This window comes from Corynebacterium sp. KPL2838, from assembly GCF_040225455.1.
In the GTDB taxonomy this organism is placed as follows: domain Bacteria; phylum Actinomycetota; class Actinomycetes; order Mycobacteriales; family Mycobacteriaceae; genus Corynebacterium; species Corynebacterium rhinophilum.
In genome coordinates this window covers 1-57,671 of record NZ_JBEHFT010000004.1, presented here as the reverse complement: position 1 = coordinate 57,671, position 57,671 = coordinate 1, and the positions used below count along the sequence as shown (strand labels likewise).

Genomic DNA, 57,671 nt, shown 5'->3' with positions numbered 1-57,671 from the left:
GGTCACGCACGGCATCGGCAGTAGCGAAGTCTTTTTCCGCGCGGGCCTGCGTGCGCCGTTCCAGTTCTGCCTGGACCAGCGCATCGAGCGCCGCGTCTGCCCCGCTAGCTTCGCCTCCATCTTCCCACTCCAGCGGATCAAATCCAAGTACGTGCGCCATCCCGCGCACCTGGGCAGCTTTCGCTCGGGCGGCGTCCTCGTCCCCGGCGGCCAGGTCCTTATTACCAGCGCGCACGGTGGTGTGGATAGCGGCCAGCGCCTTGGGCACGGCGATATCGTCATTCATGGCGTCCTCGAAGTCCGGCGTCCAATCGCCGCGTTCGACGCCTGCAAAGCGCTTGACGAAGTCCTCAATCCGCCGGTAGCCCGCCGCCGCCTCCGTCAACGCGGATTCGGAGTATTCCAGCACGGAGCGGTAATGCGCAGAGCCCAGGTAGTAGCGCAGCTCCACTGGGCGCACGAGCTCTAGCATGTTCGAGATGGAAAGCACGTTGCCGAGCGATTTCGACATCTTCTCGCCGGCCATCGTCACCCAGTGGTTATGCATCCAGTAATTGGCGAACTTATCGCCAGCCGCGTGCGATTGCGCGATCTCGTTTTCGTGGTGCGGAAATTGCAGGTCCAAGCCGCCGCAGTGGATATCGAAATTGGAACCCAGGTAGTACGTCGACATGGCAGAGCACTCCAAGTGCCAGCCCGGGCGGCCGCGGCCCCACGGGGTGGGCCAGCTCGGCTCGCCCGGCTTGGCGGCCTTCCACAGGGCGAAGTCCAGCGGACTGCGCTTGCCCGCGTTGTCTGACTCGCCCTGTTCCATCTCCTCGACGCGATTGCCAGAAAGCGCGCCGTAGTCGGATCCTTCCGCCTTGGTCCAGGCCTCGACGTCAAAGTACACGGATCCGGCCGCGCCATCGGGGGCGGGAACGGGGTAGGCAAAGCCGGCATCGATAAGCCGCTGCATGTACTCGACCATCTGGGTGACAAACCCCGTCGCGCGGGGCTCCACGGACGGCGGGAGCACGCCGAGCAGGTTATAGGCCTTGGTGAACTCGCGCTCGTAGGTGGACACCCACTCCCACCAGGGGCGATTATTCTCGGCGGCCTTGGTGAGAATCTTGTCATCGATATCGGTGACATTGCGCACGAGCGCGACGTCATAGCCTTGCGCGAGCAGCCAGCGGCGCAGGATATCGAAAGCCACGCCGGACCGCAGATGGCCGATGTGCGGCTGCGCCTGCGGGGTGGCGCCACACAAGTAGATGGAGGCGTGGCCGGGGCGAATCGGCTCGAAGTCGCGTTGGCTGCGGGTGGCTGTGTCAAAAATGCGCAAAGTACTCACGCCACCCAGTCTAAATCACCCGTGCGCGGGGTTAGTGTTGGCGCCGCCAGACAACGGCCGTTGCTACCGCCGCGCGGCCCTCTTTGCGGCCGGTAAAGCCCAAATGGTCGGTCGTGGTGGCGGAAATAGAAACATCCGCGCCGAGGATTTCCGAAAGCACGGCCTCGGCCTTCTCGCGACGCGGGCCCATCTTCGGCGTCTGGCCAATGAGCTGGGCTGCGGCATTGCCGATGATAAAACCTTCCGATTCCAGCAGCTCGCGGCACTCGCGCAGGAGCTGGGCGCCGGAGACACCATCGTATTCGGGCCGGCCCACCCCCACGAAGGAGCCGAGATCGCCGAGGTGGGAGGCGGAGAGGAGGGCATCGACAAGCGCATGGGCTACGACATCGCCGTCGGAGTGGCCTTCGCAGCCGGGGGCGTCATCGAAAAGCAGCCCGGCAATCCAGCAGGGCTTACCGGCTTCAATCTGGTGGGCGTCGGTCGCGATGCCGACGCGGGGGATGATGGGCTCAGTCATGCTGCTCCTCTGCAAGGGCGCGGGCCAGGGTCAGGTCCGTGGGGGTGGTGATTTTGAAGGCGAGGATATCGCCCGGCACGGTCTCCACGCGCTGGCCGTGCCATTCCATCAGGCTGGCATCGTCCGTGGCGGTGAAATCCGGCTGCTTGCGCCAATAATCCAGGTTGGCCTGACGCAGCGCGGCGAGGCGGAAACCTTGCGGGGTCTGCACGGCGCGCAAGCAGGCGCGATCGGGGGTGCCGATGACGGTGTCACCGGCGACCTCCTTGATGGTATCGGTCACGGGAACCACCGGAATGACGGCGGGCGCACCGGCAAGAACGCGCCGCGCCACCCGCTCGACCATCGCGGTGGGCGTAAGCGCACGGGCGGCATCATGGATGAGCACCACGGCATCCTCGTCCGGAATTGCCTGCAGGCCGGCCCAAATGGAATCGGCGCGCTCGCCGCGCCCATGCACCAGGCGCACCGGGATATCTGCGCCCACGCGCTTGACGATGCCCCCAGCTTCCCCCTCCATAGCCGGGCTCACCACCGCAATGACCTCGTCCACGAGGCCGGAGTTGGCCATGGTGCGTATGGATCGCTCCAGCAGGGTGCGCCCGTGCAGTTCGACGTAGGCCTTGGGCACCTGCGCGCCGAGGCGGGTGCCTTGCCCGGCCGCGGCGATTAAGGCGATAACGCGGGGTTTAGTCTTCGTCGTCGAAGGAGAGGTCATCGAGATCGATGTCGTTGTCGATATCGGTGGTAATGGACTGATCATCGACCAAGCCGGCGGCGCGGTGGCGCTCGATGGTGGCGTCGATTTCTTCCATCATGGTATCGGCCTTTTTGTCATCGACCGGCTGCGCCAGCGCCAGCTCGCCCACCAGGATGGTGCGGGCCTTGCCCAGCATGCGCTTCTCGCCGGCGGACAGGCCGCGGTCCTGGTCGCGGCGCCAGAGATCGCGCACCACTTCTGCCACCTTGTTGATATCGCCGGACGCAAGGCGCTCCTGGTTGGCCTTGTAGCGACGGGACCAGTTGCCGGCCTCTTCCACGTCTTCATCGCGCAGCACGGAGAAGACCTTTTCCAGGCCCTCCTTACCCACGACATCGCGCACGCCGACGTTATCCGCATTCTTCTTAGGTACGCGGACGACGAGATCGGATTGGTTGATGTGCAGCACGAGGTATTCCAGCTCTTCGCCGCCCATTTCGCGGGTTTCGATATCCTCGATGACCGCCGCGCCGTGGTGCGGGTAGACGACGACCTCGCCGACCTTATATTCCATTGCCACTCCTTATAATCCCGTGAATATGCCGATAGCTAAGGCCGTCATTTTATCACGCGCGCCCTGCCCACCACCGGATGCCCCCGATTACCCCCACGGACTACCCGCTAGGTTAGCGAGAAACTGTGTACTTTATATCGAAAGGGACTAGGCTAAAGATTTGATAAGCCCTGAGATCGCAATTGATGGAGGATGCTCAACGTGCAGTCCCTGAAGTCCGCCGCCCGTCGCGGTGCCATTATTTCCGTTACCGCCGTCTCCGCTTTGGCGCTGGCTTCTTGCTCGGCAGGCCACGTCGCCCAGACGGCAGAGAAGGTAGCTGCGGTTGATGGCGCTTCTGCCAGCACCGATGACGATAAGATTGCCGTCCGCGATGTCACCATCCTGGCTGAGCCAGACGGTGGCGCCGCGTTGAAGTTCAACGCCGTCAACCAGGGCTATGAAACCGATGTCATCACCTTGAAGTCCGTGAAGGTCGACGGCCAAACCGTCGAGATGAAGCAGACCCAGCCGCTCAAGCGCGATCACTCCATCGTGGCGGACTCCCAGGAGAACCTGGACGCCACTCCGGATCACGATTCCGAGACCGTACAGTACGTGGCCACCCACCTGGATAACGATGACTTTGGCTACGCCGGCCACCGCCCGGTAACCTTCGAGTTCTCCAACGGCTCCATCGAGGTCGACGCCACCGTCGCCGTCTCCCAGATGGAGTCCGGTAAGTACGACCGCGATGTGGAATCCCCAGAGGGCTACACCACCGACGCGAATACCGGTGACTCGCACCACTAAAAGCCCCCACCGCACGCGCGCCCTGCTCTCCCCGTGGAGCACGGGCGCGTTCGTTGTTTTTCCCGCCACGTTCTAGGCTCTACACCATGGCCAAAAAATCTCGCCCCGTCCACACCTGCTCTGAATGCGGTTATGTCTCCCCCAAGTGGCTCGGGCGCTGTCCCGATTGCGGTTCGTGGGGGACGATGGAGGAAAAGGCACCGGTGGTGGCGGGGGCATCGGCAAGCGGCGGGCAGGCAAGCGTGGCACCCACGAGCCCGGTACAGCCCATTACGCAGGTGGGCGCGCAGGCGACGAAGACGGTGCGCACGGGCATCGGCGAGCTCGACCGCGTGCTGGGCTCCGGTATCGTGCCAGGGTCCGTGGTTCTTATGGCCGGTGAACCCGGTGTAGGCAAATCCACGTTGCTTCTCGAGGTCGCCTCCCGATGGGCCCAGCTCGACCGCACCGTCCTCTACGCCACCGCCGAGGAATCCGCCGGCCAGGTCCGCGCCCGCGCCGAACGCACCGGGGCGCTGCAAGAATCGCTGTACCTCGCGGCGGAGTCCAACCTGGATGCCGTCTTTGGGCACGTCGATGCCATCAAGCCCGGGCTCATCATCGTGGACTCCGTGCAGACCATGCATGCAGTGGGGGTAGAAGGCGTGCCCGGCGGCGTCGCGCAATCGCGCGCCGTGACCGCGGCGCTGACCTCGCTTGCGAAATCCACCGGCATCCCCGTGCTGCTGGTAGGGCACGTGACCAAGGACGGAAACGTGGCGGGACCGCGGGTTTTGGAGCATCTTGTCGATGTCGTCCTAAACTTCGAGGGCGACCGGCAGTCCAGCCTACGCATGCTGCGCGGGATGAAAAACCGCTTCGGCGCGACCGATGAGGTAGGTTGTTTCGAGCAAACCGCCGGGGGTATTCGGGAGGTCGCGGACCCGTCGGGGCTCTTCCTCTCCCACCGGGGCACGACGCCGGATGGCTCCGCGGTGACCGTCGCCATGGACGGCGTGCGGCCCATCCTCGCCGAGGTCCAGGCGCTGACCGTGGACCCCGTGGCGAAGAACCCGCGGCGCGTGGTCACGGGACTCGATGCCAACCGCGTGCCCATGGTGCTCGCCGTATTGCAGGCGCGCGCCGGCCAGCGCACGAACGATAAGGATGCTTATGTGGCCACGGTGGGCGGCATGCGGATTACCGAAACCGCAACCGACCTCGCGGTGGCGCTGGCTACCTGGTCCTCGCTGCACGAGCAGCCGCTGCCGGCGAAGACGGTGGTCATCGGCGAGGTGGGCTTGGCCGGCGAGCTGCGGCCCGTGCCGAATATTGAGCGGCGCCTGCAGGAGGCGGCGCGGCTGGGATACAAGCGGGCGATTGTCCCACGCGGGGAAATCAACCCCGTGGACGGCATGCAGGTGCGCCAAGTCGCAACGCTTGGCGAGGCCCTCGCCGCAGTCCAGCCGTAGTTCAACCGTAACCGGTGACTGGTTCTTGCCGAGCTGTTGCCGAGGGGAGGGCGCTCCGGCGGCGCGGACTCCCACGCGGGATGCTTCCGCCCGAGCAGATAACGCGCGGGTTGGTTCCGCGCGGCCGACTGTAAGGAGGCCGCGCGCTTAGCGGAGGGTGAAGTCCTGCGGCGGGGAGGAATTATCGCCGATGACAGTGTGGGCGAAGTAGGCACCCGGCTCGGCGGTCGGGCGGTCGGTGCACTTGCCCGGTTCGGATGCCTGGCGGGACCATTCAGCCTCGAATTTCAGGTCCTTGCCCGCGGGGAAGGTCTGCTCACCGGTCTGCACGGAAGCGTAGCAATCGGTATCGGACCATACGCGCTGGTTATCGGTCATCTTGTAGACCTCGAAGCGCAGCGAGTTCTCATCTAGGTCGATTTTGCAATCCGCGGCGGTGGGGTTGGTGACGGTCATGAAGAACTTCGGCAGCTCGCCGTCCGGCACGGAGTAGTTGAGCATGGAGGTGCGCACCTCCAAGTCCTCAAGCGAGCAGGTGTCCTTCGCAGCGTGCACGGATTCCTCGGGCTCCTTGCTTTCCGATGCCCCCTCTTCCCCATCCTTGGCTTCCGACTCGGAGGCAGATTCGGATTCGCTCGTCGAATCCGTGGACGTGGTTGCGGATTCGCTGGTGGTTTCGGCGGACGTGGTTGCCGCCGAAGACTCTGAGGACGCGGCAACGGAATCGTCGCTATCGCCGCCAAAGGCGGCAACCGCCGCCCAGATCAGCACCACGGCCAGGACGATCACGATGATAAGCGCGGCAACCCGGCGGCGCTTATAGATCTCTTCTGGAAGGGGCTTTTTCTGGTTCACGCACTCAATTTTAAGTGGTAGACGCCCCTGGATCCGCTAAGCCGGCTCCGCGTGTCAACTCCACGCCGTAGGAGTGCAATGGCTCCACGCGCGATTCTTCGAGGAGATAGCGGGCGCCGACGATGCCGAAGGAGCCATCGTCAAGCTGCTTGCGCACATTAGGGATGCTGGCCACGACCTGGGTGACGGTTTGGAGGGTGTGTTGACGCTCGACATCGGCAAGCGTGGCATCTGGGCCCGCAGTCCAAGCGGACGTCGCGACCTTCTCGATGATGGGCCGCTGCAGACCGATGGGCAGCTCGCCGCCGCGCACAAAATCCACCGCGGCCGCCACCGCACCGCAGGACTGGTGGCCTAAGACCACCAGCAGGTTGGGGTGCAGGTGGTCGAGCGCATAGTCCAAGGAAGCCAGCACGGAGGCGTCCAGGATGTGGCCGGCGGTGCGGATGACGAAGGCATCGCCGAAACCGATATTGAAGATGTGCTCGATGGGCGCGCGGGAATCCGAGCAAGCCAGGACCACCACGCGGGGATCCTGGCCCTTGGTGAGCCCGTCACGCTCATAAATCTTGTTGAGATCCATGATGGTGCCGTCGATGACGCGCTGGTTTCCGGCCTGGAGGGCCTCCCAGACGGCTTGCGGCTCGTGGGCAACGTTACTTAATGGCATGAACTATATTTTAATGCCCTAGACTGTCCTGCGAGATGGATACGCACGCACTTCTTTCCTGGTTTGACGCCAATGAACGCGATTTGCCCTGGCGGTGCCCCGGTACCTCCGCCTGGGGAGTGCTCCTTTCCGAGGTCATGAGCCAGCAGACCCCCGTCGCCCGCGTCGCCCCCGTGTGGGAGGAATGGATGCGGCGCTGGCCCACCCCCGCGGACTTCGCCCAAGCCTCCCGCGCCGAGGTGCTGCGCGCCTGGGGCAAGCTCGGCTACCCGCGGCGCGCGCTGCGGCTCTGGGAGTGTGCGGGGGTAATGGACAAGGTTCCATCAGACGTGGATGAGCTGCTCGCACTGCCTGGAATCGGCGACTACACCGCCCGCGCCGTGGCGTGCTTTTACTTTGGCCAGAACGTGCCGGTGGTCGATACCAACGTGCGCCGCGTCTATGCCCGCGCCGAGGACGGAAATTTCCTCGCCCCGTCGCCCTCCAAGCGCGAGCTCGCCGCTGTGGCCGCCCTCTTGCCCGAGCGCAACGGGCCGCGGTTTTCTGCTGCGCTCATGGAGCTCGGCGCACTGGTGTGTACGGCGAAAAATCCCGATTGCAAGCGTTGTCCCCTGCGCGCGACGTGTGCCTGGCAGCTCGCCGGGTGCCCCGAGCCTTCCGCCGCGGAACAAACCCGCGCGAAAAAGCGCGTGCAAAAATTTGCTGGGACCGATAGGCAGGTGCGCGGCAAGATTCTAGACGTGCTGCGCGCCGCCGATCACCCAGTGCCGCAGTCCGCTATCGACGTGGTTTGGCCCGATGCCGCGCAACGTTCCCGCGCGCTGGCTTCGCTGCTTGACGATGGCCTCGCCGAGCAAAACTCCGCCGGCCTCTTCCACCTGCCGGTTTAACCTCCCGCCGGGCCTATCAGCGTTGAAGCACAGAGAATCGTTAACGCCAACGGCCGCGGAAGTTGAGCCCGCCAGGGAGGTTGACCCACATGCCGCCGCGAGAATTAAAGGTCACCGGACCAATCTTCGTGGACATGGAAGCACCGGATCCGGAGATGTTAATCCAGCTATTCTTGCCGGTCTTTTTGCGCGAACGATACTGAAGTCCCATAACCGGTCATTTTAGCAATACCCCCGTGCACCACGCTGGGCACATACGAAAAACCACCCAGGGTTCGCGGTGGAACCGTGGGTGGTTATGCAAGCCGGGGCGGGGCGAGCCGAGCCGATTAGTTACATCGGCTGGCCAGCACCTGCTGGTGGCGGGTTCTTGCCATCGTCGTCGGAGTTACCGGGGCTCGGCTTTTCCGAAGGCACATCCGGGGAAATGACATCCGGCTCGCCGTTGGTGTCGATGCCGTCATTGTCGGAACCGGAACCGCTGCCCTTCGGACCGTTGCCGTCGCCGTTGTCGCCGTCGGAATCGGAGTCATCCGAATCGGAACCGTCGGAGGGGTCGTTGTCGCGAACGGAGGCATCGGCAAGCGAAGGCTCATCGATGTCATCCGGCAGCGGCTTCGGGCGCGGGGTGAAGGTGAACGTAGCGCCGGAGTCGTCCTTGGACTCGCCGTCCCAGCCTTCGACGTCGACCGAGATGATCTCGCCGGCGCCAATCTCGCCGAAGAGGATCTTCTCCGAGAGCTGGTCCTCGATATCGCGCTGAATGGTGCGGCGCAACGGACGAGCACCAAGAACCGGGTCGAAGCCGCGCTGGGCCAGGAGGTTCTGGGCCTTATCGGTGAGCTCGATGCCCATATCGCGCTCCTCCAGCTGGGTACCCACGCGGTCAATGAGCAGGTTAACCATCTGCACGATCTGCTCGCGGGTGAGCTGGTGGAAGACCACGACGTCATCGATACGGTTCAGGAACTCGGGGCGGAAGTGCTTCTTCAGCTCGTCGTTGACCTTTGCCTTCATCCGCTCGTACTGGGCGTCCGAATCGTTCTCGCTGGCGCCGGTAAAGCCCAAGCCCACCGGCTTCGAGATGTCCTGGGTACCCAGGTTCGAGGTGAAGATGAGGACGGTGTTCTTGAAGTCGACGACGCGACCCTGGCCATCGGTAAGCCGGCCATCTTCCAGCACCTGCAGCAAGGTGTTGTAGATCTCCTTGTGGGCCTTTTCGATCTCATCAAAAAGCACCACGGAGAATGGCTTGCGGCGAACCTTCTCGGTCAGCTGGCCGCCTTCTTCGTAGCCAACGTATCCCGGAGGAGCACCGAAGAGGCGGGAGGCGGTGAAGCGGTCGTGGAACTCGCCCATATCGATTTGGATGAGGTCATCATCCGAACCGAAGAGGAAGTTAGCCAGCGACTTCGACAGCTCGGTCTTACCCACACCGGACGGGCCGGCGAAGATGAAGGAACCGGAAGGACGGCGTGGATCCTTGAGGCCTGCACGGGTGCGGCGGATGGCGCGGGAGACGGACTTGACCGCCTCGTCCTGGCCAATGATGCGCTTGTGCAGCTCTTCTTCCATGTTGAGCAGGCGGGAAGATTCCTTCTCCGTCAGCTTCAGCACGGGGATGCCGGTCCAGTGCGCCAGAACCTCAGCAATTTGGTCCTCGCCCACCTCGGCGATTTCCTCCAGGTCACCGGAGCGCCATTGCTTTTCCTTCTCGGAGCGCTCCTCGCCCAGCTTGCGCTCGTCATCGCGCAGGCCGGCGGCCTTTTCGAAGTCCTGGGCATCGATAGCCGCTTCCTTTTCCCGGCGAACCTCTGCGATGCGGTCATCGACCTCGCGCAGGCCCTTCGGGGCGGTCATGCGCTTGATGCGCATGCGGGCACCGGCCTCATCGAGGAGGTCGACGGCCTTATCCGGCAAGAAGCGGTCATTGATGTAGCGGTCCGCCAGCTGCGCGGCAGCGTGCAGTGCCTCATCGGTGTAGGACACGCGGTGGTGCGCCTCGTACTTATCGCGCAGGCCCTTCAGGATGAGGAAAGTATCATCCAGCGAAGGTTCATCGACCTGCACCGGCTGGAAACGACGCTCCAGCGCGGCATCCTTTTCGATGTGCTTGCGGTACTCATCCAGGGTGGTAGCACCGATGGTCTGTAGCTCACCGCGGGCAAGCTTGGGCTTGAGCAGCGAAGCAGCGTCGATGGCACCTTCGGCGGCACCGGCACCGACGAGGGTGTGAATCTCGTCGATGAACAAGATGATGTCACCGCGCTGATTAATTTCCTTAAGAACCTTCTTCAGGCGTTCCTCAAAGTCACCCCGGTAGCGGGAACCGGCGACCAAAGAACCCAGGTCAAGCGAGTAAAGCTGCTTGTCCTTAAGGGTTTCTGGGACCTTGCCGTTGACAATGTCCAGCGCCAAGCCCTCAACCACAGCGGTCTTACCAACACCGGGCTCACCGATGAGCACCGGGTTGTTCTTGGTACGGCGGGAGAGCACCTGCATGATGCGCTCAACCTCAGACTCGCGACCAACGACGGGGTCTAGCTTGCCGTCCTTGGCTGCCTGGGTGAGGTTGCGGCCGAACTGGTCCAGCACGAGCGAGTTGGAGCGCTCGCCCGAGCCGCCGGAACCACCGCGTCCGCCGGCACCGGCGCCGGAACCTGCGCCCGCGCCGATGGGGCCTGGGGTCTGGTTCGAGTCGCCGCCGCCTTCTTGCTGGCCGCCCTCGTAGCCGGACAGTAGCTGGATAACCTGCTGGCGCACGCGCGGCAGATCAGCGCCGAGCTTCGTCAGCACCTGTGCGGCAACGCCGTCGCCCTCACGGATAAGTCCGAGCAGGAGGAACTCCGTGCCGATGTACTTGTGACCCATCTGCAGGCCCTCGCGCAAGGACAGCTCAAGGACCTTCTTAGCGCGCGGGGTAAAAGGAATGTGGCCGGTGTGCGGCTGGCTGCCCTGGCCGATGATCTCCTCTACCTCACGGCGCACGTCCTCCAAGGAAATGCCCATGGACTCTAGAGCCTTGGCAGCTACACCTTCTCCCTCGTGGATAAGGCCGAGCAGGATGTGCTCGGTTCCGATGTAGTTGTGGTTAAGCATGCGTGCTTCTTCTTGCGCCAAAACGATGACGCGACGAGCACGGTCTGTAAACCTCTCGAACATGACTCCCCTAAACTTTCGCTTCTAATGTGGTACCCACTGTAACGCCGCACGCCCCAAAGGATTTCCTCTTTTTGGCCCCCATCGCCCTATAAACGGCCCAAACCGCCCATACTCGCAGCTCACATGGGTGTACGCCGGTAGCGAACAGGGCCTTTTTGCCCTAGAATCTTCTTCATTCTCCCTGTCGTCTCGTAGATACAAAGGAATAAAATAGCCGTGCCGCACCTTCCCGAATTCTTTGCTTCCCAGCACAACCTGCACGAAAAGGCAGTGCTGGATGAGGGGTCCAACTCCACCCTTTTTGCCGTGGAGGATGGCTCCACGCACGAGGAATTTACGGTGGAGATCTTTGCGGCGGGGGTAGAGGGCATCGTCAAGGCCTCTACCGCCTTGCACGGCCTGCACCACCCCGCGCTCGCCGCCCTGGTGGGCTCTGGCACCACCGCGGATGGCCAGGAGTTCTTGGTCCGCAAGGGCTGTAAGGGCACAGCCTTGCCCGCGCTTGCCGATGCCCCCACCAAACTCCGCGCCCAAGAAATCCTCACCCCCGTGGCCGGAGCGGTGGATTTCCTGATTAGCCGCAACCGCGCGGATTTCGCCGTCCATGGACTCAAGGCCGAGCGCGTTTTCGTGGATGAGGATAAAGAGGTCGCCGTCCTCGCCGCCGCTGGCCCAGGCGGTGCAAGCACGGCGGAGGAAACCGCCGAGAAAGATTCGGAAAAGGCGAAGAGCGCGACGGGTGCCGATGCGGTCCGCGCCTTCCAAGAACTCGTTACCGCCACGTGTCCTTCTTTTAAACCCGACAAGGATTTCTCGAGCGCTAAAGAGGTCGTTAAGGCGCTGCGCCCCGAGCGGGATCTCGATACCTCACAATTCCCGCCGGTGCAGGCCGCAGAGCCCGAGTCCCAGCCGCAACAACAGTTCCCGCCACAACCGCAGCAACAGTTCCCACCGCAGAACCAGGCCGGGCCGCAGTATCAACAGCAATACCAGCAGCAGTACCAGCAACAGCCGATGCCGCCGATGAATGCGGCCCCGCCAAAGAAGAAGGGCAAGGGCGGGCTCATCGCGCTCATTTCTGTTTTGGCCGTCATCGCGGTGGCCGCCGCGGGCGCGTTGTGGTTCTTCCTGTCCTACCCCAGCTGGGATGACAAGGAAAAGAACTTGGCGGATGCTTATCCGAGCCTGATCGGCTCGCGCAGCGGCCAAGACGGCGCGCTCGGTGCGGAGTGTTCCTCCCGCGCCCCAGAGGATGGACAAGAAGCGAAGATCACCTGCTCGGGCGATGGTTTCAACTACACCGCCGCCTACTACCCCAGTGTGGAAGAACGCGATGCCGTCCTCCCAAACACTGACCCAGTAGAGCTATCCAACGATAAGTGCACCATCCAAAGCTACGAGGCCTCAACGGATCCGCAGACCTACGTTATGGCCGTGGAAGGTACCCAGTCCATCTTCATGGTGTGGGGCGATAATGCCGAATCCGCGCGGCTAAAGCTACCGCTGTGCGCGCAGTAGGCGCCGGAGGAGAGCTGGCGAGGCTGACCGGTCCGCGCTCTCCCGGCAGGGGTTACTCCGCTCGGCGCTAGTCCGCGCGGCGCTAGTCGGCGGCGGGCACGCGCTTGAGCAGCGGCGCTAGCACGAGCACGAAAAGCGAGAGCACGCCGGCGAAAAGGAAGGCCCAGTGCGCGCCTTGGGCGGTGGCGGCGGCCTCGCTCATGCCCTCGGCTTGGCCGGACTTGGTGCCGCTGGTCAAAAAGGCCACGAGGAAGGCGGTACCCGCCGCGCCGGCGAGCTGCTGCAGCGTATTCAAGATGGCAGAGCCGTGGGAGTAGAGGTCATCGGGAAGCGAGGACAGCGAGACCGTCATCAGCGGGGTCATCATGAGCGCGATGCCCACGGCGAACAGGACATGCATGCCGATGACCATCCATACCTCACTGTTTTCTGTCAGCAGGGTCATCAGCCAGATGCCGGCAGAAAACATGATGGCGCCAGGAATCAACAGGGGCCGGGGGCCAAGGGCGTCATAAATCCGCCCCACAATCGGGGATATCCCGCCCTGCAAGAGGCCGCCCGGCATGACCACGAGGCCGGTGACCAGCGAGGATACCGCCAGCGAGGTCTGCAGATAAATGGGCAAGATATTCACCGTACCCAGCAGCAGGGCGAACATGAGCAGCATGGCGATGACCGCGAGGGTGAAATTGCGGACCTTAAACGGGCGCAGGTCCAATAGCGCGCGGTTTACCTTGGCCAACCGGTGTTGGCGCACGGTAAAGGTGATGAGGGCGAGGATGCCGAGGAGGAATAGGAGGGCATCGGCAAGCGAGCCGCCCTCCACCATCTTTTCGATGGACGATAAGCCATAAATGAGCCCGCCGAAGGCCAGGGCGGATAAGAATACCGACGGAATATCGAGCGGGGTATCCCTGCGTTCACCCACGTTGACTAGGCGGAAGTAGCCGGCGATGCTAATGGCGGCGATGAGCGGGACCATGGTCCAGAAGATGACGTGCCAGGTCGCCATGCTCAAAATGAACCCGCCAACGGTGGGGCCCAAGGCCGGCGCCACGGAGATGACCACGGTGATAATGCCCATGACGGTGCCGCGGCGCTGCGGTGGAACGAGCGTCATGGCCACGGTCATAAGGGTGGGAATCATCAGCGCGGTACCGGCGGCCTGCAGCACGCGGCCGGCAAGGAGCAGCCCAAAGGCCGGGGCGAGGGCCGCCAACACCGTGCCCGTGAGGAAAACGCCGGTAGAGGCGCCAAAAATCTGCCGGGTGGTGAATTTATCCATCAGGAACCCGGTGGTGGGAATGACCACACCCATGGTGAGCAAGAAGCCGGTCAGCAGCCACTGCGCGGAAGTCGCCGGGATGGAGAAATCCGCCATGATGGTGGGCAGCGCCACCGAAAGCGCGGTTTCGTTCAAAATCATCACCATCGCGGAGAGCACCAAGATGGTGAGGTTGGCTATGACCTCTGCGGAGATTTTCGGAGCGGGATTCTGAGACACCAGATCAGGATACTGAGTTGGCTCAACCTGCAAAACTTGGGGCGTATGATTTAGATGTCTTTTCCTGCACCCTCGATTCACGTTAGGCAATCCCACAGTGCATTTCCTCAATGATTCCCGCCCGCCCTACGAGCTGACCTACTCGGATGTTGGCTCGCGGCAGGCGGTCGACCTCACCGCGGCCGATGGCACGGGCAATACGATTCCGCTCATCGTGGCGAATATGACCGCGGTGGCCGGCCGCCGTATGGCAGAGACCATCGCCCGACGCGGCGGCATGGTCATCCTGCCGCAGGATCTCAGTCTGGAGGCCGCGGCGGAAACGATCGCCTCGGTAAAAGCCGCCGACCTAGTCTATGACACCCCTATCACCATCAAGCCGCACCACACGGTGGGCTATGCCAGCAACCTGTTGCACAAGCGCGCCCACGGCGCGGCCATCGTGGTCGACGGCGCACTGCCGGTGGGCATCATTACGCCGAAGGATCTGCGCGGGCAGGATAATTTCACCGCCGTGGGCGAGCTCATGACCACGGATTTGGTGACCCTGCCGGTGGGCATCGACCCGCAGGAGGCCTTTACCCGCCTGCGCGCAACCTCGCGCAAGCTCGCCCCGGTGGTCAATCCGGATGGCACGCTGGCGGGCATTTTGACGCGCAAGGGTGCGCTGCGGGCGACGATGTATCAGCCGGGCATCGACAAGCAGGGGCGCCTGCACATCGGTGCTGCGGTGGGCATTAATGGCGACGTTGAGGGCAGGGCGCGGGCGCTTGCCGATGCCGGCGCTGACGTCCTCGTCATCGATACCGCCCACGGGCATCAAGACAGCATGCTGGCGGCGCTGCGCAAGGTCAAGGCCCTGGATCTGGGCCTGCCGATTGCCGCCGGTAACGTGGTCACGGCCGCCGGTGTGCGCGATCTGGCCGCGGCGGGCGCGGATATTATCAAGGTCGGCGTGGGCCCCGGCGCGATGTGCACCACCCGCATGCAAACCGGCGTGGGCCGCCCGCAGTTTTCCGCCGTGCTGGAGTGTGGGGCCGCAGCCCGCGAGGTTGGTGCGCACGTGTGGGCCGATGGCGGCGTGCGCGATCCCCGCGACGTGGCCCTGGCGCTGGCCGCAGGCGCGTCCAATGTGATGATTGGCTCCTGGTTCGCCGGCACCTTTGAATCCCCCGGTGACCTGCACAAGGACGCCGATGGCTCGTTCTACAAGGAATCGTTCGGCATGGCCTCGCGCAGGGCGGTGCGCGGGCACAATTCCGCTACCGAGGCCTTTGAGCGCGCCCGCCGCGAGATGTTTGAAGAGGGCATTTCCACCTCCCGCATCTACCTCGATCCGGAACACGGCGGCGTGGAGTACTTGGTGGACCGCATCATCTCCGGCGTGCGCTCGTCCTGCACCTACGCCGGGGCCGATTCGCTGGCTAGCTTCCACGAGCGCGCCACCGTGGGTGTGCAATCGGCCGCCGGCTTTGCCGAGGGCCAGCCGCGGGCCACCAACCGCTAGGACGCTTTGGGCGCGTGCTACTTTTGCAAGTATGTTGACTCGCTATGACCAGGCGGCCTCGCGCGCGGCCGCGCAGGTTATGGGGCAGTATTCCACCAGTTTTTCCCTGGCCACGCGCCTTTTGCGCGGGCGGGTGCGCGAAGACATCCGCCACCTTTATGCCGTGGTGCGCATCGCGGACGAGCTTGTCGATGGCACCGCTGACCAAGCCAGCATCGATGCCGCCGCCGCGCTCGACGCCTACGAGGCCGCTATCTTGGCGGCGCCGGAGAAAAGGCTGCACACCGATCCCGTCGTGCACTCCTATGCCATTACCGCTAGGCGCTGCGGCTTCCAGCGCGAGCACCTCGTGGCCTTTTTCGATTCCATGCGCGCCGACCTTAACCAGCGGGAGTATTCCGCCGCGGAACTCGCCGAGTATATCTACGGCTCCGCCGAGGTCATCGGCCTATTGTGCGTGCAAGTCTTCCTAGCGGAAGAGACCGTCTCTGCCGCCGACCGCGCCGCGATGGACCGCGGTGCGCGCCACTTGGGCTCCGCGTTTCAAAAGATTAACTTTCTGCGGGACCTGGGCGAGGACTCCTCGGTCCTCGGCCGGGCCTATTTCCCGCAGGCTGCTGGTGGCGTGCTTTCCGAGGCCGCCAAATCCGCCCTCATCGCCGAAATCCGCCGCGAGCTCGCCGCCGCCGAAGAAGCCATTAACCTCTTGCCGCTTTCCGCCCGCGTTGGCGTGCGCGCGGCCGCCGATATCTTTGCCGAGCTCACCAACCGGCTCGCTGCTACCCCCGCCGCGGAGTTAAACACCACCCGCATATCCGTGCCGAATCGCACCAAGGCGTGGCTAGCCGCCCGCGCGGTGCGCGCGGTTCGATAGTGCACCGAGTACTAAGGAGAACATCATGCACGCCGTCGTCATCGGGGCCGGCATCGCCGGCCTTGCCACCGCTGCCCTCCTCGGAAAAGAGGGCTACGAGGTTACCGTCGTAGATTCCCTAGACGAGGTAGGCGGGCGCGCGGGCAGCTATTCGGAGGCTGGGTTCCGCTGGGACACCGGACCGTCCTGGTACCTCATGCCGGATGCCTTCGACCACTTCTTTTCCCTCTGCGGCACCTCGACAGAAAAGGAACTGGATCTGGTGGGACTCTCACCGGATTACCGCGTATATACCGGCGGCCCCGCCGAATCCGCTACTGGCACCGGCTCGCGCCCTACCCCCGTGGATGTTCATTCCGGGACCGATAACGTGGCCCAACTCTTCGAGTCGCTAGAACCAGGCGCGGGCAGCCAGGTGCGCACCTATTTGGCAGCTGCCAGCGACGCCTACCACGTAGCGCTCGATCACTTTTTGTACACCACCTTTTCGGCGCCGTTGAACCTGGTGCATGCAGATATTCGGCATCGGCTAGCGCGAATTGCAGCGCTGCTTACTACCAGTTTGCAAAAGCACGTCAACGGGCAATTTTCGGATACGCGCCTGCGCCAGATTCTGAGCTACCCAGCGGTTTTTCTCTCCTCCGAGCCTGCCGCGGCCCCAGCACTGTATTCCCTTTTAAGCCATACTGACCTGGTAGAAGGCGTGCGCTATCCCCTCGGCGGATTCCACGCAGTGGTGCAGGCGATTTACCGCCAAGCAGAAAAATTCGGCGCCACGTTCCGCTTGGGTGAAGAGGTCACCGCCATCACCACCGCCGGCGGATCCTCCGCCCGCGCCACCGGCGTCCGCACAACGAACGGGCACATCGATGCCGATATTGTGGTCTCCGCCGCGGATTTGCACCATACCGAAAATCAGCTGCTGCCCCGGAAGCTGCGCACCTATCCGGAGCGCTACTGGGCCCGCCGCAATCCGGGGCTGGGCACCGTGGTCGTTCTCGCCGGCGTAAAGGGGAAGCTCCCGCAGCTAGCTCACCACACCTTTTTGTTCAGCCAGGACTGGGACCCCGATTTCCGCGCGGTCTTTTCCGCACCGGAAGCGCAACGCCCCCTCGGCGCCTCTGAGTCCATCTACATTTCGAAGGTTTCGGCCACCGACGCGGATGTGGCACCAGAAGGCCATGAGAACTTATTCTTCCTCATCCCAGTACCCGCTGCAGAAGCCTACGGGCACGGCGATGCCTACCATCCCGAGGCTTCCCCGCGCGTTGCTGCTATTGCCGATGCCGCCCTCGACCAACTTTCCCGCACCGCCGATATTCCTGACCTCCGCGAGCGAATCACCATCACGCGTAGCCTTGGACCAGCCGATTTTGCCGAGCGCTATCACTCCTGGTCAGGTGGAGCTTTGGGGCCGGCACATACGCTATTTCAATCTGCGTTCTTCCGCGGGCGCAATGCCTCGCGCAAGGTGGCCGGCCTCTACTACGCCGGTGCGACCACCGTGCCGGGCGTCGGCGTGCCGATGTGCCTGATTTCTGCAGAAAACATCATCAAGCGTCTGCGTGATGACCGCTCCGCTGGCCCGCTTCCCACAGATGATGCCTGAGGCCGCTCGCCGGCTCGTTCTCCACTTGCCGCAGCGAGGCGTCCGATGCGCAACTCCTCCCGTTCGGCCTCGATTGTGGATCCTCTGATGTGCAAACTTCTGATGCGCATCCTCCGATGCAATAGGTCCTCGGTGATAACTGAGCAAACTCGGCCCTGAGATGTAGCTTTTTCGCTCAGATATCACCGAGGAGGTTGCACTTTTGTGAAACCGATAGAACTAGGCAGAAGTAGGCGTGCAACTCGGGCTGCGAGGCACACGCGGCGGGTGCAATGGGCAAACAAAAAGGCTGCAGCCAAAGGAAGGCTGCAGCCGGTAACTAACGGGTGCCTGCGTGGGCGGGCACCGAGTGGGGGCGCCGGGTATGGGCTACTTCTGTTCCGGCTTTACCAGCGGGAAGAGCACGGTTTCACGGATGCCTAGGCCGGTCAGGGCCATGAGCAGGCGGTCCATGCCCATGCCGGTACCGGCCGTCGGCGGCATACCCTGTTCCATCGCGGCCAGGAAGTCCTCGTCCAAGACCATGGCTTCCTCATCGCCGCCGGCGGCAAGGCGGGCTTGGTCCTCAAAGCGCTCGCGCTGGACGACGGGATCGACAAGCTCCGAGTAGCCGGTGGCCAGCTCGAAGCCGCGTACGTAGAGGTCCCACTTTTCGGTCACGCCGGGCTCGGAACGGTGCTGGCGGGTTAGCGGGGAGGTCTCGACCGGGAAGTTCTTCACAAAGATGGGGCCTTCCAGTTGGTCCTCGCACAGGACCTCCCAGATTTCCTCCACCAGTTTGCCGTGGCCCCAGCCTTCGCCCTGCGGCACGTCGAGACCGATGACCTTGGCAATACCTTTAAGGGTCTCCACATCGGTATCGATGGTGACCTCCGGCTGACCGGGGAACTTGCGCTGCAAGGCCTCATTCAGGGAAGGATACATCTCGATTTCGGGCCATTGCTCGCCGCCGAAGTCGAAATCGGTGCCATCGGCAAGCGTGACGGTGGTAGAACCAAAGACCTCGCGGGCCACGGACTGGATGGACTCGCGGGTCATGCGGGCGCAATCATTGTAATCGCCCCAGGCGGCGTAGGTCTCCAGCATGGCGAACTCCGGCGAGTGGGAGCGGTCCACACCCTCATTGCGGAAGTTGCGGTTGATTTCAAAGACGCGGTCGATGCCACCGACGACGGCGCGCTTCAAGTACAGCTCCGGAGCAATGCGCAGGTAGAGGTCAATATCGAGCGCATTGGAGTGGGTGATAAACGGGCGAGCGGCCGCACCACCGTGCAGGGTCTGCAGCATCGGGGTTTCGATCTCTACAAAGTCCTGGCCTTCCAGGTAATTGCGCAGCGCACGCATGACCTTCACGCGCACCATGGCGTTCTTGCGGGCCTCTTCGCGGATAATGAGGTCGTTATAGCGCTGGCGCACGCGGGTATCTTCAGCCATATCCGCGAAGGACACCGGCAGCGGGCGCAGGGACTTGGCCGCCATGGTCCATTCCTCAGCCATGATGGACAGCTCGCCACGGCGGGACGCAACCACGTGGCCGCTAACGGAGACGAAGTCGCCCAAATCCACATCGGACTTCCAGGCATCGAGGCGCTCCTTGCCCACCTTGGCCTGCGAAAGCATGGCCTGCATCTGGGTGCCATCGCCGTCCTGCAAGGTGGCAAAGCACAGCTTGCCGGTATTGCGCATGAAGATAAGGCGGCCGGCAATAGCGTGGGTGACCTCGGTTTCCTCACCAGCGGCCAGGTAGGTCACGCCCTCTTCATTGCTCGGCTCTTCGCCCTCGGCCACTACGCGGAAATCATGGCGCAATTCCTTGAGGGAGATAGTGCGCTCGACGGATACCGGGTAGGCCTCCACGCCGGATTCGAGCAGGCGATCGCGCTTCTCGCGGCGGATGCGCAGCTGCTCAGGGACATCGTTTACTTCATTATTCTTCTGCTCGCTCACGTTAGCCTAGGGTAGTCGATCCCGCCCGCTACCCGCGATTTGGCCCATAGCGCCCCTACCCCGGGAAAGATTTACGCATAGTTCACTTCGCTGTCACCTCAAGGCCAACGCACTGTTGCTGGCATCCCCTTATATATATGGCTGACCCCATGTCTTATCAATATTTTCGACCTTCTTTGGAGCAGTAATAATGGCGCTTAAAGGCCGCAACCTTCTCTCTAGTCTCTTCGCATCCTCTCGTTCCAGCTTGACGTGCACCTACAAGTGCGGCAATGCCTGCTTCGGTGAATGTGAGAACAAGTCTGATAACCCATACTTCGGTGACCAGTTCTCCCGCCGTACCGCTCTGCGCGCGGGCAGCTTGTCCGTAGTAACCGTCGGCGGCGGCGCCGCGTTGGCTGCCTGCTCCAACCCGGATGAAGTCTCCAATGAAGCCTCTTCCTCCGAGGCCAAGGGGGGCAAGACTTCCGAGGCCAATGTAGAACTCACCTCCGCAGAGGGTATGAAGTTTGACCCAGTTGAGCCGAACGAAAAGGACGAAGTAGTCATCCCGGATGGCTATAAGCAGTCCGTTCTCATCGCCTGGGGAGACCCGCTGTTCAAGGATGCGCCAGAGTTTGATGATAAGAACCAGACGGCCGAGGCCGCCGAGAAGCAGTTCGGCTTCAATAACGACTTCGCCGGACTTATCGAGCACCCGGATGATGACAATCGCCTTATCTACGTCTGCTCCCACGAGTACACCACCGAGCCGCAGATGTTCCCCAACTACGATGCGGATAACCCCACCGAAGAGCAGGCCAAGATTGGTTGGGCGGGCCACGGCCACTCCATCGTGGAGGTGTCCAAGGTGGGCAATACCGGTGAACTCAAGCGCGAGTTTGGTCCGCTTAACCGCCGCATCACCGCCACGACCGAGTTCACTCTGGTTGGCCCAGCAGCCGGCTCCGAGTTTGTGAAGACCTCCGCCGATAAGACCGGCAAGCAGGTCAAGGGCACCCTGAATAACTGCTCCGGCGGCATCACTCCGTGGAACACCATGCTCTCCGGCGAGGAGAACTTTGACCAGTACTTCGCTCACGCCAACCTGGATGACAAGAAGGCACAGGAATCCCTTGAGCGCTTCGGCATGGAAGATGGTGAATCCGAGCGCAAGTGGGAGCGCTTTGATAAGCGCTTCGACGTCTCCAAGGAACCGAATGAGCCCAACCGCTTCGGCTGGATCGTAGAAATTAACCCACTGGACCCGGAGTCCACCCCGGTCAAGCACACCGCGCTTGGACGCTTCAAACACGAGGCCGGCAATATTCACATCGCTTCCGATGGCACCGTCGTGTGCTACTCCGGCGATGACTCCCGCTTCGAGTACATCTACAAGTTCATCTCCACCAAGAAGTACGAAGAAGGCAACATCGAGCACAACCTCAGCATCTTGGACCACGGCACCTTGTACGTGGCCAAGATGGAAGGCAACTCCCCAGAAGATGAGATCGACGGTTCCGGCGTACTGCCAGAGGACGGTGCCTTCGACGGCGAAGGTAAGTGGATCAAGCTGCTGACCTCCGATACGGAGAACAACAAATTCGAGTCCCACGTCGATGGCATGTCCGCCGAAGAGGTTGCCGTCTACACCCGCGAGGCCGCCGATAAGGTGGGCGCTACCAAGATGGACCGCCCTGAAGATATGCAGGTCCACCCAGACTCTGAGAAGGTCTACGTGGCCCTGACCAATAACTCCTACCGCGGTGCTACCGGCGAAAACGCCAAGAAGAACAAGGAAGATCCGATGGAGTGGGCTCCCGTCAAGGAAAATAAGAACGGTCTGGTCATGGAGATTGAAGATGACCACGCTGGTGAAAAGTTCACCTGGAATCTCTTCCTGGTCTGTGGCGATCCGAAGGAGGCCAATACCTACTTCGGTGGCTTTGACAAGGAGAAGGTATCCCCAATTTCCTGCCCGGATAACTTGGCCTTTGATAACCACGGCAATATGTGGATTTCCACCGACGGCAACGCGCTCGAGTCCAACGACGGCCTCTACGCCGTAACCACCGAGGGCGATACCCGCGGTGAGCTCAAGTGCTTCCTGACCGTGCCGGCGGGCGCCGAGACCTGCGGCCCCATCGTCACCGATGAGCGCGTGATGGTCAACGTCCAGCACCCAGGCGAAACCGATGACGCCACCTTTGAAAAGCAAACCTCCCACTGGCCAGAGGGGGGCACGTCCACCCCACGCCCAGCAGTGGTTGTGGTGTGGAAGAAGGACGGAAATATCGGCGTCGATAAGAATTAAACGCCACTCGGTTTAAGCACCCACCGCGCGGCCCTCGTTCCTCTCGGAGCAGGGGCCGTGCTTTTCGTCTATCCACTGCGACTGAACTAAGAGGTGTACTCCGACCCGCCTGCCAAATATAAATCTGCCCACCGGTCTCCCCCACAAGCAAATAGATACGTGAGTTATGGCATACTGTCCGCACGTGTGAGACACGCCACCTTCCCGCCTATGAGGAGACACACACTATGAACTCTCTTGTCCTCGCCATTGTCGGCATCGCGATGATGGCCGCCGGCTACCTGCTCTATTCCAAGTTCCTGGGCAAGAGCATCTTCCGGTTATCTGAGAACTACACCACCCCGGCGCACCGCCTCAAAGACGGCGTGGATTATGTTCCCACCAATAAATATGTGCTGTGGGGCCACCACTTCACTTCCGTGGCGGGTGCGGCACCGATTATCGGCCCGGCAGTGGCCGTCATTTGGGGCTGGCTCCCGGCATTCCTGTGGGTCACGTTAGGCACCTTCTTCATCGCCGGCATGCACGACTTGGGTGCGCTGTGGGCCTCGCAGCGACACAAGGGTCAGTCGATTGGTACGTTGTCGGGGCGCTACATCGGCAAGCGCGGGCGCAACCTCTTCCTCATCGTGATCTTCTTGCTGCTGCTCATGGTCAATGCCGCGTTCGCCGTGGTGATTTCGAACCTGCTTATTTCCACGCCCTCGGCGGTCATTCCTACGTGGGGTGCCATTGCCGTCGCGCTGCTGATTGGCCAGGCCATCTACCGCCTGAACTGGAACCTGCCGCTGGTCTCCCTCGTGGGCGTGGTGGCGCTGTACTCGCTGATGGTTTTGGGCGACCGCTTCCCGGTCGTGTTGCCGGAGACGGTCCTGGGCATTCCCGCCAACGGCGTGTGGATCATCCTGCTATTTATCTACGCCTTCATCGCTTCGCTGCTGCCTGTGTGGGTGCTGCTCCAGCCGCGCGATTACATCAATGGCCTGCAGCTTTTCGTGGGTCTTATCATCTTGTACGGCTCCTTTCTCATCACCCGTCCGGAGCTTGCCGCCCCAGCCGTGCGCGAGAACGTTCCTGACGGCACCCCGGGGATTTTCCCGCTGCTTTTTGTCACCATCGCCTGCGGCGCCATCTCTGGCTTCCACGGCATCGTGGCCTCGGGTACCTCGTCTAAGCAGATTGATAAGGAAACCGATGTCCGCTTCGTGGGTTACTTCGGCGCTGTAGGCGAGGGACTGCTGGCGCTCGGCACCATCATCGCCACCACCGCTGGCTTTAAGACCCTGGTGAATTGGGAGGAAATCTACGCCGAGTGGAACGCCGGCGGCGTCAATGCCTTCGTGCAAGGCGGCGGCGCGCTGATGAACGAGGGCCTGGGCATTCCCACCTCGCTGTCTGCCACCATCCTGGCGACGATGGCCGTGCTCTTCGCCGCCACCACCATGGACTCCGGCGTGCGCCTGCAGCGCATCGTGGTCCAGGAAATTGGCGAGATCATGGGCATCCGCATCACGGCCCTAGTCTCTACCATCATCGCGGTGGGCCTGGCCTTCGGCCTGACCTTCTCTGCGGGCGCGGACGGCTCCGGCGGCATGACCATCTGGCCGCTCTTCGGTACCACCAACCAGCTCATGGCCAGCCTGTCCTTGGCCATCGTCGTGGTCATCCTCACCCATCTGCGTCGGCCTACCCTGCCGGTTATCATCCCGCTCATCTTCGTCACCATCATGTCGCTGTGGGCAGCGCTGCTACAGCTCAAGTCCCTGTTTGCGGATCAGAACTGGCTGCTCTTCGGCATGGACGTCGTCATCGTCATCGCCTCCATCTGGGTCATCGTGGAGTCGATCGGCGCTATCTCCAACGCGCGCAAGGAACCGCCTTTGGAGTGGACCGATGATGATACCGACGCTCCCCTTCCCCAGCATGCTCGACAAGCTTAAGGCCTTCGGCGCGGGGCTCAACGAGTTCTACCAAGCCCCGTACCGCGCCGTTTTTGCCAAGGCCCAGCAGCAAGAAGATGACCTATTTATGATGCTGGTGGCCTCGGAGGCGCTCGGCATCCCCAACCCCGCCAGCTACTACACGCTGGAGCTATTGCCGCTGATCTACGAAGATTTCCACGCCTGGCACACGCGCATGGGCATGGATAAATCACCCCTGGAGAATATTCAATGCTGCTAGAAACCGCGCCCATCATGTTCTTTGGCGGCAAGGGCGGCGTGGGCAAAACCACCCTCGCCACCGCCACGGCCCTGTCCCTTTCCCAGGACCACAACGTGCTGTTGGTCTCCACGGATCCGGCGCACAACCTGGGGCATATCTTTGATGCCACGCTTTCCGATGCCCCCACTCACCTCACCCCCTCCCTCTCCGCCATCGAGCTCGATCCTGCCCGCGCCACCGAGGAACACCTCGCGAACGTGGGCGCCTCGATGCGCCGCTTCATGCCGGAGCACCTGCACGGCGAGGTAAAAAAGCACTTAGATTTGGCCCGCCAATCCCCCGGCACGCAGGAGGCGGCGCTCTTGGAGCGCATGGCCACCTTGGTCGCAAACGCTAACGAGTATGACTACCTCATCTTCGATACCGCCCCGTCCGGTCACACCTCCCGGCTGATGGCCCTGCCAGAAATCATGGCTGCCTATACCGATGGGCTGCTTGCCCGGCGCGAGAAGTCCGATAAATTCGGCTCATTGGTGCGCGGGATGTCCGCGGAGTCCGGCACCGATAATGATCCGGTGGACCGGCGCAACCAGGAAATCCGCGCCACGCTCTTCCAGCGCCGCGAGCGCTTCGAGCACCTGCGCACTGCGCTGACCTCAAAGAAGACCGTGTTCCACATCGTGCTCACCGCCGAGCGCCTGCCCGTCTTGGAGTCTTCCGAGTTCCACGCGGATCTCACCGGCAATGGCGTGCGCGTCGGTTCCATGCTGGTCAACCGCCGCACGCCCGCGGACCAAGGCGAGTTCTTGGCATCCCGGCGCGCCGCCGAGGACGAGGCCCTGGCGCTCTTGCACGATAAGCTTCCCGATACCCCGGTCCACGAGATCCCCTGGCTTCCAGAAGAGGTGGGAAGCCCCGAAGCCGTGGCGCGGCTGGCGGAGCATCTATAGCGATTTGTCGCGATCTCTAACGGCCCATCCAGCACCCAGCGACCTCGGGTGAGATCGCAGTCTGCTAAAACGGTGAATATGACTTTGCTCACCAATGACTTCCTGTCCCAATTGCGCGAGGAGGCTGCGGCGGACTCCCAGCTGCGCATCGCGCGCAATGCCATTACCAGCGTAGGGGTGGCCAAGGCGGCCCTCGACCGCGACCGCATTACCGCCCTCTACCCCACCACCGAGGTAAAACTCGATAGCCTCGGCGTCACCGACCAGATGCGATCCGGACGCTGCTGGATGTTTGCCGCGCTCAACGTGTTCCGCCACCGCGCGGCCAAGGAGCTCAATATCGATGACTTTGAGTTTTCCTTTACCTACCTGCAGTACTTCGACAAACTAGAGCGCGCCAACTTCGCGCTCAACCAGCTGTTGGATCTCACCGAGGATGGCACCGACTGGGATGACCGCGACGTGGCTACTTCCCTCGAGCTCACAGGCGAAGACGGCGGCTGGTGGTCATTTTTCACCAACCTCGTGGACAAGTACGGCGCCGTCCCGGCTGAGGTCATGCCGGAGGTGCACTCGTCCGGCCACACCGACCAGATGAACCGCGATATCGCCACCATCATCCGCCGCGCCGCGCACCGTGCGGTGGAAGGCGAGGGGGATCGCGGGGGCATTATCAAGCAAGCCCGCACCGATATCCAACGCGTGCTCGCCATTCACCTGGGCGCCCCGCCCGAGGAATTTACGTGGAGCTACCGCACCAAGGACGAGCAATTCTTCCGCGTGCATTCCACCCCGCGCGAGTTTGCGGATAAGTACCTGCCGAAGTTGGACGAGTACGTCGTGCTTGCCGATGACCCCCGTACCACCAACGACAAGCACCGCTACTACACCAGCGCTGGAGTAAATAACCTCGCCGGTGGACAGGCCGCCGGTTACCTCAACGTCGATGTGGACGAGCTGCGCGCCGCCGCGCGCGCCAGCATCGACGCCAGCGAACCGGTGTGGTTTAGCTGCGATGTCTCCCGCCAGTTCTCCTTCCAGAACGCCGTGTGGGACGAAGGCCTCGTTGATACCGATGGCCTCTACGGCATCGATTCCACCATGAGCAAGGAGGAGCGCTTTACCTCCGGCGAATCTGCGCCCACCCACGCGATGGCGCTGACCGGAGTTGATGGTGCACCCCGTGCATGGCGCGTGGAGAACTCCTGGGGCACCAAGCCACCGGGCAAAGACGACGCCGACGAGGTACCCGGCAAGGGCTTTGCCACGATGTCGGATGAATGGTTCGGCGAAAACGTCTTCCACATCGCCGTGCGCAAGAAATTCCTCACTTCCGAGCAGCAACAAGCACTAGAGACCGAGCCCGTTGAGCTTCCCTTCTGGGACCGGATGAACTAAGGAGCATCGAAAAATGAATGAGATCAATCCACAGGAAGTTCACACCACCAACGCCACGCTTAGCAGCGAGCCGGTCATTAGGGCGGCGCGGAATGCGGTGGCGCAGGAGGGCATCGATAAGCTGAGCGTCGACCGCGACCTCGTGCGCGAGCTCACCACGGCGACCAGCCACAAGCTCGATAAGTGGGGGGCGGCCAACCAGAAAGCTTCTGGCCGCTGCTGGATTTTTGCGGGCCTGAATTCCCTGCGCGGTGACATCATGGACCGCACCAACATCAAGGATTTCGAGCTTTCGCAGACCTACCTGTACTTCTACGACAAGCTGGAAAAGGCCAATTGGTTCCTCACCGCGGTAGACGAGCTCAAGGAGCGCGATATTACGGACCGCACCTTGACCAAGCTCATGGACGACCCCATTGGCGATGGCGGCCAGTGGTCCATGTTCGTCTCGCTGGTGGAAAAGTACGGCGTGGTGCCCAAGTACGCCATGCCGGAGACCGCGTCCTCCGAGTCCAGCGCCATGCTCAACCGCAACCTGCAGACCGTCCTGCGCCGCGCCGCCCACCAGATCCGTGCGGGCAAGTCTGGGGCGCAGGAGCAGGCGCTTGCCGATGTCTACCACATCCTCACCGCCAACCTCGGCCTCCCGCCCACAGAGTTCCAGTGGCAGTACCGCGATAAGGACGATAACTTCCACCGCGAGGGCACCTATACCCCGCAGGACTTCGCCCGCGAATATCTCCCGAAGGACCTGGGCAAGTATGTCTGCGTGGTCAATGACCCGCGCAATTCCTACGGTGAGCTCTACACCGTGGATTACCTGGGCAACGTCGCCGGTGAAAAGGTCACCTACCTCAACGCCCCGGTTGAGGTATTGCGCGATGCCACCCGCTCTGCCATCGAGGATGGCCAGCCCGTCTGGTTCGGCTGCGATACCAGCCAGCAATCCGATGCCGATAGCGGTGTCTGGGCCAAGCGCCTGCACGATTATGAGGGGCTGTATGGGGTGGAAATGGGCATCGAGAAGCCGGACCGCCTCCGCCTCCACGAGTCCCTGATGACGCACGCGATGGTCTTTACCGGCGCGGATATCGCCGAGGGCGGCGACGTCACCCGCTGGCGCGTGGAGAATTCCTGGGGCACCGAGAAGGGCGATAAGGGCTTTTGGACCATGGCCGATGACTGGTTTGACGAGTACGTCTTCGAAATCGCCGTCCACCCGTCCCGCCTGCCTGGGCAATACCAGGAAGCGCTCAAGTCCACCGAGATCACCACCCTGCCGGCGTGGGATCCGATGGGCGCGCTGGCGAACTAACGTGGCGCGGCGCCGGGAGGACCCGCGCCGCGAAAAATCGCATCGCGAAGATTCGTGCCGCGAAGTCTGTAGCGTTCGCCGATGTAGATGCGTTGCGTGAAGCTGCGCTCGTTTGCGTGGCGTGACGCGGTAGCCTCACGCCACGTGGCGGACGTACAGCATGCAGGTAAGGTCGCGGTCCTTATCGATGGAGATTTCCTTCTCCCCCACCCGCTCAAAACCGCGGGAATCGTAGAACTGATAGGTGCAGCCATCATCGGTGTAGAGGTAAATATCCTTGCCAGGGTGGCGCTCCTCAAAGGCCTCAAGGAGCGCGGTGCCCACGCCCTTTACACCCGAGTTCGGGTCAGCGACGAGGAAACCGATCTCGCCGTCCACAGTGTTTTCGGCCAGGTAGCTTAACAACATGTCTTCGTTCGCGGCATCGTAGTCCTCGCGGTGGCCGCCAGGGCGCAGGCTATTGAAGAGATCCACGGCCTTGACATAGGCCTTGCGCCACCACGGATACGGCAGCGCTGGATCGCCTTTAATCGATGCCAGAATCACGCCGAGGAAACGCCCATCATCGGCGTAGGCGGCCAAGATATCGGTGGCCTGGGCGCGCTCTAAATCCCAAAAGTAGCGGCCATAGGCACGCTCAAAACGCGGATTCTTCACAAACCAGTGCAGGTGCATGCCTTCGATGGCAAACTCAATCGCCTTGGTCTCATCGCGCGGGTCAAGGTCGCGGATGTGAATTTCGGTCATTAGTCCTCCGGGGATGGGTTTTGTTCGCGCTGCTTTTCGCGCTCGAGCTCGGCCTTAGCCTCGTGCTCTTCAATATTAGTGAACCCAATCCCCAACGGCAGGCCAACGTTGTCAATTAATCTAACTCCGCCAATGGTGGCAGCGACTAGCAGGCGGGCATCGCCCTCGGCAGGCGGCTCGCCCAGGTCGCGGCCTCGTACTTCTAGGTATTCCGGTTCAACACCGGCGGCTTCTAGGACACCTGCGGCAACCTCGCGGACCTTATCCGCGCCTGCCTCTGCGGCGTGTGCACCAGCGGTAAGCGCGGCGGAGAGGGCGGCTACGTCCTCGCGCTTATCCTCGGGCACGCGCGTATTGCGCAGGCTCATCACCACGCCATCGGGCATGCGCACGGCGGGAACGCCCTGCACGCGAACCCCAAGGTGCAAGTCCTGCACCGCGTGGTGAATGGCCAAGAGCAGCTCGTAGTCCTTCTCACCGATAAGGACATCGGTGGGCGAGAGCGCCATCATCAGCGTGAGGTAGAGGGTGAGCTCGCCGGATAGATCGGGCTCTAAGCCTGCGGACGCGGATTCAGCATCAGGCGTCTGCTCGGCAGCGGCGGAGTTCGCGGCGTCGTGTGCGTCCGTGACGCTGCGAGGCGAGATGGTAATCCGGCGGCCATTGGGCCAGAGCTTCTCGGGAGTATAATCCCAGATGACATCCACGCCCTCGGCGCGCAGGAGATCTACGTCCTCGCCGCGAGGCTCTTGGAGAGCCACGACGGTCATCGCGCCACGAATACGGCGAGCCGCTCGCACCAGCGCGATATGCCCTGCATGCACGCCGGTGGTCAGTGGTACGAAGGCCACGGGGCGACCGGTCTTGCGCAGGGCGCTTCCCACCATGCGGATGCGATCGACCTCGCTGACAACGGTGGCTTGTCCCATCTTCAAGCTCATCGGGATTCCTCCTGCAAGGCCCACATTTCTAATTCGGTGCGGTCTTCTACTTCGCCTAAGCGCCGAGCGGTTTCTAAGTAGTGGCGGCGCATTCCGGGATCCGTGGCGCCGCGGTAGGCCGCAATGATGTCCTCTGTATCGATATCGAATTCAGACGGTGGGATCTCATCGAACTCGGCAAAGAAGTTGGCTTCTACGGCCGCTGCTAGGTGCAAGCGGCTGAGCATTTCTATGTAGTAGAAGCGGGCGGCGAAGGCGGGACGCTCGGCATCGGAAAGCGGCACTGCCTGTGCCCGGAATTCGCTCAATACGAAGTCAGCAATGTTCTCGCCCAGCTCATCCAGCGTGGATACTGCCCAGCGCCCGCCCGCCATGGGGGCGACGGCCGCCACGATGCAACCGTGAGTCTCCAGCGGATCAAGGCCTTGCACGCCCCGGGACAGGCAGGTGTGGAAAGCGATAAGCCCCTTGTGCACGTGGTCCTCGACAAGCTCTACGGCAGCATCCAACCGTGTCTCACCCACCGCTAGAATCAGCGCCTGGAAGGAGCCAAGCTCGGCCGGATCATCAAGCATCTCCACGGTATGGCCGGCGCGCTCCATGGCATTGGCTAGGGAAATCCCGGCGAGGCTGCGCCCGAAAAGGGCAACGCGCATGCGCGGTGGACGCATTTATTTATCCTTCTTCATCTGTGCCAGAAGCTCCGAGACGGACACGGAACCATCGCGCTGTTCATCGCTGCGGCGGCGACCACGGGTCTGCTGCTGGCGGCGCGTGGCCGCTTGCTTCTGCTCAGCAGCCACGTGGTGTCCCGAGCCCTTGTATTCCTCGCGCGCATCCTTGCCGGTGGTCTGCTGCGGGATGTTCTGGGTCACCGCATCGGAAGCCTGCTCAGCTGCGGTATCAGCCTCTGGCTTGCGGTGGCTACCGCGGGCGCCAGAGTGCGCCGCGCTGCCGGTTCCCGCGGGCTGGGAGCCCTGGCGCTTGATGTCAGAATCTCCGCCCGCATCCCAGCGTACGGCCTGGAAGCTGCCGGTATCGAAGGAAACGTCCTTTGGCTTCTGGTCCGCGCTGGCTGGCGTGGGGGCATCGGCAAGCTGCTCGGCGTGGGCGGGCTTAGCGGCGTTATCGGTCCGGGAAGAGCTGCGCTGCGCGCGGGTGTTTTCGCTGATGATGTCATTGAGCGGGTTCGAGTCCGCATGCGCGCCGGAGGGTTGATTGCCCAAGCGGCCAGCGATGGCATCGGCAGACGGCGCACCGGAAGACGCCTGCTCAAAGTCGACGTTTTCTTCCCTGCGGTGGGACGCCGCGGCGGTCTGTGCCTCCAGCTCCATGATGCGGCGCGCCTCCGCGTGCAAGGCGGCGGGCTCGTAGGTGAACTCGTGGCCGGACAAATCCTCGATTTGCTTGCGGATAGAAGCGAGCTCGGTGCGGATCTCATCGAGGATCTGCTGATCCGGCAGCTCCTTGCCCTCGGCCGCGCGGGCCTGCTTGAGCTCCGCGCGGTGGGCGCGCTCCTGCAGCTCCAGCTTGGTCACGGATTCCTCGGCCTGGCGGCGGTAGCGCATCACCAAGAAAAAGCCCACTACCGCGGCCCACAGGGCGGCAATCAGCGCAATCTTGAGCGCCGCTGCCGAGCCGGAAATGAGCATGACGATGCTGGCGATAACGGCCAAGATGACGAGGGCGATAATCCCAATTTGTCCCCAATCCGGCGAGGACGACGAGTTTTTGGAAGAAGAGCGCGGCTGAGTCATGTTCCCTAATGTACCGCTTGAAGCCCGTCCGGTGGCGGCGGGGTCTCGCAGTGTCGCTCCAATCGCAGGCCAGCCGCGGACATGACGATGCCACCAATCGCGGATGCGAGCACTCCCACCAGATCATCAGAAGCCGCGACAAGGGTGCCCGCATTCGGGATGACGTAGACCGCCACCCCTGCATAGAGCCCGCCGACGATCGCACCCGTCCACGCCGAGGCCTTGCCCACCAGCATAAACTGCGCGATGGTCATGGGATTAAGCTGCGAGTTATCCAACCCGATGCCGTGATCCTCATCGGTGGCCTTATCTACCTTCCAGGTAAGCCCCAAACACACCACCACCATGAGCCACAGCGTGGCTGAGACCGTGACTGGGATGGCCATCATGGAGCCATAAAAGCGCGTGGTGAGGATGGCCGCCGCGGCGGCCATGAATACCCCTACGCCGATAAGCGCACCGAACGAGGTTCGTTTCATAACTCCTCCATCAGGCCCAAGCGGTGGATATCGGCGGTCTCCTGCGGGTTCAATGCGGAAACCAGCGTGGAGACATCCTTTCCCTTCAATTTAGCAGCGCCATCGGCGGCTAACCAGGGAATAAGCACGAATGCGCGCTCGTGGGCAAAGGGGTGCGGGACGGTAAGTTCCGGATCGGAGGAGCTGTAGCCCTCAATATCGACGATGTCCACATCCAGGGTGCGCGGGCCCCAGTGGCGCACGCGCACGCGCTCTGCCGCTTCTTCCAGCTTCTGGCCGCGCCGTAAGAGCTCCAGCGGGCTCTCTTGGACGTCCACGATGAGCACCGCATTCAAAAATTCCTCCTGGTCAGTTACTCCCCACGGCGGGGTGGCATAGACGGGCGAGGCCGTCACGATGTCCTCACGGAACTCCGTAAACACCGTCCGCAAAAGCTCCACGCGGTCATCCATATTGGAGCCGATGGATAGTACCGCGCGCATTACTTACTCCCGGGGTTCGTGCCGGGGCACTGCACGTCGGCTCCCTTCGGAGTCCCCTCCTGCGAGGCGGGCCGTGGGGCACCGGTGCGCGCGTGCTTGCGGGAGCGGCGGGCGACGACGGCGACATCGGCAAAAGTGCGCGGTATCGGCGCCTTGGGCTTGTGCACGGTTACTTCCACCGCGTGCAGGTCTGCAAAAGAAGCCATGATGGTATCGGCCACCTCGCTAGCGACGGTCTCGATGAGGTCGCGGGAGGGGCCTTCGACGATGCTGGCGGCGACATCGGCAAGCTCTGCGTAATTGATGGTTTTGGTCAGATCATCGTGAGCTGCGGCCTCAGCAAACTCGGACCAGCAGGTGATATCGACGATGAAGGGCTGGCCGGTGCGCTTCTCCTCCTCAAAGACGCCGTGGTAGCCAAAGCATTCCAGGCCGGTTAATTCGATGCGATCTGCCATGGTTAATTCCTTTCCGTACCCATCGCGGTAGAGGTCACTGAGCCAGTGCCGGTGGCGGCATTGCGGTAGCTGCCGGTGGCATTGGCGCCGCCCACATAGGACTTGCCGGCGTTCCACGCGGCGGCCACGTCGACGGCATCGCGGGATACGCCCACCTCGTGCACACGCACGCCCCACGCACCCATCTGGGCGGAGATGGCGGTCACGGCGGCGGTGGCGGGATCAGCAAGCAGCGGGCTGGCCTCTACCCCGCGGTCTTCCCGGATGGCAGCGAGGAAGCGCTTGCGCGAGGCGCCCACCAAGATGGGGAACTCGCCATCTAGAAACTCGGGAAGGGCATTAAGTAGCGCCCAGTTATCCTGCGGGCTCTTGGCAAAGCCGAGGCCCAGGTCCAGCACGATATTTTCCTTCTTCACGCCCGCATCCAGGGCGTTATTGCTCAGGCGGGCGAGGGTCTCGTGCACATCGCGGACCACATCGCCGCCGTGATCCGCCGTGCCCGCCGCGGATCCGAACGCGCCTTCCTGCAGCGTGCGCCAGTGCATGAGGCAGACGGGTACGCCGGCGTCGGCCATGGCGGCATACATTTCAGGATCGGCGAGGCCGCCAGAGACATCATTAATCATGTCCACCCCGGCCGCGGCCGCAGCGGTAGCAACCGAAGCGCGCATCGTATCCACCGAGGTGCGAATGCCCTGCTCGTGCAGCGCCTGGATGACCGGGACCACGCGGTCGGCTTCTTCCTGCGCCTCCACGCGCACCGCGCCCGGGCGGGTGGATTCGCCGCCCACATCGATCATGTCCGCACCCTGTTCCACCAGCTCGCGGGCATGAGTGGTGGCGGCGTCAAAGTCGAGCCACCGCCCGCCATCGGAAAAGGAATCCTTCGTAACATTCACGATGCCCATGACGAGCGTGCGCTTCGCGATGGTCAATTCTCCAACTGAGGAAGCCGGGTGCACTGCGTTCTCCTTTTCGCTCGACAAACTCGACTGCGTACGCGCTACGTACGAATGAAACTGAGCACTTCCGCGCGCGAGGCCGCGTTATTTTTGAACCCGCCGCGCACCGCGGAGGTCGTTGTGGTCGCGCCCGGCTTGCGGATGCCGCGCATGGCCATGCACAAGTGCTCGCACTCGATGACGACGATGACGGATTGGGCCTCGAGGACATCCACGAGGGCATCGGCAATCTGCTGGGTCAGGCGCTCCTGGACCTGCGGGCGCTTGGCGTACATATCCGCCAGGCGAGCCAGCTTGCTCAGCCCGGTGACGTGCCCGTCCTTGCCGGGGATATAACCAATATGCGCCACCCCATAAAACGGCACGAGGTGGTGCTCGCAGGTGGAATAGATGGGAATATCGCGCACCAAGACCAGTTCTTGGTGATCCTCCGCGAAGGTCTTGTGCAGCACCTCCGTCGGATCCTCGTGCAGGCCGGCGAATACCTCTCGGTAGGCGCGGGCCACACGTGCCGGGGTTTCGCGCAGGCCTTCGCGGTCAGGGTCCTCGCCCACGGCAAGGAGCAGCTCGCGAACGGCCGCCTCCGCCCGCTCCTGGTCATACGGCGCGTGGGCGGGCACCTGCTGGTTATCAGTGTGATTTTCAGACATGCACGTACTTCTTACTCTTTATCATCGCGCGACTTTTCCGCATCGCGCGCGTAGGGATTATCGCGGTGGGAAGACTCATTCCAGCCTGGGGTGAACCATTGGCTGGTTTCTCCCTCTGGCTTGTGGTGCTTGCCCCTGCTTTCCGATGCCGAATCCGATCGCCCTTCCCAACCATCGCGCTCACCGCGTTCGTTGTGGTCGGCGTGGTCGTGGTCGCTCCGGTCGGCGCGGTCGCCGCGCTCGCTCTGGTCCGCGCGGTTGTTCTGGTTGTTTCGGCCGCTGCGGCCATCGCTGCGGCCGCTGCGGTTCTCGGAATCGCTACCGCCGCCGTGCAGCTCGCGCACTGTTTCGGGGTTCACGTAGTCGCCAGCGTGCTGGCCAAAGTTAAAGCCAACCTCGCCCTTGAGCTCTTCGCCGGCGAGGCGGCGCTCGCGGGCGGCCCGGGAGGCATCGAGAAGCGTCATGCGTTTAGGAAGCTCCTCGCCGCGCTCCTTGGCCAGCTCGACCGGCGTCTTGACCGGCGCATAACCAATCTGGCGCGGGAAACGATCGTCTTCGCCGGGGAAGACATCATAGGCATCGCGCGGCACGATGCCGTCGAAGATGCTCTCCAGGTCCGGCCGGCGCAGGGTCTCCTTCTCAAGGAGAGCCTCGGCCAGCTTGTCCAGGAACTCGCGGTTGGTGCGCAAGATATCGTAGGCCTGCTCGTGCGCGCGCTCGAGGAGGTAGCGCATCTGCTCGTCGATCTTGGCGGCAACGTCATCCGAGTAATCGATGGAGCCGCCGCCCCCGCCCATCTGGCTGAATGGATCGCCCTGCTCCTGGCCGTACTTGACGGTGCCCAGGTCGGGCGAAAAGCCATATTCGGTCAGCATCGCGCGGGCGATCTTGGTGGCGTTCTCGATATCGGAGGACGCGCCCGTGGTGGGAGCACCGAAGACCAATTCCTCGGCGGCGCGGCCGCCCATGGCAAAGACCAAGCGGGAAAACAGCTCATCGCGGGTGTACATGCCCTTGTCGTCTTCCTGCGAGGTCATCGCGTGGCCACCGGTGCGACCGCGGGCCAGGATGGTGACCTTGTACACGCGCTCGATATCCTTCAACGCCCACGCGGACAGCGTGTGGCCACCCTCGTGGTAGGCGGTGACCTTCTTCTCGTGCTCGGAGATGATCTTGCCCTGGCGCCGTGGACCGCCCACCACGCGGTCGGTGGCCTCTTCCAGCGCGTCGTAAGTAATGACGTTGCCGCCGATGCGGGCGGTGAGAAGCGCAGCCTCATTAAGCACATTGGCAAGGTCTGCACCGGACATGCCGGCGGTGCGCTTGGCCAGCTGCGCCACATCGACCTCTTCTGCCAAAGGCTTGTCCTTGGCGTGCACGCGCAGGATCTGCTCGCGGCCGGCCAGGTCCGGGTTGGTGACCGGAATCTGGCGGTCGAAACGGCCCGGGCGCAGCAGGGCCGGGTCCAAAATATCGGGGCGGTTGGTGGCCGCGATGAGGATAACGCCCTCGCGATCGCCAAAGCCGTCCATCTCCACCAGCAGCTGGTTCAGGGTCTGCTCGCGCTCATCGTGCCCGCCGCCGGTACCGGATCCGCGCTGGCGGCCCACGGCGTCGATCTCGTCCACGAAGATGATGCACGGGCTGTGCTCCTTGGCCTGCTTGAACAGGTCGCGCACGCGGGAGGCACCCACACCGACGAACATCTCCACGAAGTCCGAACCGGAGATGGAATAAAACGGCACGCCGGCCTCGCCCGCAACGGCGCGAGCCAACAGGGTCTTACCGGTACCCGGAGGGCCATAGAGCAGCACACCGCGCGGAATCTTCGCGCCCAGGTCGTGGTAGCGCGTCGGATCCTCCAGGAAGTCCTTGATTTCCTGCAGCTCATCCACGGCCTCATCGGCGCCGGCAACATCCTCGAAGGTATTGGTCGGCATATCCTTGGTCAGCTCCTTGGCCTTGGAGCCGCCGATGCCGAACATGCCGCCGGCACCCTGCTGCATGCGGGACATGAGCCAGAACAGCAGGCCGAAGAGGATGATCATCGGCAGCAGGAAGCTGAGCATGGAGCCCAAGAAAGATTCCTGGGTGACGTTGGTCTCGTACTTCTCCGCACCCGAATCCTTGACCGCATCAAAGACCTGCTCGGAGGCGCGTGCGGGGTACTGAGACACGATCTCTTCAACGCCCTCGCGCTCTTCTACCGTGATTTCATCCTTGAGCTTGATGCGCAGGCGCTGCTCGCGGTCATCAATTTCTACCTCGTCAACGTTTTTATCCTGCAGCTGTTTTAAGGCCACGGAGGTATCCGTGTCCACGTATCCGCGGGTCTCGTTGCTAAAGAACGTAAAGGCATACAGCGCTACGAGGATCAGCGCCGCAATGCCGCCGTAGCGAAGGAGTTTATTGTTTTTCATTACTGCGCGATTTTAGTTGGTGGTATAGACATCAGGGTGAAGGGTGCCCACAAAGGGCAGGTCGCGGTAGCGTTCCGCGTAGTCAAGGCCATAGCCAATGACGAACTCATTGGGGATATCAAAGCCCACATCGAGCAGATCGATCTGCGCCTTTACCACTTCCGGCTTGCGCAACAAGGTCACCACATTGAGTGACTTCGGGTTGCGCCCCTGCAGGTTGCGAATGAGCCAGGACAGCGTCAGGCCCGAGTCGATGATGTCTTCCACGATGACCACATCGCGCCCGGCGATATCGCGGTCCAAGTCCTTCAAGATGCGCACCACCCCAGAAGAAGACGTGGAGGCGCCATACGAGGAGACGGCCATAAACTCCAGCTCCGAGGGGATGGATAGCTTGCGCGCGAAGTCCGTCAGGAAAAAGGCCGCACCCTTTAATACGCAGACCAAAAGCAGGTCTTGCTCGGCGTCGGCATATTTCTCAGACACCGCATCCGCCAGCTGCTGGACGCGGTCTTTGATTTCCTCTTCCGTGATGAGGATTGCTTCTACATCGTCTCCGTAGCGGTTTGCGGGGACGGCGAAGTCTTTCTTGTCGTGCACGTGTGCGCTCCTTTAATGACCAGACAATAGTGCCAGTTTGCCACCTATACGTGCTACTTCCAACCTCTGCCCCGCCTGCCGCGCCGAACTCACAGCCACCGGCCCTTGTCCGTGCCAGTTGGTACACAGCTTGCCGATGCCCCCGATCCCCTCCCTCGTCACCTTCACTCCCCGCTCGATGAGCCAGGCTGCAATAGCGCGTCGGCGCCGCGGCTCCGGCAGCGCGGCCAATTCCGCACAGTCCGCGGTGGCCGGCGTGGCGAGGTATTCTTCATCGCGCGCGGTATCCATCGCCGCTTGCGCCAACGCCGGCACCGCATCACCGCCGATAACCCGCGACAACTCTGGGATGATCTCCCGGCGCAGCGCTACCCGCCGAAAATCCGTATCCGCGTTCTGCGGGTCCTGCCACACGTCCAGCCCCAGCTCCGCGCACGCGCCCTCCGTATCGGCACGGCGCACTTGAAGGAATGGCCGCACCACGCGCGCGCCTTCCACTATTGCCCGCTCCGGCATGCCGGCCACCCGCCCGCGCAGAGCGCCAAGAAGGAGCGTTTCCGCCTGGTCATCGGCCGTATGCGCCACGACAATCTCCAGCGGCCCTTCTCCCCCGCGTGCGACCGCGGACATTGCTCGGTAGCGCTCTTGCCGAGCCACCGCTTCCAGCGAATTCCCCCCCTTGTCCGGCACTTGCACTGCGAGCACTCGTGCCCGCGCACCCAAACTCTCTGCTTGCCGAGCGGCCTTCTCTGCCTGCTCACGCGAACCGTCTTGCAAGCCGTGATCCACGCATAATGCGATTACGTCGTGGCCCTCCGCGATCATCGCAGCGCAGAGCGCTAGAGAATCCGCGCCGCCGGATAGCCCCACCGCCACGGCGTGGCCCATCTTCGCCGCACGGACCGCTCGCCGACAGGCCAAAAAGTGCGGCGAGACCCGCGGCCAAAACGGCGTTACTCCAGGCTGTGGGCTCATTTAAAACTCGTGCAGCGCCGCGGCAAGGTCATCTTGGGCCGCGCGCGCCGCCATAATCTCGCCATCATTGACCAAGAACGCAAAGGAATACACGCGCCCGGATTCGCCCTGCGCGGTGCCCGCCAGCGCGGATATCCCCGTCAACGTGCCGGTCTTCGCTCGGACAAACCCGCGCGCCGCTGACTCCCCGTAGCGCTCGTGCAGCGTGCCGTCACCGCCTGCTACCGGCAAATAAGCAGCCAAGGGGCGCAGCTGCGGCTCCTCGACCGCGCCGTTGACAATCTCCGCCAGCACGCTCGCGCTCAATCGGTTATCTACAGAAAGACCCGAGTTGTCCTTGATATCCACGCCGCTCACATCGAACCCGTGCTCGCGCAGCACGCCCAGCGTGGCTTGGGTACCTGCTTGGAAGCTGGGGGTTTTGCCGCGGGCATCGGCAAGCTCGCGGGCAATAGCCTCCGCCATGACGTTATCGGAATGCCGCACCATCTCCAGCGCGCGCTCGCCTAGAGGATCCGACTCAACGCTGGCCAGCTGCTCTGTGCCTTCCGCCACCGTGCCGGGGGCGAATTTATCCGTGCCCAGGCGTTTGGCCAGCTCGCCCGCAACATCGAGGGCCGGGGTGTGGCTGCGCGGAACATCGCCCTCCGTATCGCCCATGCGCCCGCCGTACAGCATGGCCGGCTCCATGGGCGCGACGAAACCCTCGTCGACGTTTTCCGGATCCCAGCCCGGCGCCTGCGGCTCGCCCGCCCACGCGGAGGTATCGATGTACACGCCCGCCACCTGGATGCCGGTCTTTTTAATCTGATCCGCCAGGTCATCGAGCTGCTCGTTGGTCATCCAGACATCGCCAGCTGCCTTGATCACCACATTGTTCGGGTCCTTGCCGCGGTAGACCTTGGTGGTAATCCGCTTCGACTCATCCAGGGCCAGCGTTGCCGCGGCGGTGGTCAGCACCTTCGTCGACGAAGCCGGGGTCAGCGCCTTATCCGCATCGCTCTCCCAGACCACCGTGCCGGTCTCACTATCGATCACCTGCCCGCCAAAGGTAGCCAAATCCTCGCTCTTGCCCAGCTCATCGAGCTTTGCGCTGAGCGCCGCAAAGTCCACGTCCTGCGCCTTAGCCGGCTGCAGGGGATTTTCGGGGGCCTGCACCGTTTCGGCCTCGCCATGCGAAAGATCGCCATACTCGCGCTGGATGCTAACCCCCAGCGCAGCCGTACCCCCGACCGCCGCCGTGACCACCAGCGCGGTTACTGACCACCAAACCTTCTTAGCTTTCATCGCCACCAACCCTAGCGCGGATGGGCAACGCGCTAGACTATTGACAGTAATTAACACCCAATCCCACATGGAGGACAACACTGTGAGCGTTGACGTAACCATTGAAATCCCAAAGGGCTCCCGCAATAAGTACGAGGTGGACCACGAGTCCGGCAAGGTCTACCTGGACCGCTACCTGTTCACCCCAATGGCCTACCCCGCCGACTACGGCTTCATCGACCACACGCTTGGCGAAGACGGCGATCCCCTCGACGCCCTCGTCATCCTCCCCGAGCCCGTTTTCCCAGGTGTCATCGTTGAAGCCCGCATCGTCGGCGTGTTCAAGATGACCGATGAGGCCGGCGGCGACGACAAGCTGCTCGCCGTCATTGATGACCCACGCTGGGAGCGCTACCAGGACATCGACGATGTGGAACAGCACATCAAGGACGAAATCGAGCACTTCTTCGTGCACTACAAGGACCTCGAGCCCAACAAGGAAGTTTCCGGCTCCGGCTGGGGCGACAAGGCCGAGGCCGAGAAGATTCTGGAAGAGGCCAAGGCTCGCCTGAAGTAGGCTGCTGGGTTTCGGGGGCTGCGGGGATTTGGTCGCGGGTTTTTCGCGGCAAAGAATCCTGCTGTGGCGCCCAAGTGACCCTTTTGGCGCCCAGCTGATGCGTTTTTGCAAATAGGCCACGGAAACCGTGGGGTTTGCGGCCACTATTTGTTAAAACGCATCAAAAACACATCAAAAGGCACCAAGCAAACACAAAGCAAGCACCCAACCGCGCTGAATAAGCGCTCAAACCGGCCGCACAACCTTCGCTTCGGGGGATCGAGGGATACGAATGGAGATTTTTCGGGGGAAAAGTGCCGCTCAGCACGCGGTACGCCAAGGGGCCGTCCGGATTACGAACGGCTTCTGCCTGTCAGAGGAGCCGACGCCGAACCAGCTCGCGCGCATCATGAGCGAGCAATGGCCGGATTGCGCGCTCGACGGCTACTCGGCGGCGCTCAAGCACGTCGAAAAGCCGCTGCGCTTTCCGCTGGAGTTCCTGCGCAGCTCATCACTGCCGTCGAGTAAGTACTTCACTTCGCGCCGCGCCCGGCCGAAGGGCGCGTTGACCTGGGACGGCGTCACCGTGTGCAATCCGCTGCAGGCGGTCGAGGCTATGTCGGAGGATGATGCGGTCGCTTTTCTCGAGGACTTCTACTCCGGCAAGGACGGACTCCAACGGCTGGAGCTGAATAAGCTGGACTACCAGCGGTTTCCGCGGCCGGTAAAGCGTGCGTTGGACAGGGCGATCATCGGCACGGATAGCGTGCCGGAGCGCCAGTTAACGCGCGCCCTCGCGCCACATTTCACGGTGCAGAACAATATAAAAATAGGCCCCTACCACTGGGATCTGGTGATTAAGGAGCACAAGATTGCCATCGAGGTTGATGGCTACGCCTACCACCAGGGAGAAAACCGCCGCCAGTTTGAGTTGGACAGGCACAAGCTTAACGATGCCGTCCATCGCGGCTGGAAGCCCCTCCACTTCACCGCGACGACGATTGACCACTACCCGGATTTCGTGGTGCAGCAAGTAATGGCCACGGCAAAGAATAAGCGCCCCTTTGCGCGGCCTCCGTGGCAATGGCACCGCTTGTGGCGGCATGAAGGCGCGCGGCGTTAGAGCAAGGCCGGGCCCAGGGTGAGCGCAGCCGCCGGAAACCGGCTATTCCTTGCGGCGGCCGCTGCGGAGAACGTGGCCGCGCAGGGGCTCGACGAGCGCGATGGCGAGGAAGGTCACCGCCCAGCCCACGGCGAGGAAGCTGAAGGAAATGAGGAGCCTCCCGGCGAGGTCGACGCCTTCGTCCCAGACGATGCTCAAGAACATTATGCCGGCGATGCCGACACCGAAGAGGAAACCGAAGATACTGAGCGCGACGATGGGCCCCATCACGGCGAGGGCGTTCGTGCGGAATTGGAAGCGGCGCGGCACGCCCATCAGGCCGAGGGAGCGGATAAGTTCCTTGTCCTCGAAGGCTGATGATACTTGGCCGAGGAAGATGGACATGCTGGTCAGCGCGAAGCCGAAGAGCAAGGTCAGGACGACCCCGGTGGAGACGTCTCGGAACACGATGCCCGTTTCTTGTTCTTCTTTCATCGCGGTGGCAAGCGCATCGGTGCCATTGGGCGAGCCCATCAGGAAGCCGGCGAGGAAGCCGAAGAAGCCGATGGCCGCGCTTTGCCGCCAGGCGCGGCGGGCGTTGGCGCCCACGCGCTGGCAGGCCACGAGGTGTGCGGTGCCGGGGAGCAAAGCCAAAAGGCGCGCGCCGATTTGCAGGAGGTAGGGCGCGACCAGGTTGATGCTCATGATCACGGCGAAGAGCGGGACAGCCATGGAGATTTCGGGGGTACCGGATTGGCCTTTGAGCAGGACACCGCCGACGGTGACGATGAGGAGGAAGGCGATGAGGCGCCACCATCGGAAAGCGGCGGGCATCTGGCGTTTAGCCACGCCGAGGGGGCTGACGCGCACGCGCCACATGCCAGCAAGGGCCGCGGCGAGGGCGAGGAGGAAAAGGACTGCGGCCACCGCGAGGTATCCCCACCAGGGCAGGATGATTTCCTCGAAGGCGACGGGGCGGTCCTGGAATTTCACGTGCGTGAAGACAGGGGCGATGAGCACGCTGATGAGCCAGCCCAGCACTATGCCGATAAGCGCTTGGATGCCGGTCTCGACGGCGGCCATGCGCTCAACTTGGTGGGAGCTTAGGCCCAAAAGGCGGAGGGTAGACAGACGCTGTTCCCGGCCGGAGGCGCCGAGGACGGCGGCCTGCGCGGTCAGGTTGAACAGTGCCGGAACGATGAAGGCGCAGGCCATGAGCGCGAGGACGAACCAGGGCAGGAAGTAATCTTCCGGGGTGTCGCCGGCGGCGGCGCGCAGGGCGGGCACGGCGTCTTCTGGGTGATGAGCGCGCTGCCAGAACATCCAGGTGCCGCCGGCGACGAGGAAGGCGATGGCGGCGCCCAGCGTCAAGCTCACGATGGCGAGCACGCTGACGATGCCGGCACCGGAGCGGGCGCGGACGGATTCGCGCTGGAGGCCGAGGACTAGGGTCGCGGTGTTCATGGCTGCACTCCTAAGCGGCGGTCATCGTGAATGATGCCGTCGCGGATTTCCACGCGGCGCTGCATCCAGTCCGCCACCTTGGGGTCATGGGTGACCATGACGAGGCTGGCACCGGATTGGCGCACGGTGGTGGTCAGCATCTGCATGACCTCGTGGCCGGTGGCTTGGTCGAGGGCGCCGGTGGGTTCATCGGCAAAGACGACGCCGGGGTTGGCCACGAGGGCGCGGGCGATGGTCACGCGCTGGGCCTGGCCGCCGGAGACTTGGGCGGGGCGGCGGTCTGCGAGATCGCCGAGCCCCAGCTGGTCAAGCAGCGACAGCGCCTTTGCGCGGGCCGCGCGCCGGCCTAGACCGTTGAGCATGGCGGGAAGAGCGACATTGTCCAGGTTGGTCAGTTCCGGGAGCAGCTGGCCGTCTTGGAAGACGAAGCCGAAGTGGCGGAGGCGGGTGCGGGAGCGGGCGGCATCGGAAAGCGTGGAGATGTTTTCGTCACCGAAGCGGACGCTGCCGTCGGTGGGCGTGAGCACGCCGGACATGCAGTGCAGCAGCGTGGATTTGCCGGAACCGGAGGGCCCCATGATGGCGACGAGCTCGCCTGGGGTGATGTCCAGGGTAATGCCGGCCAGCACGGGGCCGCCGCCAAAATCCTTCGTGATGTCGTGGAGGGAAAGTGTCTGTGTCATGCTGTTCATTTCACCGTGCCGGGCGCGCTATTCCTACAGCGCTAAGGATACTTTCCAGGTAGTGCTGGCTTTACCCCTGCCCGGGGCGCGCGCGATTAGGCTTGGGGGCGTGTTTTTCAGCAAGAAGCAGGCCACCAGCAATGAGGAGCGGCAGGCGCGGGTCATCGCGGAGCTGACGGCTTCGCGCCGCGCGATTGCGGATGCCTACGAGGTAGAGCGCGCCCGCATCGAGCGGGACCTGCACGATGGCGCGCAGCAATATTTGGTGGCGGCAAGCATGAAGCTCGGTGAGGCCCTGCTGGATGCCACCGGCTCTGAGGCCGAGCTGCTCACCGCCGCCAAGCAGGACGTGGATCGCGGCCTGCGTTCGCTGCGCGCGACGGTGCACGGCATTCACCCGCAGGTCCTCCAGGATCACGGTTTGGTGGCCGCGCTTGCCGATGCCGCCTCCGCCCACGGCCCCCACGTCAGCGTCTACGCCCCACACCCGTTGCCGCGGCTTTCCGCCAGCGTGCTGGCCTGCGGTTATTTCTTCGGCGCCGAGGCGCTGACCAATGCCGCCAAGCACGCGCCCGGCGCGCCGGTTTCGGTGCTCATCACCTCGGATGCAGCGCTGCGTATTTCGGTCGTGGATGAGGGCCCAGGCGGGGCGCGGGTGAAGCCGGGGCGCGGGCTTGCCGGCATGGCCGAGCGGCTGGCAGCTTTTGGCGGGGAGATGTCGCTGTCCTCGCCGGAGGGAGGTCCGACGCGGGTAAGGTGCACGATTCCGCTCCTTTTGGAGCGTGGGCAGACGGGAGTATCAGCATGAGTGGATTGAGAATTGTGATTGCGGATGACTCCGCGATCCTGCGCGAGGGGCTCGCCGGGCTCTTGGAACGCCGCGGCCACGAGATTGTGGGCAGAGCGGGGACGGCGGTGGAGCTGGAGGGGGTCATCGGCAAGCTGAGTGCCCAGTTGCCGGATGTGGTGATTACGGATGTGCGCATGCCGCCGGAGATGGGCGATGATGGGCTGAAGGCGGCGGTGGCGCTGCGTCGCGCTTATCCGGGCCTGCCGGTGATGGTGTTATCGCAGTACGTGGCGCCGGCGTATGCGGTGGCACTGTTTGATTCTCCGGATGCGGGCACCGGGTACCTGCTTAAGGATCGCGTCTCTGAGGTGCGCGATTTCCTGGCCAGCCTGGAGGTGGTGGCCCAGGGCGGCACGGTCATCGATCCGACGGTGGCGCAGGCACTCATGCGCTCTGGGCGCAGCGGGTTGGGCGAGCTCAGCCCGCGCGAGCGCGAGGTACTGGAGTTGATGTCGCGCGGGCAGTCCAATAAGGACATCGCCGCCGAGCTGGTGCTCTCGAATGCAGCGGTGGCCAAGCACGTCTCCAATATCTTTACCAAGCTGCGCCTAGACCCCAGCGAGGATAACCGCCGCGTGAAGGCGATTTTGCAGTACCTGTCCGCGGCCACCTACGGCGGCTAGCGCGCGGCACGTAGACTGCGGGGTATGCAAAACGTACAACCCACCGAAGTTCCAGCAGGCGCGCAACTTATCGATGTGCGCGAAAACGACGAATGGGCCGCCGTGCACGCGGAGGGCGCCACCCATATTCCCATGAGCGAGATAACGGGTCGCATCCAGGAAATTGACCCAGACCGCGATATTTATGTGATTTGCCACCTAGGCGGGCGCAGCGCGCAGGTGTGCCAGTATTTGGAGAACTCCCTGGGCTGGGATGTTATTAACGTCGAGGGTGGCACCAACCAGTGGGAGGCGGATGGCCTGCCCGTCGTCCGCGATTAATTGGCCTTTACCCATCTTTTGAGATTATGATGATGGTATGGCTTCCACCAATAATCCTGGCATACCAACCTCCCTGCTCGAATCCCCATCCTTCCAGCTAGAGCGCCTGCGCCGTCGCACCCGCGATGGCGTCGAGGTAGCTCTGCAGACCAAGCAGACCACCATCCGCGAGTTCTGGGTGCTCACCTGCCTCGTGGAGGCGGATGCCGCCTCCCAGTCCTTCCTGTCTGACACCTTAGCCATCGACGCCTCCGATATGGTGCGGCTTATTGATGCCCTCGAGGAGCGCGGCTGGGCCAAGCGCGAGCGCGACCCCAAGGACCGCCGCCGCCAAATCGTGGCCTGCACCAAGAAGGGCACCAAGACCTACAAGGACTTGGCGGAGCTCGTCGCCAATGCCGAGGATGACGCGCTCGACGTATCCACCAATAAGCAGCTCAAGCACCTGCGCAAGCTGGCTAAGGCCATCATCGCCGCGGACGAGGACGAGGCATAAGGATGGACGAACCCGAAGAGTGTAGTAGTCCTAATTTAGATCTTCCCAGCGTCCCGCAACAGTTTCTCTTGCGCGATTTGGCCCCGCGCCCGCGCACGTTGTGGGACATTATTACCACCACGGCTGAAATCCATCCGGAAGCCGCCGCGCTTGACGATGGCGAGATCATCACCTACGCCGAACTCGTCCACGAGGTCCAACTGTGGGCCGCAGAGCTGCACGTCAATGGCGTGCGCCGGGGCGATCGCATCGGCATCCGGATGACCTCCGGCAAGCGGGATCTTTACCTCGCCATTCTGTCCACCCTGGCCGCCGGCGCGGCCTACGTGCCGGTGGACGCGGACGATCCGGATGAGCGCGCGGAGATGGTCTTTGGTGAGGCCGATATTGATGGCCTGTTTAGCGATGACGGCTTCCGCTTCCTGCGCGAAACCCCGCGTCACGCGGCAGAGGGCGTCGAGGCCCCGCGGCCAGAAGATACCGCGTGGATCATCTTTACCTCCGGTTCCACGGGCAAGCCGAAGGGCGTGGCCGTAAGCCACCGCTCTGCGGCTGCCTTCGTGGACGCGGAGGCCAGCCTCTTCCTCATCGATCACCCCCACGGCCCGCTCGGCCCGGAAGACCGCGTGCTGGCTGGGCTTTCCGTTGCCTTCGACGCATCCTGCGAAGAAATGTGGCTGGCCTGGGGCCACGGCGGCTGCTTGGTCCCGGCTCCGCGTTCCTTGGTGCGCTCCGGTATGGACCTTGGTCCATGGCTGATTCGCCGCGATATCACCGTCGTCTCCACGGTCCCTACCCTGGCGGGCCTGTGGCCTGCGGAGGCGCTGGATAATATCCGCCTGCTCATCGTCGGCGGCGAGGCCTGCTCCCAGGAGTTGGTGGACCGCCTGGCCACCGAGGACCGCGAGATGTGGAATACCTACGGCCCTACGGAGGCCACGGTCGTCGCTTGTGCGCAACGGATGATTCCGGGGCGCGCGGTTTCGATCGGTTTGCCGCTGAATGGGTGGGACCTGGTGGTCATCGATAAGCAGGGCCAACCCGTTGGCCTGGGCGAGACCGGCGAATTGGTCATCGGTGGCGTGGGACTGGCCAGCTACCTGGACCCGCAGAAGGATGCGGAGAAATACGCGCCGCTGGAATCCATGGGCTGGCAGCGCGCCTACCGCACCGGCGACCACGTGCGCCTGGAAGAAGACGGCCTGTACTTTGTAGGCCGCGTGGATGACCAGGTAAAGATTGGCGGGCGCCGCATTGAGCTGGGTGAGGTCGACGCAAATGTCGCCGCGCTGGATAACGTCTACAACTCCGCCGTGGCCGTGCAAAAGACCCCCGGCGGTGAATCCGTGCTGGTGGGGTACGTCTCGCTGGAGGATGAGGCGCGCGGATTTAACCACGGCGTGGCCCACGAACGCCTGGCGGAAACCATGCCCGCGGCGCTGGTCCCGCGCATCTGCGTGATGGATGAGCTTCCGGTGCGCACCTCCGGCAAGGTGGATAAGAAGGCGCTGCCGTGGCCGCTGCCTGGCGTCGGCGTGGAATCGACCACGCTGACAGAAACCGAGAAGTGGCTGGCCGAGCTCTGGGTCGAGACCCTCGGTGTATCCGTGGAGGATGAGAACGCCGATTTCTTTGACCTCGGCGGCACCTCACTTGCCGCTGCAACGCTGGTGGGCCACATCCGCGATCGCTACCCCACCGTGGCCGTGCGCGATCTCTATGACCACCCGCGGCTAGGTTCGCTGGCAGAGCTCATCGCCGGCGCCGAACCGCGCCCAAAGGCGGAGCAACAAACACCGCTGCGCGAGGTCACCCCGGTGGGCGCTAAGACGCGCGCGGCCCAAACCCTGCTGCAGATCCCCGCCATGACGCTGGCGGCGACTACCTGGCTGGGCTGGCTCATGCTGGGCTCGACCGTGGCCTCCGCCTTGGGCGTGGAGTGGGCGCAGTCCTTCCCGTGGTGGCTGGTCATTGCGCTGGTGCTCATCTTTGCCACGCCGCTGGGGCGCATTCCCATCGGTGGCTTTGGCGCACGCCTGATTACCGCCGGCATTACGCCCGGCGATTATCCGCGCGGTGGTTCGACCCACCTGCGCATCTGGGCCGCGGAACGGTGGGCCGATACCTCCGGATCGCGCTCTATTGCCGGTGCCACCTGGGTCAATAACTACGCCCGGGCCCTGGGCGTGAAGATGAAGCGCGGCGTAGACCTGCACTCGCTGCCACCGGTGACGGGCCTGCTCACCCTGGGCAAGCACGCCGCGGTGGAACCGGAGGTCGATCTCACCGGCTACTGGCTCGACGGCGACGTCCTCCACGTCGGCGCCATCGACATCAAGGAAGGCGCCCGCGTGGGTGCGCGCTCTACCCTGCTGCCTGGCACCGTGGTGGGCAAGTACGCCCACGTGGAGGCGGGGTCCACCGTCACCGGCCGCAAGAAAATCAAGGACGGCCAGCGCTGGTCCGGCTCACCCGCCAAGAAGGTGGGCCGCTCCAAGCACCGCTTCCCCTCCAAGCCACCAAAGCGCCGCCCCTGGTGGGTGGCGCTTTACGGTGCAACCTCGCTCTTCCTGGCCGCGCAGCCACTCATCGCGGTGCTTGTCGGCGCCATCGTGGATTTAGCACTGGTGCATTCCACGGACGGGAACCGCTTTATCGGCGCGGTGTTCTTCGCTCCCCTTGCGGCACTTGCGGCCTTTGCCACCTACATGCTTCAGACCTGGCTGGGCGTGCGCATCCTGTCCATCGGCATCTCACCCGGCGTGAATCCGGTGCGCTCTGCCGCCGGCTGGCGCCTGTGGGCCATCGAGCGCCTCATGGATGAGGCCCGCACGCAGCTCTTCCCGCTCTACGCCTCGCAGCTGACCCCGCGATGGCTGCGCGCTTTGGGCGCGCGCATTGGCAAGGACGTGGAGATTTCCACCGCCGTGATGATCCCCGCGCTCACGGATGTCAAAGACGGCGCGTTCCTTGCCGATGACACCATGATCGGCGGCTATGAGCTCGGCGGCGGCTGGATTCACTCCGGCGAGGCCAAGGTGGGCAAGCGCTCCTTCGTGGGCAACTCCGGAATTACCGCACCTGGGCGCAAGCTTTCCAAGAACTCGCTGGTCGCGGTGCTGTCCTCCACGCCGAAGAAGACCAAGTCCGGCGCCAACTGGTGGGGGTCCCCGCCAGAGCGCATGCGGCGCGTTACCGCGCAGATCGATGCCCCCGCTGAGTCCGCCGAGGCCCTGACCTATAACCCGGGGTTCAAGCTCAAGGCCGCCCGCGGCATCGTGGAAACCATGCGCCTGCTCGCGCCGATGTTCTCGGCCATGCTGCTCGCCGCCACCCTGGGGACGCTGTATTACCTGCTTGCCGATGTCGGCTTCCTCACCACCTGGGCCCTTTCCGGCCTCGTGCTCATGGCGATGGGCGCCATCGCCATGGCCGTGACCATCGCCGTGAAGTGGATCTGCGTGGGCAGGCATAGCGCGGCCGACCACCCGCTGTGGAGCGTATTCGTGTGGCTCAATGAGCTACAAGATACCTTCGTGGAGGTCGTCGCCGCCCCGTGGTTCTTCCAGCACACCTACGGCACAGGAGAGATCAACCTGGGCCTGCGGGGGCTGGGAGTGGACATCGGCAAGGGCGCCTGGATCGATTCCTACTGGTTCCCAGAAACCGATCTCTGCCACGTCGGCGTCGGCGCCTCCGTGGGGCCCGGTACCGTGGTGCAGACCCACCTATTCCAGGACCGCGTGATGAGCCTGGATACCGTCACCATCGAGGCCGGCTCCACGCTCGCCTCTCATTCGGTGGCGCTGCCCGCCTCGCTCATTGGCGAATCCAGCACCGTCGGCCCCGGCTCGCTGGTCATGCGCGGTGACCGCGTCCCAGCCAACGCCACCTGGCAGGGCAACCCCATCGAGCCGTGGGGATAACCTACGCAAACACCAAACCCCGGCTTTAGACCGACCACCACAAGGTCAATCTAAAGCCGGGGTTCTGTAAGAAAAAGACCCCTCCTCAGCCAAGCCGCTGAACGGTTGACCACCACGAGGAGGGGAATACTATACCGAGTATAATCGGACGTGCCGCCTCAATCAAAAATATTTTTAAAGAGCCCTTAAGTTGGTAGCCATGAGTAGTAAACGGATTAAAAAAGAGTGGTTATCAGAAAACAGGTTGGAGCCCTACTTAACAAAAACTGGTGGATCCACGGATAAGGCTTTTGAGCTTTACGAACTCGATCGCCACCTTAGTGCTTCCCTTTTTCACGAGATAGCCTTCATCGAAGTAGCATTACGTAACTCAGTTTCTGGATATCTCAGCACCGAATACGGAGATGATTGGTATTGCAAGCTCGAGATGGGGTTCGATAAACGGGTTCGAGACAATATCACAGAAGCATAGAATAGCCTGCCAAAAGACTTCACCAAGAATACCGAACGAAGCAGAAGGCTGGGAGGAAGGGTCATTGCTGCTTCCATGTTTAGAACTTGGACAAATATCCTCGATAAAGGAGGCTCCACGGGCTTACCAGCCCCTTTTAACAATGCTGATCACGACAGAATTTGGTCCCGGCAAGCTTTAATTTCTGTCTTCCCAGGTGCGAATTCAGTAGCTCGGAAGAAAGATCCAGAATATTCCACTCACGGTCTGACCCGTAAGTGGGTTCATTCCAAAATCCTCGAGATAAAGAAAATTAGAAATAGGGTTGCGCATCACGAGTCTGTAGTCCTTCGCGGCATCCCTGTCACGGGCACAGATACTCGATTACGGCCTAGAGAATGCCACGAGGCCTGCCACGATGTAGCAGCGATGTTGGACCGTGATTTAGCCTCTTACCTCACGGAAAACCTGACCACAACAGCAATTCTCACCGAGTTGGACACCTTCTACGCAGGTCTAAATAATTCAAACAAATCATAAATGACCCACCTTCCCCAGGCCGCTAAAGCCTAAGTACCAACCCAACGGCAGGGAAAGCAGGTCATTGTGTGCCGAGCCTATTGAACCCGAGACACGCTATCTTCTACACGTGGCGACCCAGCCAGTCCACCACCTTGTCGAGAGCTTGGTCAGCGGCTGGCTCGTTGAAGACCTCGTGCTTCTGGCCCTCCCAGTTGACGTATTCCACGTCATCAGAGGTAATGGAGTTGTACCAGTCCTGGGAGAAGTACGGCGGAACGATGCCGTCCTTGGTCCCGTGCATGATAAGCGTCGGCGCGCTAAACAGGTCCGCGTTCACAGCATCGTAGGTAGCAATAGCACCCAGCTGCAGCGCGGTACCAGCGCTGGTCTTTTGCGCGATGAGCGGGCTCGTAGCGTACTCATCCTTCACGGCCTGGCTGGTGGAAATGCCCTCCGTGAACGGGTTGGACAGCATGATCTTCTTGGTGAACTCCGGCGACTGCGCACCAATGTAGGTGCGGTGGGGAATCAGGTTCTGCACGTAGTTAGCGTTGAAGCTGGTGATATCCGCCAACGGCAGGCGCTCGAACAGGGTGGGGTCGAGCTGCTTTTGCACCTCAGAGATCTCGTCCGGCGTGATGGTCTCGCCCGTTGCCTTCTTACCGGACAGGTTCAACGGTGCACCACCACCATTGGTGATGATGCCGTCCACCTTGCCAGGCTCACGAATGCCGTATGCCTGGACGGTCAGCGCGCCCATGGAGTGGCCCAGAAGGAAAGTCTTTACATCGGGGTGCTCACCCTTGGCCATGTCGACGACGCGGTCGAAGTCATTGAGGATGTACTGGAAGTTATCGATGTGTCCCAGCGGCGTGCTGCCGGAGGCAGACTTACCGTGTCCACGGTGGTCCAGGCGGTAAACGTTGAAGCCAGCGTCCAACAGGCGCTTGGCCACGTAGTCATAGCGGCCAGAGTGCTCAGAAACGCCGTGTGCCAGCACAACGTTGCCGCGTGGGTTTTCTACCAGCTGCTTGCGGTAGTAAATCTTCACGCCCTCGCCGTCGTGGCTATCGAAGTAGCCGTCTTCATCGGCGATCTGCTTATCAGAAACGGTGGAGCGACCGAGCACGTCGGTCTTATCTGCGGCAGCCTCTGCTACCGGCTGGCCGCCGCCTGCAAAGGCGGTAGCGGTAAGCGTTCCCGATACTGCGATGGGTGCCATGGATACAGCGGTTGCGGTAGCCAGAATGCACAGTTTCTTCCTTATCATGTACGTACTCCTTACAGTGATTTGTGTCACGCATATAGATAGGATGACTTTTAGGTCACCTTGATAATAGTTTGCTGAGGAACGTAATTCAAGTATTTTTTATTTATGGCTGCCAACTGTTTAGGAAATAGCTGTGAGAGCTATCAGCCACCCTCACGCTGCCGCCATAAAGATGGTTGAGCCACCTCAGAAGCCTTAGACATAGCAAAGCGGGGAGACCGATCTCCTCGATCTTCCCGCTCAACGGCGCTTGAGATTAACGCTACTAATCACCAATCTGGTCGCGGCCGCGCTTGACAATGTTCCCGTCAGGCTCACCCACCACGTCATAATCTTTGTTGGTGTATTCAAACTTGGACAAGACATACCGCATCGCGTTAACGCGAGCTCGCTTCTTGTCATTGGACTTGATGGTAATCCACGGTGATTCCTCAGTATCCGTATAACGGAACTGCTCTTCCTTCGCGCGGGTGTAGTCATCCCACTTATCCAGAGAAGCCAGGTCCATCGGTGAAAGCTTCCACTGGCGCACCGGGTCGATCTGGCGGATAGCAAAGCGAGTGCGCTGTTCCTTCCGGGTAACAGAGAACCACAGCTTAGTCAGCGAAATACCCGATCCTAGGATCATATTTTCTAGCATGGGCACCTCGCGCAGGAACTCCGCGTGCTGGGACTCGGTACAAAAGCCCATCACCCGCTCGACACCGGAGCGGTTGTACCACGAGCGGTCAAAGAAGACGATTTCGCCGGCAGCCGGGAAGTGCTCGATATAACGCTGGAAATACCAAGAGGTGGACTCACGCGGGGATGGCTTTTCCAATGCAACGGTGCGCGCACCACGCGGATTCAAGTGCTCATTAAAGCGCTTGATGGTTCCGCCTTTACCGGCAGCATCGCGACCCTCAAATAAAATGATGTGGCGCTGGCCAGTTTCCTTAGTCCAGTTCTGCCACTTCAATAGCTCAATTTGCAGTGCGCGCTTAATAGACTCGTATTCGTTGCGAGTCATACGCTCTCCATAAGGGTAATTCTCGCGCCACGTCTGCACCGGAGAGCCATCCGGCATGATCAGCGACGGATCATCCTCATCCGTTCCATCAACGACGAAGCCGTCGGTTTTTGCAAGGTCAATCTCAGGAAGGTCGTCGTCTTTAATATCAGCCATGCACTTAGTGTAACCCGAATGTAGACTTTCAGCGCGGCAACTTTTCCCAGCTATAGCCACTAAATAAAGAAAACGAAGTGTGAGGTAATTTGACTATTATTCTTAGACGTTTGCCTTGATCCTCGTGCCTGCCCTCGGAAAGTGGACACACTGAGGGTTAGCTGTGCTGCCTTCGTCAGTGTAGCTGAAGTCTCGGCTTCAAGGACACTAGGAGCCACAGGATTGCACCAGGAGTGCCGCCGGCACGTGTTATAGCGCATGCTCCACCGGAAGACTTCCTGGCTGAAGTGTCCAGATTTGCTCGGTTTGAGTAGATGGGAAAATCGGAATAGAGAGTGTCTGATGGTTTGTGTGTGGGAACCTAACCCGCATGAGGAGATGAACCAGAATGACTACTATGGCGAGACGAGATCCGGCCGATAAGGCCAAGATTGATGCGATTGAAAAGAAGCTGCTTGCTAACCCTGAAATCGCGAAACTGATTGATGAGCTAGGCACGTCCACCACGGATGCCAACGACCTAGTTCGGGGCATGTTGCAAGCCTCAATTACCCGGGGTTTGAATGCTGAAATGGATGCCCACCTAGGCTACGAGTCTGGCGATAGAGCAGCTAAAGCTACTGCTGGAACAGACAATCACCGCAACGGCACCTACCCGAAAACCGTGGATTCTAACTACGGGCCAGTAAACATTGATGTTCCACGAGACCGGGCCGGGACGTTTATCCCAACCATGGTTCCTAAAGGCTCCAGGCGGCTAACAGATGTCGACGATATGATTGTCAGCTTATATGCCGGCGGAATGACCATCCGCGATATCCAGCACCATATGGCAACTGCGATGCGGGTAGATATCTCCCATGAAACAATCTCTGCAGTAACTGATGCCGTCGGCGATGAGGTCATGGTCTGGCACAACCGCCAGTGAGATGAATTCTACCCCGTGATATTCCTGGATGCGTTGCGCATTAAAGTCCGCGACGGCGGCCGAGTAGTCAACAAGTCCGCGTACATGGCAATCGGGGTAGACCTTGATGGTATTAAACACATCCTGGGATTGTGGATTGCCAAAGAAGAAGGCGCTTCCTTTTGGGCACACGTGTGCGCCAACTTATCTAACCGCGGGGTCAAAGACGTCTTTATTGTCTGCTGTGACGGGCTGAAAGGCCTACCAGAAGCAGTAGAGGCAACCTGGCCGAACTCTATGGTACAAACCTGCATCGTGCACCTGATACGTGCCGCAAACCGATGGGTGTCTTACGGGGATCGCCGGGGCGTATCAGCCGCGTTGAAGAAGGTTTATACAGCTACTGATGAATCCACGGCAGAAGCAGCGTTGAAGGAATTTTCCGAGTCTGAACTGGGTGTGAAGTATCCTCAGTCGGTCAAGGTCTGGCAGGACGCATGGGATAGATTCGTGCCATTTTTGCAGTTCCCACCAGCAGCAAGGAAGGTCATCTATACGACGAATTCCATTGAGTCGTTTAACAACCAGCTGCGTAAAGCCACCCGCAACAGGGTGCAGTTCACCAACGATGAATCCGCGCTCAAGACGCTGTGGCTGATGATCTGCAATATTGAAGACAAACGAGCCGCAAAGAGAGCAAAGCAAGGCAAACGAGCCTCGGCTACCGCCAGCAGGCTCGTGGAAGGAGCCCGAGTTTCCGGCTGGAAACAAGCCATCAACCAGATGGCCGTGGCCTTTCCCGAGCGCTTCGACAAATACCTATAAACCTAGCCCCACACACAAACAACTTGACACGCTCCTGGAATATGCCAAGATGCGAAGGATCGTGTGGTCCGTCTCGTGGAAGACTGTATCGAGGCGGAAACATGTTAATGTACCCCGCGAGTCAGACTGTAGCCCACCGAGAAATCGAAAGCTTAATGGCACACAGCCCCGGCAAGGGAGTCAAGCAGACCCGCCGTGCAGGAAACACCCCAGAACCAGTTCCTAAAATGAGGTTACCCTCGTTTGGTGGACACCCGATTAGTGCGGATCTTGTGTCCGTAAGAGAGGATGTTCATTGTGAGTCAACAACGCCAGAAATACACGCCGGAGTACCGGCGTGAAGCCGCAAACCTAGTAATCGAGTCAGAACGCCCGATTGCTCATGTAGCGAAAGAAATTGGTGTCGGACCAGGCCTTTTAGGTCGGTGGGTGAAAAATGAGCGCGAACGCCGAGGATCCTCTGATGGGCTAAGCGAGGCCGATCTTCGCGCTGAAAATGCTCGTCTGCGCCGTGAATTAGCAGAAGCCAAGATGGATAACGAGTTTTTGTCAAAAGCGACAGCCTTCTTCGCCGCAAAGCAACGCGATCAGAAAAGTTCGAATTAATGCAGCCAGAGCAAGGCGAATTTCAGTATCAAGCGCATGGCACGCCTTTTGAAGGTATCTCGGTCTGGATACTACAAATGGGCCCATATGCAGCAGCAACGCTTATCCGGTAAGGATGATCGTGCAGCATTTTACGATGATGTTGATCGCAAGATTCATCAGATCTGGAAAGACTCCAACGAGGTCTACGGTGCCCCGCGAATCACCGCAGAACTAGGTGAGCGCTACCAGATTGTTCTTAACCGCAAGACTGTGGCTAAGCGGATGCGCATGATGGGAATTGAAGGAATTTCACCGCGTGCTTTCGTTCCAGTGACAACGATCCAAGCCAAGCGCAAGTCCACGCTTCCTGACCTGGTCAAGCGCATGTTTGATACCGGCGAGCTCAACCGGGTGCGGATGTCAGATATTTATCTACCTGCGCACCAGTGAAGGATGGTTGTACTTGTGCGTGATCCGAGACGGCCACTCCCGTCGTGTGCTGGGCTAGGCTATGAATAGCGCCCAAGATACGCGCCTAGTCAAAGGAGCACTGCGAAGAGCACATGCGCTGCGCGGTGACGTTGCTGATGGTCTCGTGTTTCACGCTGACCGCGGAACGCAATGTACCAGCGAACAACTCTGGGAGGTGTGCCGCAACCTAGGTGTTGCTCAGACGGTGGGGCGTACCGGGGTGTGTTTCGATAACGCGATGGCTGAGTCGTTCTGGTCGACGCTTAAGAACGAGTTTTACGACCGGAAGCGCTGGCCAACCCATGATGCCGCCCGCAAGGCCGTTGCTTACTGGATTGAAGTGGTCTACAACCGTCGGCGCCGACACTGAAGACCTCGGGATGGTCAGCTCTGTCGATTTCGAGAACCACATCACCCAAACCAGAAACGAAGAAAAATCGCTGCCTAACCACTAGGTAGCTCCACTACGTGTCCACGATTTGCTGGCACGCCATCCCTTTTTTGATATTTATGGTCTATTGGCTACATTTCGTCAAAGACCCCAAAAGATCGATGTTGCATTTCTCGAAATCCAACAGTCACACCAACGCCGAAGTAGGGGAATTTTTCGCCAAATTCAAGGCGGAGAATCACTACGGGACCCCTTTACCATCGTCAAAAAGGCACACTTACGAACTCTATGAGTTTGTCGCCTGTTACAACAACGAAGGATACGGAAAAGGCTAAAGGTCTAACCCTAGTGCGAAATAAGGATTAGACCTTCAAGACCCGGCAATCGCGGATTAACACATCCATCATTACGGTTCGGGTTCACAGTGCAATCGTGCGAATGCCTGGGGGCTGGAGGGGTATTACTTACCGCCATTAAGCCCGAACAGACCACCCAGTCCATTGAGGGTGTCGACGATGCCCTTCGCCGTCTCTACGCCTTTCTTTGCGTTATCCAAGTGCTTGCCGGTAAGCTCGGCCTGCTCCTTGGGGTCTTTTTTAGTGGATTCTTTTTTGTCCAAAGAAAATTCGGAATTAACAATTCCGTTGTCGAAAGTAGTAGTTTCCTGCGCAAATGCTGCGGGAGTAACGGCAGTCATAGCTAACGCAGCTGCTGCGATTCCGAGACTGACCTTACGCTTCATCTGGAACTCCTTAAGGTTTGAATTTTAGTGAACGCAGGCTTAGAATACCCTACAATCTGTAATTTGTAAAGGATCTTCCGTGATATTAAAAAGTCACAGATCTCATCCTTGGTTTTTGAGTTATTTTCAATGCTTGCTGTTACGTGTTCTGTTTTCAGGATTCAGTGCTCACTCTGGCGCTAGAAAGTGGATGTGTCGGAGGCTAGGATAGTTCTCCATGTTTGTGTGCGCAGCATGGTTTGTATGTAATTCGCAAAGGGTCCGAGCAGTCTAGAGCTAGTTGATTAGTAGCTTTTCGCCCTGCGACCTTTGTCCCCTCCTATATAGCGGCCCCATTCGATTGCAAATTACCTTCCCCTCTACTGAGTGGCGCACCTGTCTTCGATGTTATAAATCGTCAGCCAAAGAGTTTTCAAAGCTGTGAATTCATTTGGAGGGTGTCTTCGGTTACGTATAGGCCTCCCATTACGTTGTTAGCAGTTCCGCTTGAGGTTACCCAGGATTCGTAACTCTGCCCCTGTGCCGGGGCAGGTTATGTTTGTCTGCGTTCCTT

General features: G+C 61.7%; 48 protein-coding genes and 3 pseudogenes (1 of these 51 running past the window's edge). 23 read left to right on the top strand and 28 right to left on the bottom strand.

The features are described 5' to 3' along the window. The 4 genes in view from cysS to ABRP98_RS02390 are tightly spaced (at most 31 nt apart) and all read right to left on the bottom strand, a layout consistent with a single transcriptional unit that may run on beyond the window. Positions 1 to 1,336: the 5' portion of a cysteine--tRNA ligase gene (gene cysS / locus ABRP98_RS02405; RefSeq protein WP_349857249.1), read on the bottom strand. Its footprint begins 71 nt before the window's first position; only the first 1,336 of its 1,407 coding nucleotides appear in the window; its start codon is at positions 1,334 to 1,336; the stop codon falls past the left edge of the window. Between the two features lie 31 nt (positions 1,337 to 1,367). Next, positions 1,368 to 1,856, bottom strand: coding sequence for a 2-C-methyl-D-erythritol 2,4-cyclodiphosphate synthase (gene ispF / locus ABRP98_RS02400; protein ID WP_349857247.1), 489 nt, complete (start codon positions 1,854 to 1,856; stop codon positions 1,368 to 1,370). Next, positions 1,849 to 2,574 (bottom strand): 2-C-methyl-D-erythritol 4-phosphate cytidylyltransferase, encoded by a 726-nt coding sequence (gene ispD / locus ABRP98_RS02395; protein ID WP_349857246.1) that lies wholly within the window; start codon positions 2,572 to 2,574, stop codon positions 1,849 to 1,851. Before ispD ends, ispF begins: the two co-directional genes overlap by 8 nt. Further along, positions 2,546 to 3,130, bottom strand: a complete 585-nt coding sequence (locus ABRP98_RS02390) for a CarD family transcriptional regulator (protein ID WP_005279544.1) — start codon at positions 3,128 to 3,130, stop codon at positions 2,546 to 2,548. The genes ispD and ABRP98_RS02390 overlap by 29 nt, the downstream gene beginning before the upstream one ends. Before the next feature lie 192 nt (positions 3,131 to 3,322). On the opposite strand from ABRP98_RS02390, the gene ABRP98_RS02385 reads away from it, so the two are divergent. Both ABRP98_RS02385 and radA read left to right on the top strand, forming a co-directional pair. Then, positions 3,323 to 3,922 (top strand): hypothetical protein, encoded by a 600-nt coding sequence (locus tag ABRP98_RS02385; protein WP_349857245.1) that lies wholly within the window; start codon positions 3,323 to 3,325, stop codon positions 3,920 to 3,922. 86 nt (positions 3,923 to 4,008) lie between these two features. Further along, entirely contained in the window at positions 4,009 to 5,373 is a 1,365-nt protein-coding gene (gene radA, locus ABRP98_RS02380; RefSeq protein WP_349857244.1) for a DNA repair protein RadA, read from the top strand. A gap of 147 nt (positions 5,374 to 5,520) precedes the next feature. On the opposite strand, the gene ABRP98_RS02375 is transcribed toward radA, so the two are convergent. After that, the gene (locus ABRP98_RS02375) at positions 5,521 to 6,228 is read right to left on the bottom strand and encodes a hypothetical protein (RefSeq protein ID WP_349857243.1); all 708 of its coding nucleotides are present in this window, start codon (positions 6,226 to 6,228) and stop codon (positions 5,521 to 5,523) included. Between the two features lie 10 nt (positions 6,229 to 6,238). Further along, on the bottom strand, positions 6,239 to 6,898 hold the full coding sequence (locus ABRP98_RS02370) for a carbonic anhydrase (RefSeq protein ID WP_284782653.1): 660 nt from the start codon (positions 6,896 to 6,898) through the stop codon (positions 6,239 to 6,241). A 35-nt stretch (positions 6,899 to 6,933) separates the two neighbouring features. On the opposite strand from ABRP98_RS02370, the gene ABRP98_RS02365 reads away from it, so the two are divergent. Beyond that, a complete protein-coding gene (locus ABRP98_RS02365) occupies positions 6,934 to 7,788 on the top strand; it encodes an HhH-GPD family protein (protein WP_284850189.1) in 855 nt (284 codons plus the stop codon). 40 nt (positions 7,789 to 7,828) lie between these two features. Here the strand turns inward: ABRP98_RS02365 and ABRP98_RS02360 are convergent, their stop codons facing one another. Together ABRP98_RS02360 and ABRP98_RS02355 are read right to left on the bottom strand one after the other, a co-directional pair. Then, complete coding sequence (locus ABRP98_RS02360; RefSeq protein ID WP_081443674.1) at positions 7,829 to 7,999, bottom strand: DUF4236 domain-containing protein; 171 nt, start codon at positions 7,997 to 7,999, stop codon at positions 7,829 to 7,831. A 122-nt stretch (positions 8,000 to 8,121) separates the two neighbouring features. Further along, on the bottom strand, positions 8,122 to 10,950 hold the full coding sequence (locus ABRP98_RS02355) for an ATP-dependent Clp protease ATP-binding subunit (protein ID WP_349857241.1): 2,829 nt from the start codon (positions 10,948 to 10,950) through the stop codon (positions 8,122 to 8,124). Between the two features lie 216 nt (positions 10,951 to 11,166). Here ABRP98_RS02355 and ABRP98_RS02350 point away from each other — a divergent pair, with 216 nt between their 5' ends. Then, positions 11,167 to 12,468: a serine/threonine protein kinase gene (locus ABRP98_RS02350; RefSeq protein WP_349857240.1), complete on the top strand. Its 1,302-nt coding sequence runs from the start codon at positions 11,167 to 11,169 to the stop codon at positions 12,466 to 12,468. An 82-nt stretch (positions 12,469 to 12,550) separates the two neighbouring features. On the opposite strand, the gene ABRP98_RS02345 is transcribed toward ABRP98_RS02350, so the two are convergent. Next, complete coding sequence (locus ABRP98_RS02345; protein WP_349857239.1) at positions 12,551 to 13,972, bottom strand: MDR family MFS transporter; 1,422 nt, start codon at positions 13,970 to 13,972, stop codon at positions 12,551 to 12,553. A 97-nt stretch (positions 13,973 to 14,069) separates the two neighbouring features. On the opposite strand from ABRP98_RS02345, the gene ABRP98_RS02340 reads away from it, so the two are divergent. From ABRP98_RS02340 to crtI, 3 genes are read left to right on the top strand one after another with little or no spacing between them, the layout of a single operon-like run. Then, positions 14,070 to 15,479 (top strand): GuaB1 family IMP dehydrogenase-related protein, encoded by a 1,410-nt coding sequence (locus tag ABRP98_RS02340; RefSeq protein ID WP_349857238.1) that lies wholly within the window; start codon positions 14,070 to 14,072, stop codon positions 15,477 to 15,479. Between the two features lie 31 nt (positions 15,480 to 15,510). Then, entirely contained in the window at positions 15,511 to 16,353 is an 843-nt protein-coding gene (locus tag ABRP98_RS02335; protein WP_349857237.1) for a phytoene/squalene synthase family protein, read from the top strand. Between the two features lie 25 nt (positions 16,354 to 16,378). After that, entirely contained in the window at positions 16,379 to 17,962 is a 1,584-nt protein-coding gene (gene crtI, locus ABRP98_RS02330; RefSeq protein ID WP_349857236.1) for a phytoene desaturase family protein, read from the top strand. Between the two features lie 369 nt (positions 17,963 to 18,331). Here crtI and lysS read toward each other — a convergent pair whose 3' ends face one another. Then, positions 18,332 to 19,909 (bottom strand): lysine--tRNA ligase, encoded by a 1,578-nt coding sequence (gene lysS, locus ABRP98_RS02325; protein ID WP_349857235.1) that lies wholly within the window; start codon positions 19,907 to 19,909, stop codon positions 18,332 to 18,334. A 190-nt stretch (positions 19,910 to 20,099) separates the two neighbouring features. Here lysS and ABRP98_RS02320 point away from each other — a divergent pair, with 190 nt between their 5' ends. From ABRP98_RS02320 to ABRP98_RS02295, 6 genes are all read left to right on the top strand, one after another. Continuing rightward, positions 20,100 to 22,202, top strand: coding sequence for a PhoX family protein (locus ABRP98_RS02320; RefSeq protein ID WP_349857234.1), 2,103 nt, complete (start codon positions 20,100 to 20,102; stop codon positions 22,200 to 22,202). Positions 22,203 to 22,429: 227 nt separating this feature from the next. Then, entirely contained in the window at positions 22,430 to 24,142 is a 1,713-nt protein-coding gene (locus ABRP98_RS02315) for a carbon starvation CstA family protein (protein WP_349857233.1), read from the top strand. Further along, positions 24,126 to 24,383 carry a cory-CC-star protein gene (locus ABRP98_RS02310; RefSeq protein WP_349857232.1) on the top strand — a complete coding sequence of 86 codons (258 nt, stop codon included), beginning with the start codon at positions 24,126 to 24,128 and terminating at the stop codon, positions 24,381 to 24,383. The genes ABRP98_RS02315 and ABRP98_RS02310 overlap by 17 nt, the downstream gene beginning before the upstream one ends. Next, entirely contained in the window at positions 24,374 to 25,315 is a 942-nt protein-coding gene (locus ABRP98_RS02305; protein WP_349857230.1) for an ArsA family ATPase, read from the top strand. Before ABRP98_RS02310 ends, ABRP98_RS02305 begins: the two co-directional genes overlap by 10 nt. A gap of 78 nt (positions 25,316 to 25,393) precedes the next feature. Further along, the gene (locus tag ABRP98_RS02300; protein WP_349857229.1) at positions 25,394 to 26,713 is read left to right on the top strand and encodes a C1 family peptidase; all 1,320 of its coding nucleotides are present in this window, start codon (positions 25,394 to 25,396) and stop codon (positions 26,711 to 26,713) included. Positions 26,714 to 26,726: 13 nt separating this feature from the next. After that, the gene (locus ABRP98_RS02295; protein WP_349857228.1) at positions 26,727 to 28,028 is read left to right on the top strand and encodes a C1 family peptidase; all 1,302 of its coding nucleotides are present in this window, start codon (positions 26,727 to 26,729) and stop codon (positions 28,026 to 28,028) included. Positions 28,029 to 28,163: 135 nt separating this feature from the next. Here the strand turns inward: ABRP98_RS02295 and ABRP98_RS02290 are convergent, their stop codons facing one another. From ABRP98_RS02290 to dacB, 13 genes and pseudogenes are all read right to left on the bottom strand, one after another. Further along, a complete protein-coding gene (locus tag ABRP98_RS02290; RefSeq protein ID WP_349857227.1) occupies positions 28,164 to 28,775 on the bottom strand; it encodes a GNAT family N-acetyltransferase in 612 nt (203 codons plus the stop codon). Further along, positions 28,775 to 29,716 (bottom strand): pantoate--beta-alanine ligase, encoded by a 942-nt coding sequence (locus ABRP98_RS02285; RefSeq protein WP_349857226.1) that lies wholly within the window; start codon positions 29,714 to 29,716, stop codon positions 28,775 to 28,777. Before ABRP98_RS02285 ends, ABRP98_RS02290 begins: the two co-directional genes overlap by 1 nt. Next, positions 29,713 to 30,387 (bottom strand): Rossmann-fold NAD(P)-binding domain-containing protein, encoded by a 675-nt coding sequence (locus ABRP98_RS02280; RefSeq protein WP_349857225.1) that lies wholly within the window; start codon positions 30,385 to 30,387, stop codon positions 29,713 to 29,715. The genes ABRP98_RS02285 and ABRP98_RS02280 overlap by 4 nt, the downstream gene beginning before the upstream one ends. Continuing rightward, positions 30,388 to 31,473 carry a DUF6779 domain-containing protein gene (locus ABRP98_RS02275; protein ID WP_349857223.1) on the bottom strand — a complete coding sequence of 362 codons (1,086 nt, stop codon included), beginning with the start codon at positions 31,471 to 31,473 and terminating at the stop codon, positions 30,388 to 30,390. 5 nt (positions 31,474 to 31,478) lie between these two features. Next, positions 31,479 to 31,952, bottom strand: coding sequence for a DUF3180 domain-containing protein (locus ABRP98_RS02270; RefSeq protein WP_284770318.1), 474 nt, complete (start codon positions 31,950 to 31,952; stop codon positions 31,479 to 31,481). After that, positions 31,949 to 32,434 (bottom strand): 2-amino-4-hydroxy-6-hydroxymethyldihydropteridine diphosphokinase, encoded by a 486-nt coding sequence (gene folK / locus ABRP98_RS02265; RefSeq protein WP_349857222.1) that lies wholly within the window; start codon positions 32,432 to 32,434, stop codon positions 31,949 to 31,951. Before folK ends, ABRP98_RS02270 begins: the two co-directional genes overlap by 4 nt. An 83-nt stretch (positions 32,435 to 32,517) precedes the next feature. Then, positions 32,518 to 32,892: pseudogene (gene folB / locus ABRP98_RS02260) on the bottom strand (dihydroneopterin aldolase); the annotation flags it as partial. A 2-nt stretch (positions 32,893 to 32,894) separates the two neighbouring features. Continuing rightward, a complete protein-coding gene (folP, locus tag ABRP98_RS02255; protein WP_349857220.1) occupies positions 32,895 to 33,854 on the bottom strand; it encodes a dihydropteroate synthase in 960 nt (319 codons plus the stop codon). Between the two features lie 41 nt (positions 33,855 to 33,895). Then, positions 33,896 to 34,504, bottom strand: a complete 609-nt coding sequence (gene folE / locus ABRP98_RS02250) for a GTP cyclohydrolase I FolE (protein WP_284770314.1) — start codon at positions 34,502 to 34,504, stop codon at positions 33,896 to 33,898. A gap of 11 nt (positions 34,505 to 34,515) precedes the next feature. Beyond that, positions 34,516 to 36,924, bottom strand: a complete 2,409-nt coding sequence (gene ftsH / locus ABRP98_RS02245; RefSeq protein WP_349857219.1) for an ATP-dependent zinc metalloprotease FtsH — start codon at positions 36,922 to 36,924, stop codon at positions 34,516 to 34,518. A gap of 12 nt (positions 36,925 to 36,936) precedes the next feature. Next, on the bottom strand, positions 36,937 to 37,524 hold the full coding sequence (gene hpt, locus ABRP98_RS02240; RefSeq protein WP_005284864.1) for a hypoxanthine phosphoribosyltransferase: 588 nt from the start codon (positions 37,522 to 37,524) through the stop codon (positions 36,937 to 36,939). Between the two features lie 12 nt (positions 37,525 to 37,536). Next, positions 37,537 to 38,499, bottom strand: a complete 963-nt coding sequence (gene tilS, locus ABRP98_RS02235) for a tRNA lysidine(34) synthetase TilS (RefSeq protein ID WP_349857218.1) — start codon at positions 38,497 to 38,499, stop codon at positions 37,537 to 37,539. Continuing rightward, positions 38,500 to 39,786 (bottom strand): D-alanyl-D-alanine carboxypeptidase/D-alanyl-D-alanine endopeptidase, encoded by a 1,287-nt coding sequence (gene dacB / locus ABRP98_RS02230; RefSeq protein WP_349857216.1) that lies wholly within the window; start codon positions 39,784 to 39,786, stop codon positions 38,500 to 38,502. It abuts the gene before it with no gap. Between the two features lie 82 nt (positions 39,787 to 39,868). Between dacB and ABRP98_RS02225 the strand changes: the two genes are divergently transcribed. Both ABRP98_RS02225 and ABRP98_RS02220 read left to right on the top strand, forming a co-directional pair. After that, positions 39,869 to 40,342: an inorganic diphosphatase gene (locus tag ABRP98_RS02225; protein WP_284852300.1), complete on the top strand. Its 474-nt coding sequence runs from the start codon at positions 39,869 to 39,871 to the stop codon at positions 40,340 to 40,342. A 271-nt stretch (positions 40,343 to 40,613) separates the two neighbouring features. Continuing rightward, entirely contained in the window at positions 40,614 to 41,444 is an 831-nt protein-coding gene (locus ABRP98_RS02220; protein WP_349857215.1) for an endonuclease domain-containing protein, read from the top strand. Between the two features lie 42 nt (positions 41,445 to 41,486). Here ABRP98_RS02220 and ABRP98_RS02215 read toward each other — a convergent pair whose 3' ends face one another. Then, positions 41,487 to 42,887: an FtsX-like permease family protein gene (locus ABRP98_RS02215; RefSeq protein ID WP_349857214.1), complete on the bottom strand. Its 1,401-nt coding sequence runs from the start codon at positions 42,885 to 42,887 to the stop codon at positions 41,487 to 41,489. Next, entirely contained in the window at positions 42,884 to 43,570 is a 687-nt protein-coding gene (locus tag ABRP98_RS02210) for an ABC transporter ATP-binding protein (RefSeq protein WP_349857213.1), read from the bottom strand. The genes ABRP98_RS02215 and ABRP98_RS02210 overlap by 4 nt, the downstream gene beginning before the upstream one ends. On the opposite strand from ABRP98_RS02210, the gene ABRP98_RS02205 reads away from it, so the two are divergent. From ABRP98_RS02205 to ABRP98_RS02180, 6 genes are all read left to right on the top strand, one after another. Next, complete coding sequence (locus ABRP98_RS02205) at positions 43,569 to 44,378, top strand: sensor histidine kinase (RefSeq protein ID WP_349857211.1); 810 nt, start codon at positions 43,569 to 43,571, stop codon at positions 44,376 to 44,378. The genes ABRP98_RS02210 and ABRP98_RS02205 overlap by 2 nt on opposite strands. Further along, entirely contained in the window at positions 44,375 to 45,043 is a 669-nt protein-coding gene (locus tag ABRP98_RS02200; protein WP_349857210.1) for a response regulator transcription factor, read from the top strand. The genes ABRP98_RS02205 and ABRP98_RS02200 overlap by 4 nt, the downstream gene beginning before the upstream one ends. A gap of 24 nt (positions 45,044 to 45,067) precedes the next feature. After that, positions 45,068 to 45,364 (top strand): rhodanese-like domain-containing protein, encoded by a 297-nt coding sequence (locus ABRP98_RS02195; protein WP_349857209.1) that lies wholly within the window; start codon positions 45,068 to 45,070, stop codon positions 45,362 to 45,364. Positions 45,365 to 45,401: 37 nt separating this feature from the next. After that, positions 45,402 to 45,860: a MarR family winged helix-turn-helix transcriptional regulator gene (locus ABRP98_RS02190; protein WP_349857208.1), complete on the top strand. Its 459-nt coding sequence runs from the start codon at positions 45,402 to 45,404 to the stop codon at positions 45,858 to 45,860. 2 nt (positions 45,861 to 45,862) lie between these two features. Beyond that, entirely contained in the window at positions 45,863 to 49,786 is a 3,924-nt protein-coding gene (locus ABRP98_RS02185; protein ID WP_349857207.1) for a Pls/PosA family non-ribosomal peptide synthetase, read from the top strand. Positions 49,787 to 49,985: 199 nt separating this feature from the next. Continuing rightward, positions 49,986 to 50,258, top strand: coding sequence for an Abi family protein (locus ABRP98_RS02180; protein ID WP_349857206.1), 273 nt, complete (start codon positions 49,986 to 49,988; stop codon positions 50,256 to 50,258). A 622-nt stretch (positions 50,259 to 50,880) separates the two neighbouring features. Here ABRP98_RS02180 and ABRP98_RS02175 read toward each other — a convergent pair. Both ABRP98_RS02175 and ppk2 read right to left on the bottom strand, forming a co-directional pair. After that, entirely contained in the window at positions 50,881 to 52,029 is a 1,149-nt protein-coding gene (locus tag ABRP98_RS02175) for an alpha/beta hydrolase (protein ID WP_349857205.1), read from the bottom strand. A gap of 265 nt (positions 52,030 to 52,294) precedes the next feature. Then, positions 52,295 to 53,194: a polyphosphate kinase 2 gene (gene ppk2, locus ABRP98_RS02170; RefSeq protein ID WP_349857204.1), complete on the bottom strand. Its 900-nt coding sequence runs from the start codon at positions 53,192 to 53,194 to the stop codon at positions 52,295 to 52,297. Positions 53,195 to 53,591: 397 nt separating this feature from the next. On the opposite strand from ppk2, the pseudogene ABRP98_RS02165 reads away from it, so the two are divergent. Together ABRP98_RS02165 and ABRP98_RS11785 are read left to right on the top strand one after the other, a co-directional pair. Then, a pseudogene (locus tag ABRP98_RS02165) lies at positions 53,592 to 54,926 on the top strand (IS256 family transposase). Between the two features lie 288 nt (positions 54,927 to 55,214). Continuing rightward, a pseudogene (locus ABRP98_RS11785) lies at positions 55,215 to 56,440 on the top strand (IS3 family transposase). Between the two features lie 396 nt (positions 56,441 to 56,836). On the opposite strand, the gene ABRP98_RS02145 reads toward ABRP98_RS11785, so the two are convergent. Further along, entirely contained in the window at positions 56,837 to 57,118 is a 282-nt protein-coding gene (locus ABRP98_RS02145) for a hypothetical protein (protein WP_284771368.1), read from the bottom strand. Between the last annotated feature and the right edge of the window lie 553 nt (positions 57,119 to 57,671).

Bases quoted from the DNA above. Each gene is read 5' to 3' on its own strand.
- ispF (WP_349857247.1), bottom strand. From the start codon at position 1,856: ATGACTGAGCCCATCATCCCCCGCGTCGGCATCGCGACCGACGCCCAC.
- ispD (WP_349857246.1), bottom strand. From the start codon at position 2,574: ATGACCTCTCCTTCGACGACGAAGACTAAACCCCGCGTTATCGCCTTA.
- ABRP98_RS02390 (WP_005279544.1), bottom strand. From the start codon at position 3,130: ATGGAATATAAGGTCGGCGAGGTCGTCGTCTACCCGCACCACGGCGCG.
- ABRP98_RS02385 (WP_349857245.1), top strand. From the start codon at position 3,323: ATGCTCAACGTGCAGTCCCTGAAGTCCGCCGCCCGTCGCGGTGCCATT.
- radA (WP_349857244.1), top strand. From the start codon at position 4,009: ATGGCCAAAAAATCTCGCCCCGTCCACACCTGCTCTGAATGCGGTTAT.
- ABRP98_RS02370 (WP_284782653.1), bottom strand. From the start codon at position 6,898: ATGCCATTAAGTAACGTTGCCCACGAGCCGCAAGCCGTCTGGGAGGCC.
- ABRP98_RS02365 (WP_284850189.1), top strand. From the start codon at position 6,934: ATGGATACGCACGCACTTCTTTCCTGGTTTGACGCCAATGAACGCGAT.
- ABRP98_RS02360 (WP_081443674.1), bottom strand. From the start codon at position 7,999: ATGGGACTTCAGTATCGTTCGCGCAAAAAGACCGGCAAGAATAGCTGG.
- ABRP98_RS02355 (WP_349857241.1), bottom strand. From the start codon at position 10,950: ATGTTCGAGAGGTTTACAGACCGTGCTCGTCGCGTCATCGTTTTGGCG.
- ABRP98_RS02335 (WP_349857237.1), top strand. From the start codon at position 15,511: ATGTTGACTCGCTATGACCAGGCGGCCTCGCGCGCGGCCGCGCAGGTT.
- crtI (WP_349857236.1), top strand. From the start codon at position 16,379: ATGCACGCCGTCGTCATCGGGGCCGGCATCGCCGGCCTTGCCACCGCT.
- ABRP98_RS02320 (WP_349857234.1), top strand. From the start codon at position 20,100: ATGGCGCTTAAAGGCCGCAACCTTCTCTCTAGTCTCTTCGCATCCTCT.
- ABRP98_RS02315 (WP_349857233.1), top strand. From the start codon at position 22,430: ATGAACTCTCTTGTCCTCGCCATTGTCGGCATCGCGATGATGGCCGCC.
- ABRP98_RS02310 (WP_349857232.1), top strand. From the start codon at position 24,126: ATGCTCGACAAGCTTAAGGCCTTCGGCGCGGGGCTCAACGAGTTCTAC.
- ABRP98_RS02305 (WP_349857230.1), top strand. From the start codon at position 24,374: ATGCTGCTAGAAACCGCGCCCATCATGTTCTTTGGCGGCAAGGGCGGC.
- ABRP98_RS02300 (WP_349857229.1), top strand. From the start codon at position 25,394: ATGACTTTGCTCACCAATGACTTCCTGTCCCAATTGCGCGAGGAGGCT.
- ABRP98_RS02295 (WP_349857228.1), top strand. From the start codon at position 26,727: ATGAATGAGATCAATCCACAGGAAGTTCACACCACCAACGCCACGCTT.
- ABRP98_RS02290 (WP_349857227.1), bottom strand. From the start codon at position 28,775: ATGACCGAAATTCACATCCGCGACCTTGACCCGCGCGATGAGACCAAG.
- ABRP98_RS02285 (WP_349857226.1), bottom strand. From the start codon at position 29,716: ATGAGCTTGAAGATGGGACAAGCCACCGTTGTCAGCGAGGTCGATCGC.
- ABRP98_RS02280 (WP_349857225.1), bottom strand. From the start codon at position 30,387: ATGCGTCCACCGCGCATGCGCGTTGCCCTTTTCGGGCGCAGCCTCGCC.
- ABRP98_RS02275 (WP_349857223.1), bottom strand. From the start codon at position 31,473: ATGACTCAGCCGCGCTCTTCTTCCAAAAACTCGTCGTCCTCGCCGGAT.
- ABRP98_RS02270 (WP_284770318.1), bottom strand. From the start codon at position 31,952: ATGAAACGAACCTCGTTCGGTGCGCTTATCGGCGTAGGGGTATTCATG.
- folK (WP_349857222.1), bottom strand. From the start codon at position 32,434: ATGCGCGCGGTACTATCCATCGGCTCCAATATGGATGACCGCGTGGAG.
- folE (WP_284770314.1), bottom strand. From the start codon at position 34,504: ATGTCTGAAAATCACACTGATAACCAGCAGGTGCCCGCCCACGCGCCG.
- ftsH (WP_349857219.1), bottom strand. From the start codon at position 36,924: ATGAAAAACAATAAACTCCTTCGCTACGGCGGCATTGCGGCGCTGATC.
- tilS (WP_349857218.1), bottom strand. From the start codon at position 38,499: ATGAGCCCACAGCCTGGAGTAACGCCGTTTTGGCCGCGGGTCTCGCCG.
- dacB (WP_349857216.1), bottom strand. From the start codon at position 39,786: ATGAAAGCTAAGAAGGTTTGGTGGTCAGTAACCGCGCTGGTGGTCACG.
- ABRP98_RS02220 (WP_349857215.1), top strand. From the start codon at position 40,614: ATGGAGATTTTTCGGGGGAAAAGTGCCGCTCAGCACGCGGTACGCCAA.
- ABRP98_RS02215 (WP_349857214.1), bottom strand. From the start codon at position 42,887: ATGAACACCGCGACCCTAGTCCTCGGCCTCCAGCGCGAATCCGTCCGC.
- ABRP98_RS02205 (WP_349857211.1), top strand. From the start codon at position 43,569: ATGCTGTTCATTTCACCGTGCCGGGCGCGCTATTCCTACAGCGCTAAG.
- ABRP98_RS02210 (WP_349857213.1), bottom strand. From the start codon at position 43,570: ATGACACAGACACTTTCCCTCCACGACATCACGAAGGATTTTGGCGGC.
- ABRP98_RS02200 (WP_349857210.1), top strand. From the start codon at position 44,375: ATGAGTGGATTGAGAATTGTGATTGCGGATGACTCCGCGATCCTGCGC.
- ABRP98_RS02195 (WP_349857209.1), top strand. From the start codon at position 45,068: ATGCAAAACGTACAACCCACCGAAGTTCCAGCAGGCGCGCAACTTATC.
- ABRP98_RS02190 (WP_349857208.1), top strand. From the start codon at position 45,402: ATGGCTTCCACCAATAATCCTGGCATACCAACCTCCCTGCTCGAATCC.
- ABRP98_RS02185 (WP_349857207.1), top strand. From the start codon at position 45,863: ATGGACGAACCCGAAGAGTGTAGTAGTCCTAATTTAGATCTTCCCAGC.
- ABRP98_RS02180 (WP_349857206.1), top strand. From the start codon at position 49,986: ATGAGTAGTAAACGGATTAAAAAAGAGTGGTTATCAGAAAACAGGTTG.
- ABRP98_RS02175 (WP_349857205.1), bottom strand. From the start codon at position 52,029: ATGATAAGGAAGAAACTGTGCATTCTGGCTACCGCAACCGCTGTATCC.
- ppk2 (WP_349857204.1), bottom strand. From the start codon at position 53,194: ATGGCTGATATTAAAGACGACGACCTTCCTGAGATTGACCTTGCAAAA.
- ABRP98_RS02145 (WP_284771368.1), bottom strand. From the start codon at position 57,118: ATGAAGCGTAAGGTCAGTCTCGGAATCGCAGCAGCTGCGTTAGCTATG.